This window comes from Alkalihalobacillus alcalophilus ATCC 27647 = CGMCC 1.3604 (genome assembly GCF_000292245.2).
GTDB classification, from domain to species: domain Bacteria; phylum Bacillota; class Bacilli; order Bacillales; family Bacillaceae_D; genus Alkalihalobacillus; species Alkalihalobacillus alcalophilus.
Genome location: NZ_ALPT02000031.1, coordinates 1 through 51,143 on the forward strand (window position 1 = coordinate 1; position 51,143 = coordinate 51,143).

A 51,143-nucleotide genomic window follows, 5' to 3' on the forward strand; every position below is an offset into this window, starting at 1 on the left:
AACCTGGGATAGGTAATGAAAATGAAGTTTTGCAGGGATTAGGGTTCGAAAAACCTGGGATAGGTAATGAAAATGAAGTTTTGCAGGGATTAGGGTTCGAAAAACCTGGGATAGGTAATGAAAATGAAGTTTTGCAGGGATTAGGGTTCGAAAAACCTGGGATAGGTAATGAAAATTAGATTTTGCAATGATTACAGTGCGAAAAACCTGGGATAGGTAATGAAAATTAGATTTAGCAATGATTACGGTGTGAATCACTCGGGATAGGTAATGAAAAATAAATTTAGCAATGATTACGGTGTGAATCACTCGGGATAGGTAATGAAAAATAAATTTAGCAATGATTACGGTGTGAATCACTCGGAATAAGTAATGAAAAACAAATTTAGCAATGATTACAGTGCGAATCACTCGGGATAGGTAATGAAAATTAAATTTTGCAATGATTACAGTGTGAATAACCGGTGATAAGTAATGAAACTTGCTTTTTGTCAGGATTACGGTCCGAAAAGCGGCTGTGTTAAGTAATGAAATATGCAGTTTACCAAGATTAGGATAGCCTCCATCAAGAGAGTGTACCGCTTTTGAAAGACGCACAAAAAAAGATGAGAGGTTCTAGCCCCTCATCTTCAACCGATTAAACTAAACGTTTTCTAATTTGTGAGCTGACGATGTCGATGATTGTAACAACAACGATAATCACAAGTAAAATTAATCCTACTTCGGACCAGTTTCGGTTTGTGGTCGCAATCGTAATTAATGTACCGATACCACCTGCACCGATAATACCTAGAATCGTAGAAGCACGAATATCTATTTCAAAACGGTATAGAGCATAAGATAAAAATTCTGGGATAATTTGTGGAATGATCCCGTAAAAGAGAACTTGAAGTTTGTTTGCTCCATTTGCCTCAAGGGCCTCAACGACGTTCATATCAATGGATTCAATTACTTCACAATATAATTTTCCGAGCATTCCAATCGACCCAATCGCAATCGCTAGCACACCAGCAAAAGGGCGTGGACCAACGGCAGCAACGAACATTAACGCTAAAATCAGTTCGGGGAAGGCACGAATTCCATTTAACACCCACTTGGATGCGGTATTTAAAAACTTATTTTTAACCATATTACTTGCAGCAAAGAAGCCGAATGGAACGGCAAGAATCGCTGCCATTAAAGTACCAGTATAGGCCATTTGAATCGTTTCCCACATTAATCCCATGACTTTTCCAAAGGCACTCCAATCAGGAGAGAAAAGCTGTGGAATGACTCTAAAAATATTATCAATCGTTCTTTGACTAAAGACACGTTCCCAACGAATATCGATACTAGTAAATGTCCATACATAAAGGAGGAGCAGTAAAAGTCCGATAAAATAAGGGCGAATCTTCTGCCAAAAAGTTTTAGTTGGTTTAGGAGGTAACGTAAATTCTGTCATATTAGTCTCTCCCTTATTTTATTACTAATGTAGTCTATCACGACAACGGCAGCAAAGATTATAATAATAATTGTCATAATACGTGGGTAATTAAAGAAGCCTACTTGCTGCTGTAATAATAACCCAATCCCACCAGCTCCGACAAAACCTAGAACAAGAGAGGCACGTACATTTACTTCAAATACATACAAACTAAATGAAACAAACTGTGGTAATACTTGTGGGATAACGGCATAGCTAATAACCTGAAGCGTATTACCGCCAGAAGCTCGAATCGCTTCGACTGGATTCATGTCAATCGATTCGATCGTTTCATACATAAGTTTAGCTAAAAGTCCCAACGAAAAAATGATTAAGGCCATAATACCTGGAAAAACACCTACACCAAAAATTCCAACGAAAATTACCGCTAAAAGGATATCAGGAATCGTTCGTAGTACATTCATGATAAAACGTACAGGTTGGTGTATAAAAGGGCTCTGAAACAAGTTAGCTGCAGAGAGAAGACTAATAGGGATACTAATTATTGCGGCTATTGTAGTTGCGATAATAGCCATATGTAAGGTTTCTACTAATTTTACCCATACGGTTGAAGCATAGCTCCAGTTCGGAGGAAATAAATCTCCTGCAATTCTTATAAATCCATTACGACCATCCCATAAATCTATTAAAGAAGATCTAGTTGACCAAGAGGTATATAAATAAATACCGACAACTAAGAGAAAAATAATCGTAATTTTCGTTTTTGTTTTATTTGATGTAATCCCTTTTACAACTTGTTTATCACTCATCTTCTGGACCTCCTACAAGGTCATCCTCCCGAATCTTTCTACCATAAATCTCTTCAAACGTTTGTTCAGACACCTCACTAGCAGGTCCGTCAAAGACAACTTCACCAGCTCTCATCCCGATAATACGATCAGCGTATTCCATTGCCATATCGATAAAATGAAGGTTGACGATGGTAGTAATTTTATCTTCTTTATTGACTTTTCTTAAATAAGTCATCACTTGATGTGAAGTTGGCGGATCAAGAGAAGCAACAGGTTCATCGGCCAAAATGATATTTGGTTGTTGGGTTAATACACGGGCAATCGCAACACGTTGCTGTTGACCGCCACTTAATTGATCGGCTCGTTGATAAACTTTTTCCGAAATATTAACTCGTTGTAAACTACGGTAGGCAAGAGCTAAGTCCTCTTTTGGATATAAGTTTAGTAAACTTCTTAAAGTACCGGTATGGCCTAGTCGACCTGAAATGACATTTTTCATTACGCTCGAACGTTTGACGAGATTATAATTTTGGAAAATCATACCGACTTTCGTTCTGAGCTGTCTCAATTGTCGGCTACGGTAATTTAAGATATTTTGATTCTCAATTAAGAGTTCTCCGGAAGTAGGTGTAACAAGTCGGTTCATACTACGAATTAACGTTGATTTACCAGCTCCAGATAACCCAACGATTACAACAAATTCACCTGGGTTAATCGTCAAATTTACATTTTTTAAACCTTGTGTTCCATTAGGATAGACAAGCGAAACGTCTTTAAATTCTATCATTTTGTTTATTCCCCTTTGTTCCTTTAATGAAAAGGCACCTTTCTAAAAGTAATGGTTAAATATAAATGTGGTCGAACATTTGTGAGTAGTAGAGTTGTCGATTTTAATGCCCCTCTTATAATGTTAAAGCAGTTAACATTATAAGAGGGGAGAGAAAAAGGTTCTCCCCCCAACTGATAATGTAGAAGATAAAATATTAAAGTTTATTGGAATGCTGGACTATCAGAGAATTTCTCATAGACAGAACGAATAACATCATATTCGTCATCAGTAGCTTTATCAATACCAGTCCAGTTATAAATTTCATCTAGAGCATGTAACATTTCTTCATCTTCGTTAAACGACATAAAGGCTTCATAGATTTGGTCAACTAGTTCTTGATTTAAGAGATTTGTATTTACACTGATCGTGTCATTTGGAATTTCATCTGTGAAATCTAACTGACGTAGTTCATCCATTGCATCTGGATAGTCACCAACAATATTTGTTCTTGCATCCTCAAAAGTAGTGGCAAAGTCTGCATCACCTTCTAAAACAGTGATGAGTGCATTGTCGTGGTTACCAGTAGGAACGACATCTCCAACAAAATCTTCAGCTTGTTCTACGCCAAACTCGTCCATAAATTGTGCGGCAGGGAATAAGTAACCACTCGTAGACGTGATATCAGCGAAGGCCCAAATTTTCCCTTCTAAATCTTCTAAAGTTTGGATGTCAGAATCAGCACGAACCGTGTACTGAGCACGATATGTACCGCTACCATGACGAATCGATTTTAAAATAACTTCAACATTGTCATAACGTTCTGTTGCAAGTACGTAACCGAATGCTGGGATGAAACCAATATGTACTTGGTCATTTCCCATTGCCTCAACAAGTGCAGAAAAGTTTGTCATTACTTGTCCAGACACTTGAACTCCTAAAATTTCTGAAAGTTTGTCAGAAATAGGCCCGATATTATCAGCAATCTTTTCTGCATCTGTTGATGGAACAAAGCCCATAATGATTTCGTCAGGAAGTTCAGCTGTGCCCTCATCTGTTGCTCCTTCGTCACCAGAACCACCTGTTCCAGTCGTGTCGTCATTAGAGTCATCGCCTGTTCCACATGCCACTAATGCAACCGCCATAAACAAGGAAAATAACATTAATAAAATTTTCTTTGACATTAAAGAATTACCCCCAATTTTTGTAATTAGTAAACTACTTTTCTATTATACTGTTCAGAAAAGTTAAAATCCACTAGATTGGGATAATTTTTGACAAAGTTTCACAATTTTAATACTAGCTTAATAATTGAGTCAGTTAAAGGTAATGAAAGAAAAAACGTGTAAATAAAGGGGATTTGGTATTATACTTGAAAAATATACAAGGAAGGAGTGTCGAAAAATGATGGCAATAAATTCAAATCTTGTTATTTTTGACTTGGATGGAACTTTATATGAGGGAACGGATCATTTTGATTATTATGCGAGGCATTTACAAGCAAAAGTTTCATTGGATAAGCAGGAGGCGTTTTATCGAGAGTACGAACAAATGAAAAAAGGAAAGCACCTGGTTTCAATCGGAAAAGTATATGACGTTCGCCGTGATTTAGTTTTAACGATTAATCCAATTGATTTATTCGTGACAGCGGCCTATCGTTGGGATGGAGAAAAAATCACGGATGAGCAGTTACAAACCTTTTACCCAGGGGCTCAACAATTTGATTTTGATCATTTAGTAGCAATTGGAGATGGTTGGTGGTTGCCGTTTGCCTGTGCAAAACATTACGGTGTGAGTGATTGCTATAGCAGTTATTTAGCGACGAAAGAATTTATGGTCTCTGATGACTTTAAGATTGAACAATTACCTGGATTAAGAGAGTTTTTATTAAAATTACGGAAAGATTCCAACATTGTTCTGATGACCAATAGTGATCGTGAAGATGTGGGACGGTTATTAAAGGAGCTTGATTTAGAAGGGGTATTTGAACATATTATTACTTCCGCTAAAAAACCTACATATACAAAAGGGTTAATCGAACATTTAATTGAGCAATACAAAGTAAAACCGGAAGAAGTTGTTTCTATAGGAGATAATTTTATTAATGAAATCGCTCCTGCACTCTCTCTTGGTCTAAAGGCGATTTATATTCAACCGAATGGTCATGATTCAGAGGTGGAAAATTTAACCGTTGTGCCATCGGTTACAGCTTGTTATTAAAGTTGAATTTTTTATAAAAAATATGATCGATTCATTAATATTTACTATTGCTTCCCGTTGATTTGTTTTATAGTATAAAAGTAATAGTTTATTTGGTTTATAAAATCCGTTTTGTTATAAATTTGAGCGGATTAATCCTCCTTTATATTATAGAAATTTCTAACTTAAGGTGTTGGACGATTTTTTGTTATAAATGAGGGGATGATGGGGAGGGTGGTTTCTTGATTAATGCAGAGTATCTAGATGTTTTTCTTGATGAGAGTCAGGAACATTTGCAATCATTAAATGATAACTTATTACTGTTAGAAAAGTCACCAAATGATTTAGCAATCGTAGGTGAAATTTTTAGATCGGCCCACACGTTAAAAGGAATGGCAGCGACCATGGGGTTTGAAGATCTAGCTCAATTAACACATAATATGGAAAATGTCTTGGATCTGATTCGAAATGAAAAGTTGACGGTCACGACCAATGTGCTTGACGTTGTTTTTGCGGCAATTGATGATTTGGAACATATGGTGACGAGCATCTCAGAAGGTGGAGATGGAAAACGAGATGTTCGGTTAATGAATCAAAGATTAGAGCAAGTTGTTAATGGGGAAGAAGCTGTTACAAATGAGATACATAATGAGGTTGCCGCAACGGCAGAGCTCATTGAGGGTTCGAGCGACTTGCAGGAAAGTTTTGATGAATTTGAAAGAACGGTTTTACTGCAATCAATTGAACAAAACTATGCTGTGTATGTGATGAAAGTGACTCTTGATGAGCAAACGATGTTAAAAGCAGCACGCGTATTTATGGTTTTTGAGGTCCTCGAGCAGTATGGTGAGGTGATTAAGGCGAACCCATCAACAGAACTTTTAGAAGAGGAAAAATTCGACCATTATTTTCAAGTTACTTTTATTGCTAAAGCGACAATCGAACAAGTGAAGGAACGAATTTTAAATATTTCTGAGATCAAAGACGTCGATTTCGTGACTTTAACAGAACAGCATTTAAAACAATATGATGAGAAGAAAACCTCTGAACCTTTGGTTGAAACAAAAGAAGAGGTACTTGCAGAAGAAGCAAATTCATCCTCACAAAAAGTTATTAAAAAAGCAGATTCAAATAAAACAATTCGTGTAAACATAGAGCGTTTAGACAAGCTTATGAATCTATTTGAAGAGTTAGTGATTGATAGAGGTCGGTTAGAGCAAATCTCTAACGAACTCAAAAATACTGAATTAAATGATACAGTGGAACGGATGTCAAGAATCTCAATTGATTTACAAGAAATCATTTTGACGATGCGAATGATGCCAGTTGAGCAAGTGTTTAATCGGTTTCCAAGAATGCTTCGTAATTTATCAAAAGAGCTAAATAAAGAAGTGAATTTAGAAATTATTGGGGCAGATACGGAGCTTGACCGAACGATTATTGATGAAGTCGGTGATCCGTTAGTTCATTTATTAAGAAACTCGATTGATCATGGAATTGAAACGCCTGAAGAAAGAAGGCGCTTAGGGAAACCAGAAGTTGGCACGATTACATTACGAGCTTTTCATAGTGGGAACCATGTCTTTATTGAAATTGAAGATGATGGTGCTGGAATTGATCGTGATAAAGTTATTCAAAAGGCATTAAAAAATGGGGTCATTAAAGAAGCTGATATCGAATCGATGAATGATCAACAAGTGTACACATTGTTATTTTCGTCTGGATTTAGTACAGCTGATAAAATTACCGATATTTCGGGAAGAGGCGTAGGCCTAGATGTTGTAAGGACGACTTTTGAATCACTTGGGGGGAGTGTAACCGTTAATTCGACGCTTGGACAAGGTTCAATCTTTTCCATACAATTGCCACTTACTTTATCAATTATTGACGTAATGTTAGTTGAACTTGGAAAAGAAAAATATGCCGTTCCATTAACATCAATTGTTGAAACAGCAATTGTTAATAAAACGGATATTTATACGGTCCATAATCAAAAGGTCATTGATTTTAGAGGGAAAGTGGTCCCACTTATTTTCTTAAGAGATGTCTTTCACGTGACCGAAGAAGCGATTGAAGAAGACTTTTACTCATTGATTATTGTACAAAAAGGAAGTAAGGTTGCGGGGTTAGTCGTGGATTCCTTAATTGGACAGCATGATGTAGTTCTAAAATCATTAGGAAAATATTTAACGAATATTTTTGCTATTTCAGGAGCGACCATTCTCGGTGATGGACAAGTCGCATTAATTGTCGATTCAAATGCTTTAATTAAGTAATAAATGGGAGGCGAAAAAAGATGACAAATGCATTAACGGCATCAGAGGAAATGAAAGTTATCGTCTTCCGAATTGAAAAGGAAGAATATGCTATTCCGGTTCAGTTTATTCAATCGATTGAGCGAATGTTGCCCATTACAAGAATTCCAAATGCGGATTCATTTGTCAAAGGGGTTATGAACTTACGTGGTGTTATTACCCCTGTTATTGATCTTAGATTGCGTTTTGGTCTTGATGAAAAAGAAGTAGATGATACGACGAGAATTTTGGTCATTTCCAAGGACCAATTAGATTTTGGGTTAATTGTGGATGAGGCAAAGGATGTTTTTGACTTTCCGAAGCATAAGATTGAACCGACCCCAGAAGTGATTGGTAGTGTAGAGGCTGAATATTTAAATGGAGTTATTAAACTAGGTGATAAACTGTTCACCTTATTAAAATTAGAAAAAATAATTGATAATGAATTGATTATATAGGGTGAAAGGTGGATAAACATAATGGCTTCTATTCTTATTGTTGATGATGCTGCTTTTATGAGAATGATGATAAAAGATATTTTGGTGAAAAATGGCTTTGAGATTGCAGGTGAGGCTGCAAATGGAGTTGAGGCAATTTCGAAGTATAATGAAGTTAAGCCTGACTTAGTAACGATGGATATTACGATGCCTGACATGGATGGAATTGAAGCTTTAAAGAAGATTAAAGAAGTTGATATAAATGCAAAAGTGATTATGTGTTCGGCAATGGGGCAACAATCAATGGTCATTGAAGCGATTCAAGGTGGAGCTAAAGATTTTATTGTTAAACCATTTCAAGCTGACCGTGTTATTGAAGCCATACAAAAAGTATTATCATAATTAACGATGAATTGTCACTCTAATGAATATAGGGTGACATTTTTCTGTTGAAGAAACAACAGTGAGTCTTGTTCCTCTTCTGTATTTGATTTAAAATGGAGACTCCACCTCAATCTCAATAAGCAAAAGGCATTTTTTATCATATTCGGACAGAGTGGAGATTTGATAGCATATCCGATTATATTTTACTCTACATCAGTTTGACCATTATTGTACGCATGTTTGGAGAAAAATGGTTTAAGATATTCATATGATTGGTTTCGTAAATGTACGTTTAAAATTTTATTTGAATGATTAAACCCTCGATATGAAAAATGGTATTCGCTAAAAAGCCCGTCATTAATAGGCTGACTTATTTTAATTTGTTTGAGCTGCATTACTTTTTTTATTTGACCAAGTTCTTTACTAATTTGATCGAGTATATGTGTTTGCCATTCCAAATAAAGTGGCTGGAATTTATATTTTGTCTGTTCGGTTTTATAATAGTCAAGTTCTAATGCCTTTCGAACAGTCGTAAGAACAATATAGCGTTGAGTGAGTTTTAACTCTTGCTCGGTTAACATAAATGATCCTCCAATCCAAAATACGAACGTTAGTTCTTATTATAGCCGAATTATTGTATTTGACAAGTTAGGTAATGGGGGTCCTCAGATCTAGAGAACAATCCAAAAGTAAAATTTGGTTATAAGAGTTATCGAAAGAGGTGAAGAAGATGAGTAAATATCATTCTCTTTTATATAAATGGATAGATGGAAATCATTTATTAAAAATAAAGACGCATCAAGATGTCCAAGGAAAGAAACAATTTATTGGACGATTGATAAAATATGATGTCTTAAAACAAACGATTATTTTTTATGAAGACGATCATAAGGAAGTATTTCATTTTAGTCTTTCAGAAATAGAGTTGATTGAACCTGTTAAAAACGAGCGTCCCTAAAAGTTATTCCGGGGGACTTTTTTTACATTTAAAACGAAATAGTCATGATCATGATTTTGTTGTACTTTTTATGTTTTGTAAATTATGTAGAAAAATGACTGATCGTTTTTCTGACTAATTAATTGAATATTTTGATATGAAATGATAAAATATAATTAAATGATAACGCTTTCAAAATAACTTGGTTTAAATTCTTATGAAAATGGGAATATTTTTGGAAAGAATTAATGGAGGGATGCGAGATGAATAATCAATTTGCGATGGATAAAAATGTTTTAAAACAGTTACATGTGATAAAAAATTTACAGAATCGTTCAGAAACTACTGTTCAATCGTTATATGCCCAAGCCATTTTAGAATATTCTCTATACCATTACCAAAAGGAAAGAATTGACGCTGCAATTGATAAATCGTTAGCGGAATATAATCGTGAAGAGTTTATAAAATCATCAAATGCTTATTTGCAATTAATGGAGAATCATAAAGATGGAAAAGTCATTTCTGAAAATGGATATGAATTGTTATTGACTTTTGAATAAGAGTTAGAGAAAAAATAGAAAAAATGAAGCTGCCTCAATAGGAAGAAACCGAATGAGGCAGCTTTTTTGTTGTTATGTTTCAATTTTTGAATTTGGTGGAAAGTAATTACAAGAGCTCATATTTCCAATTTGTATGAACCGGTTCAATTTAGTAAAAACTACTCGTAATGATAATCAATCTAGCTACGTCCGTTAAAAGCTCGAGAAAAATCGGGTCAGCTATAAATTCAAAAGGCGACTTTTTAGCTGACCCTGTATAATACTCGCTTCTGCCTAAACGGACTTTGCTTTATTTAATGGAGGTGAGGCGTTATGTGGACAATTTTAATCATTTTGTTCGTCTTATGGATTTTAGGGTTTAGTTTTAGAATTGCGGGAAACTTAGTTCATATATTACTCGTAATCGCATTGATTCTATTGATAATTCGTTTAGTTAAAAGAAAATAATGAAAAAGTATTACGAATGAGACGTTAAATATAAATAAGCATTTTTTAAAATCGGTTCCCGTTGCACATAATGTTCAAATACGTAGTATAATGCTGCTTCTTCATTCGTAATATGTTTCGTAATATCGTTAAAAACAGAAGAAAGAAAAGGATCATGTTTAAGAAGTTGACGCATTCTAATGGAATGATAATCCAAAGGGATAACCTCCTTAGGGAGCGATTTCATTTTTACTATATGTGTATTCCACTATTTTGTTCAAAAATAGGGCTTGATAAACTTAAGAAATGCGTAGCCATCGTTTTTAGAAAGGAAGTTTGTGATGTCGTTAATCAATTGCCATTCAGAATTTGCCGCTTTAAAGTCCGTTATTCTTTGTCAGCCAACTAATATGGCAATTAAAGATGCGATTAATGACATACAAGCTCATTATGAGCAGGAAAATATTGATAAGGAATTAGCGTTAGTGGAACATCGGCAATTAACGAAAGTTTTAGAAGACCATGAGATTACGGTCAAGTTTATACCTGCAGATAAAAAATGCCCTGAACAAGTATTTACACGAGATATCGGTTTTGTGATAGAAGAAACCTTGTATGTTGGGAACCTAAAAAGAGAAATTAGAAAAAGGGAAAGCGAATGTTTAATTAATTTTTTGCGAGAAGAAAAGCTACCTTATACTAAAGTGGAGATTGGAACGATCGAAGGTGGGGATGTGATCGTTCATAACAACCAAGTATTCATCGGCGATAGTAGCCGAACGGCCAAAGCTACAGTGGATGCATTAGCTAAAAGTCATCCTGAGCACACGTTTCACTTGATTAATTTTGATGATAGGTTTCTTCATTTAGACTGTGTCTTTAACCCGATATCGGAAAATGAAGCACTTATTTACCCAAAAGCAATATCAGCTGAATCGCTTGATGTGTTAAATAAACAATTTGATTTAATTGAAGTCACAACAAGGGAACAATTTACATTAGCTGTTAATGTCCTGTCCATTGGTCAAAAGAAGGTGATCGCTTTACCTAAAAATAGGGAGACTAATGATAAATTAAGACAAAGGGGCTATGACATTATTGAAGTTGATTTTTCAGAAATTATTAAATCTGGAGGCTCTTTTCGTTGTGTGACACTACCTATCAAAAGAATATAATGTTAGAAAAATAAAAAAGAAAAAGCGATTATTTCCTAGGAAATTGTCGTTTTTTCTTTTTATTAACTCAACTTTCGCATCGAGAAAATCCGTTCAACTAGTTGGCAGAGCGAATAGAAGCTCTTAAAAATGTCCTTGACACGTTTGAAAAGCGAGAACGCACTATCACACCAAACGGATAAACTGTGCATTAAGAAAAAATAGACAATGTACAATGTGCTTCGGCTGTCGCTCCCAAAACCATACTCCGCGTCCTGTGGGAACCTGGCGAGCCTCCTCGGCAAGCCTTGCGGGGTCTCGCTCCACGGTTTATTCCCGCGGGAGTCTCCGTATGATTTTGTCCGCTAAGTGTCGTGGAGATGCTTGATGATATCGCCATGCCCAAATCAGCTATTTCTAACGCATAAGGACCTTCTTCTTTACTTTGTTAGTTATGAAAAGACATGATTCCAATCGAAACAAGCTCGCTAGTCTAGCTAACGCACAGAGTATCAACACGGATTTGTTTACAACTGTAACGGACTGAGTCATTGAAGAAAAATCATTCTCAAGCTCTTGTACGTTGAAGTAATGACTATTTTTTATTCCATGAGGAGAACCGAACCTAGATTCGATTCTATTATCAAGCGGACAAACAGACACGGAGACTCCCGCAGGAATAAACCGTCCAATGAGACCCCGCAAGCGTGCTGAGGAGGCTCATGAGGTTCTCGGCAAGGACGCGGAGTGTCTGTTTGGGAGCGACCGCCGGAGGGCCTATTATTTATTTCTTGATGCACAGATAACGTGAGATTGGTTTGTTCGTTTATGAACATGACGTATTAAAGCAAAGGGTTGACTGTTTACATTTTTTTCAATAGGAAGGAAGAGTTAATCACATTGTTCGCGACAGCCGAAGTGCTTCATTTTAGTGAACAGATTCCTTCAACAGCCTACTAAGAGATGTGTTCAGACTGTTAACGATTGAACCGTTCCTGTAAAGTTAATTTGAGTATTATATCGCCCTAAAATCAATCTCTATCAACGGTTAAAGGTCCATTATACGCTGCGAAAGTTGAGTTATTAAATAAAGGCTTATTTTTTTAGAACAGAAACAATTTATTTAGAAAAGAGAAAAAGTATGATAAACTGTTAAGAGTGTTTTTAGGAGACGATTAAAAGACGTTTATTGAGAATAAATAGAGAGTGTGAATACATTTTGACATATATATTAAGTGAAATGACTTATTGGATTTTAGTTGCTTTAATCATTGTATTTTTTGTGTTTGTATTTAGTTTAGCTATAAATTATTTAATTAAGTTAAAGACATGGAAGGTTAGTAAACGGATAGAAATGCTTATTTCTGTCAGTTTGACGATAGTATTAGTGACGATCTATTTTGTTTTTGATGATAAGTTAACCTTGAATGTGTATGAAGGGGATCTAGTTGTTGCAGAAGAGGAAGTGCAAACAATTGATCAAACGAGTGCTAAAGTCATCTCGACTGAAAAGCCTATGATCATTTATCATTTATACACGCTCGGATTTTTTGATACACTTACAATCGCCAATGGTAGTGAGGATGAAGTTCAAGTCTCGGTTTTGACGACAGATTTTGAGAAGTTGTACCCGTATTATCAAAACGAGTCGTTTGAGTTAAATGATGGGTCTTTTCATTTTGCTCAATATTATGAAAAGATCATTATCCCAAAAGCAGAAGAAGTTTTCTTTGAATTAATAGAAATGGGATATGAAGGTGACGAGTTGCAGCAACGATTTAACGATCTAATGGGTTTGGATTTTCCACAGCATAATTTCGAATTAGCAAGGTAAATATTAGTTTGATCATAGTAGAAGACTGCTCAAAAGGCCGAATGCCTTTTTGAGCAGTCTTCTTTTACTGGAGTGAGCATGAATTACTGTTGTTGTGGGTTTGGTTCAAATGGTAATGAGAATGTCCAGACTGGTTCGATTAATTGATTGCGACTAATTAAGAGATCGAATGAAGCGGGGATATTTTGAAAAAACTCATATTTACCTGCCACAGCATGCCCACTTGTATCATATTCTGTTGTTGAAAAAGTAGGATATATTTTTTCATTATTTATGTTGATAGAAACATCTAAACCTTTAATAGGGTGAATATCTGTTGCGGTAAACTCTAGCACTTGTTTGTGTACATTTAATTCTGTTATAAGGAAGTCGTTCTCGGTTAGATTGTTTTCGTGATGGCTCATATTTGGAAACTGAATGTTATATGTATAGTAGTTTGGTTTAATGTGGACTTGAGATACGAGCGTTTGGTTGCGTAAATCGGCATCATAATCAATGGAATAAAAAGCAGTTAGAAAGGTCCGATTATTTTTAATTTCCTTTTCTTCATGAATTAGCTCAAAGTCAAGTGGTTCTACTCCTGTTGGTACGAGTGTTAAATCATAAAAAAAATCTTGTTCTAGGTCGAATTCATTTTCTAAGGTAGTCACTTCCATTATCGTTTTAATGACAGGTTCTTCTTCAAAAGTCGTTATGGAGTATTCGATTAATTCAACTTGTAAGTGACGGTTCTCTGCGATTATTGGGTGGCTTGAAGAAGTGTTAACTGGTTCTTGCTCACCACCACAACTAATTAAGAGGGTGATAAGTCCTAGTATGAATAAAAATCGCATTGAGTTTCACCTCGAAAAAGAATAAGAAGATACAATAATCTTAGCATAGTAGGCCAAAAAGACCAATGGATAATCTATAAAAATGAAAAAATAGGCCTTATTTAATAAATGACAATATCGAGAAAATAAGGAGAGGAGTAAAAAAGAAAAACGAAGGGTTTGTCAAAAAGGTTTATTTAAATACGAATTGTGCAAACGTTTGTAGAAATTTGTTGAAACCTAAAAAAATTTCTCAAATTTCAGTTGAAATAATTGTGCCCAAAATGTATACTATGAATAAATCAATCAATGAAATCGTTTTCTTTTATTTTTCTGATTGTGCAAACGATTTCTTTAAAATGCATAAAGAGAATAGTTAGATGAAAAGATATATGGAATGAATGAATTAGTCCCGAAAAAAGATGTTAGGTCTTTTGACAGTTACTTTAAGAAGGTTCTCATTTTTAGTTAAATAGGTTAAGGAGGTGAGGCCACACCGCTTAGTCGTAAGTGTTTGTGAGTCAAACTAATATGCTTAAAGAAATTAATTTAGGGGGAATGTAAGATGAAGAAGGTTTTAGGAATAGCTATTACTTTGTTTTTAGTATTACTTTTAGCAGCGTGTGGACCAGATAGAGATGAGACAGGTGGCACAGATAGTAATGGTTCAGGTGATGAGCCAGCTACTGAGGGTGAAAAGCCAGATGTATTAACAATGTGGGTTAATGAGGAAGATGATCAATTAGATGCTTATGAAGAAATTGTCGCTAAATTTGAAGAAGAGCATGGAATTGCGGTTGAAATTACACCGTTCTCAATGGTTGATCAACTTGCTGCTTTGACTCTAGATGCTCCAGCGGGGAATGGTCCTGACTTGTATTTCCAACCAAATGACATGGTTGGTCAAGCCTATTTAGAAGGACTTGCTGCTGAGTTAACTTTAACAGATGACCAATTAGCTGGTTATCCAGAGGGAGCCGTTCACGCTTTTTCTTATGAAGGTATACAATTAGGTATCCCAGCAGTTACCGAAACATATGCACTTTATTATAATACTGACTTAGTACCAGAAGCTCCACAAACTATTGAAGATATTGAGCAAATTGCTGCTGATTTAACAAATGCCGCAAATGATGAATATGGGTTCTTGATGGAGGCAACTAATTTCTATTTCTTATATCCGTTTTTAGCTGCGGATGGTGGTTATGTATTTAATGAAGACGCAGATGGTGCTTATGATGATTCTGATATTGGTTTAGCAAATGCTGGTGCTGTAACAGGAGCAGAACGAGTTCAAAATTGGTTTACGGAAGGATATATACCTACTGGAATCAATGGAGATATTATGAATGGATTATTTGAAGATGGAAAAGTTGGAGCAGTTATTTCAGGGCCTTGGAATATCAGTGCTTATTCACAAGCTTTAGGAGATAAATTAGCAGTTGCACCACTACCAACAATTAATGGAGAAAATTTACAGTCTTTCTCAGGTGTTAAAGGATGGATGGTCAATGAATATACTGAGAATTTAGATTGGGCAGTAGAATTAGCACTATTTATTACTAATGCAGAAAACTCTTTGACATACTTTGAGTATGCAGCTGAATTACCAGCTCGTACAGATGTAGAAATTGATGATGAAATTTTAGCTGCTTTTGCAGACCAAGCAGTGCATGCAGTTCCAATGCCTAACATTCCAGCAATGTCTCAAGTTTGGGAGCCTATGGCAGAAGCTTTTGAATTCATCTCACAAGGTGAAAATGTTCAAGAAGTATTGGAAGAAGCAGTTGAACAAATCCATGAAGATATTAATTTACAAAAAGGAAATTAATTGAAGTTTGAATCTAAACTATTTAGGTGGCTTTCGCTCTATGGGGTGAAAGTCACCTACTTAAAGAAAATAATCGATTTCGAATTAATTAGAAGATCATTTCCTCGAGAACATATTTTCGAAGTCAAGTATTAGGGGAGGAAGGAAAATGAGCGAGCAGACGAAAAAGCACTCAAATAACCATCATGTAGGCTTAGCAACGGTTTTATCGTTCATCCCTGGTCTCGGTCAGCTTTATAACCGTCGATTTATAAAGGGAAGTGCCTTTTTTATTCTTTTTGCAGCTTTTTTTAGCGTTTTTTATAACTTTTTAAACATCGGGTTTTGGGGGCTATTCACATTAGGAACCATTCCTCGAACAGATGATTCAAGGGTACTCTTAGCTCAAGGGATGATATCGCTTATCATTATGGCGATTGCATTACTATTTTATTATTTGAATATTATGGATGCACGAAAGGATGCAAAGAGAATCAAACAAGGTTTTAAAGCCTTAAGTGTTCGTGAGGGGTTTAAACACGCTTATGATAAAAGTTTTCCATATTTATTAACGGCTCCAGGTTTATTTCTTTTATTGTTTGCGGTAGTATTTCCATTAATGTATATGGTTGGACTTGCCTTTACGAATTATAATCTGTACAATGCTCCACCAAGAAATTTATTGGATTGGGTAGGTCTTCAAAATTTTATCAATCTAGTGACTGTCGATATTTGGCGAACGACCTTTTTTAATGTTTTATCATGGACATTGATTTGGACATTTGTGGCAACGACACTTCAGATAGCTTTAGCACTATTTTTGGCGGTTCTTATTAATGATAAACGAATTCGCTTTAAGAAATTTTTTAGAACGATGCTTATTTTACCGTGGGCGGTTCCAGGTTTTGTGACGATTCTTATTTTTGCAGCAATGTTTAATGATAATTTTGGAGCAATTAACCGTGATATCATCATCCCATTGTTTGGGTCCGGTATCCCTTGGTTAACCGATCCGTTTTGGACGAAGGTTGCTCTTATCAGTATTCAAGTTTGGCTTGGCTTCCCATTTGTATTTGCATTATTTTCTGGGGTATTGACGAGTATTTCAAGTGACTGGTACGAAGCTGCAGATATTGATGGAGCATCAAAAACGCAGAAGTTTCGTTGGATTACCTTACCACATGTTTTATTTGCGACAGCACCATTATTAATTATGCAATATGCTGGTAATTTTAATAATTTTAATATTATTTACTTATTTAACCAAGGTGGACCACCTGTTCGAGGGCAAAATGCAGGAGGGACGGATATTTTGATTTCTTGGGTTTATGGGCTAACGTTTGATAGCAATCAATATAGTATGGCAGCAGCTATCTCGATAGTTATTGGATTGTTAGTTGCAGGTTTTGCCTTCTTCCAATTCCGTCGCAGTCGTTCGTTTAAAGAGGAGGGGAATATCTAATGAGTTCTAAAATGAAATCAAAATTGGAAGTGTTTGCGATATATGGTTTCTTGCTATTTATGCTTACCATCATCGCTTATCCGCTCTTATGGACAATTGGCTTATCATTAAAGCCCGGTACAAGTCTATATAGTACAGGTGTTTTTACGGATGGGTGGTCATTCACTCATTATAAATGGTTGTTTACTGACCCAAGAAGTAATTATGTAACTTGGTACAAGAATACACTGTTTGTTGCGATTATTACTTCTGTATCAGCAACAATACTGATCTCATTAGTCGCATATGCTTTTTCACGTTATCGGTTTAAGGGAAGAAAGTACGGACTTTATGCTTTTTTACTCTTACAGATGTTTCCTTCGCTAATGGCAATGGTTGCACTGTACATTTTACTAAATTCAATTAATTTATTAGATTCTTTGTGGGGATTGATTTTAATTTATGTCGGTGGCTCAATTCCAATGAATGCGTTTTTAGTAAAAGGTTATTTTGATACGATTCCAAGGGAGCTAGATGAATCGGCCAAATTAGATGGTGCAGGACATTTTCGGATATTTTTTACGATTATGCTACCTTTAGCTAAACCAATTTTAGCAGTTGTTGCTTTATTTAACTTTATGGGACCATTTATGGACTTTATCCTACCGCGAATTCTTTTGAGAAGTCCTGAAAACTTTACATTAGCGCTTGGATTATTTAACTTTGTTAATGACCAATTTGCTAATAACTTCACTCGATTTGCGGCAGGGGCGATACTGATTGCGGTACCGATTGCGGCCGTCTTCTTAATACTACAACGTTATTTATTAACTGGTTTAACATCTGGAGCTACAAAAGGATAAACTAGGAGGGTAGGCGATGGATACGTTTCTATCGCCTTATTCTTGCTTAACATAAATTTAATGTTGTTCAATGTTGGAAAGCGAATTACAATAAGATAGATAAATGTTCCCAGTTGAAAGTGCATAGGAAAAGGAGGGTACCGGATGTCAATTACGATAAAAGATGTGGCCAAACGAGCAAACGTTGCCCCGTCTACGGTATCACGTGTTATTGCGGATAGTCCTCGGATTAGCCAGCAAACAAAGGAGAAAGTAAGGGAAGCAATGGCGGAACTTGGCTATCATCCTAACTATAATGCAAGGAGTTTGGTCAATCAATCAACGAAAACTCTCGGTGTCATTATTCCGAGTTCGGCCAAAATTGCCTTTCAAAATCCCTTTTTCCCAGAAGTGTTAAGAGGGATTACGGCAAAAGCTTATTTAGAGAAGTATGGCCTTTATTTATCAACAGGTCAGACTGATCAGGAGATTTTAGAAGAAGTGAAACAAATGGTTTATAGTCGGAGAGTTGATGGAATCATTTTATTATATTCTAAAGTAAACGATCTCGTCCTCCCATTTCTGACTGAACAAAACTTCCCATTTGTTTTAATTGGGAGACCTCATGGTATTGAGGATGAGGCTATTTATTATGTGAATAACGACAATGTTAGAGCGGCAAAAACGGTAACCGAGTATTTGTTGCTTTTAGGACATGAACGAATTGGATTCATTGGTGGTAATTTAGATCAGGTGGTCACACTTGATCATAAATTAGGTTATCAGAAGGCTTTAGAAAATGCGAACATTCCATTAAGAGATGAATACATCGTTTATTATGATGAAGTGTTGGAAGGTGGACAAGAAGCGGTCATTGAGTTTATGTCTTTGGAGGAACGTCCAACCGCACTTGTTGTGGCAGATGATTTAATGGCACTCGGTGTATTAAGAATGCTTGATGAGATGGAAGTTTCAGTGCCAGACGAAATGTCTCTTGTCAGTTTTAATAACGTTATGTTATCAGAATTATCATCTCCGCCACTAACAACGGTAGATATTAATATTTATGAGCTTGGTTTTCAAGGAACTGACAAACTTGTTCATCTTATTAATGATGCCAATTATGAAGAGAAAAAGACGATTATTCCTTATCGTTTTATTAAAAGGCAAACCTGTATTAAACGAACGAAGTAATAGCTCATCCTGTGATGGGCTATTTTTTTATTTAAACTTTTAAAGAATGATAATGGTTAGTTAGAGAAGAGTGAGGAACCGGGGAATTGGAATTGGAATTGGTAATGAAACAGGTAGAATCCCAAAATTACGGTGCGAATAAAGTTGAATTGGTAATGAAACAGAAGGAATCTCAAAATTACAGTGCGAATAACGGTGAATTGGTAATGAGACAGGAGGAGTCCCAAAATTACGGTGCGAATAAAGTTGAATTGGTAATGAAACAGGAGGAATCCCGAAATTACAGTGCGAATAACGGAGAATTGGTAATGAAACAGGAGGAGTTCCCAAATTACGGTTCGAATAACAAAGGATTGGTAATGAAACTCGCAGAAATGTAAAATTACGGTGTGCATAAAAAAGAAGAAAGCTTGATATGACAATCATGAATTACTGTTTAAAATAGGAAAAAGAATTAAACGGTGATATAATTTAATTACTATAAAAAAGGGAAGGACTTAGACAAATATGCCAGATAGTAAATATTTTCGTTTTGGGATTTGGTTGGCACTTGTTTTTCTCATTATTTATTTAGCTTCATTAGTGGATTGGGTTTTCCAACCAATTATTATTCTTGTACAAACCTTATTTGCTCCGATATTGCTTGGGGGGGTTTTGTATTATTTGTTAAGGCCGTTTGTCAATTTTTTATCAAGATGGATTCCAAGAACGATCTCGATTCTGATTATGTTCTTAACGGCTATTGCTTTATTTGTGCTTGTGATTTTATTAGTAGGTCCAGAAATCCAACGTCAATTTAATCAACTAGTTGAAAATTGGCCAATGATTGTTAATGGAATTAGGGAATGGGTTGTTTCCATTCAAGAAAGTGATTGGTTTGCTCGTTTCCAGGAAGGAGATATTGTCTCTTTTGAGGATATTGTCTCGACTTTAGAAACTTATATGATTGATATTATGAGTTCTGTCGGCTCGAATATTACAAACGTGATCGGTATTATTGCGAACGTTCTAATTGTCCTTGCGATTATTCCTTTTGTTCTGTTCTTTATGTTAAAAGACGGTGAAAAGGCTCCACAAAATGCTTTGAAGCTTTTACCAAAAAAGCAACAAAGTGAAGGCCGCAAAATTTTATCAGATATGGATGAGGCCTTAAGTTCCTATATTCAAGGGCAAATTATTGTGAGTTTCTGTGTCGGTGTTATGATGTATATTGGCTATCTTATCGTTGGTTTAGAATATTCGTTAGTCCTTGCGTTAATTGCGATGTTTACGAATGTTATTCCATTTGTAGGGCCATGGATAGGAGCGTTTCCTGGTATTATTGTTGCGTTGTTTGTGTCATTTCCAACCGCACTAGTTGTTGCAGGTATTATCGTGGTAGTTCAACAAATTGAAAGTAACTTAATTTCTCCACTTGTAATGGGTAAGAAACTTGCTATTCACCCTTTAACAATTATATTATTGTTGTTAGTAGCAAGCCGTTTTGCTGGTTTATTAGGGTTATTGCTAGCTGTTCCGACTTATGCGGTCGGTAAGGTAATTGTCTATCATATGTACCGTCTATGGCGTTTAAAAAAGCCTAAGCCTGTCTAAAAAGAAAAGAATCAATGAGGTGACTAAGATGAGTGTTGAACAAGATGGTGTGAAACAAATTAAAGAAGATGAGTTAAAGGAACTCTTAGGTGAAAGCAATAAAGAACGAGTTTTTATCGATGTTCGTGAAGTGGAGGAATATGATGAATTCCATATTCCTGGTGTTCCGTTAATTCCAATGAATACGATTCCTAATCATGTGCAAGATTTAGATAAGGATAAAGAATATGTTTTGATTTGCCGTAGTGGTGGTCGAAGTCAAAATGTTGCTTTATATTTAAAGGAGCAAGGGTTTGAAAAAGTGGCTAACTTTAATGGTGGTATGCTCTCTTGGACAGGCGAGACAAAAGAGGGACAAGAATGGATTGTTGAAAAGACTGAGGAACTATATAAATAAAATAGAGAAAAAGCAGTTGAGACCTCCTCAGCTGCTTTTTCATTAACCAAAATGGAGCCAGCGAAGTATAGCTAACTAATGTAACCATCTTTTAACGAGCAGAACGTTTTCAGTGCCTCGCGCCGTGTTGTGAGGAGGCTTCTGTCACTTTTTAAAGGTGGTCTGTTTTTTTAGAGTAATCATGCTTACCGTGTTGAGCGTTGATTTTCTCTTCTTGATTTTTCACTTTGTTTTTGGCATTGTTATCTTTCGCCTTTTTGTTTGGATCTCCTGTATGAGACATAGAAATCACTCCTTTCCTCATTTCAAAATACTCGATTCACTTTAGTATGACTCAAGTTTAGCTATTTATGAATTCTATGTTTAAGGGTGTCTTACGTAGGGGAACAGTATAGTAAGTAGACGAAAGGTGGTTTATTGTATGGGATACAAAAAAGCAATTTACGCAACATTAGTCGCTGGAGCTAGTGCGGTCACAACGTTTTATTTAACCAATAAAGAACGTCGAACAGAACTGAAAAATAAAACGAAAGAAATGTATCAAAAAGTATGTTCTGTAACTAACAAAGAAAAACCAACACCTAAACAATTAAGAATAGGTCACCCAGATCCGTATGATATCGAAGACCAAAAAATGGTAGATGAAGGTGCGTTATATAGTGTACAACGTTATAATCGCCAACAATAATGGAAGGTTATCCAATCAAGATGTCAAAAACTTGATTGGATCATTTTTTTGTTTAGCTGTCTTTTTTAGGGGGGTTTGAAAGGAAAATAAAGAAGTTCTGAAAGATGAAGTGAAAGATGGGGAATGCTATAATAAGGAAAATAAATAGGATGGAGGGAAGGAATATGATTATTGTAGAAAAAGAAACTATTGTCACTATTCCAACGTTACATGTTGTAAAGGCAGCTTTAAAGGATCAAAGCAGTATACCAACTGTCTTCTTTTTACATGGCTTCACAAGTGCAAAGGAGCATAATCTACATGTCGCCTATTTAATGGCAGAACAAGGTTTTCGGGTCATTTTACCTGATGCGATTCATCATGGTGAACGAGAGGATGATTTATCAAAAGATGAACGTAAGCTGGCCATGTCTTTTTGGGAAATTGTTTTAACTTCTATAAAAGAATTAGACCTTATCAAAAAAACATTAACGGAAAAAGGATTAGTAGATGAAGAGCGAATCGGTGTAATCGGAACATCGATGGGGGCAATTACCACTTACGGTGCTTTAACACAATTTTCATGGATTCAATCGGCTGTCTCATTAATGGGAGTCGCACATTTCCAAAGTTTTGCCGAAGCTCAAATTAAAATGATGGAGCAAAAAGGGGTAACAATTGATGAGGCGATGAAGGAGATGGTTTTAGCTAAATTAAAACCATTTGACTTATCAAAGCAACTAGATAAAATTGATAACCGTCCTTTATTAATTTGGCACGGTAAACAAGACCAAGTTGTTCCTTACTTATTTTCAGAACAAATTCATCAATCGTTATTAGGTTATTATGACGAACAACCTGAAAATCTCCGTTTTATTTCAGAGGAGCAAGCGAGTCATAAAGTGTCGCGGCAAGCTATTTTAAAATCAGTGGATTGGTTTACGCATCACTTACTAAAGAAAACATTTAAAGTATCGTAAATATGAAAATGTCTATTGTAAGAGAAGCTCAAAAGGTTATTGTTGTCATTTTAGGAGCTTTATTCATCGCGATTTCGCTTAATTTCTTTTTAATTCCGGCTAATGTTTTTGCGAGCGGATTTACAGGGGTTTCCCAATTAATTGCAACGGTCATTCCATTATCGACAGGGATCATTCTCTTTCTTTTAAATATACCTGTTGCCATTATTGGTTGGCTGAAAGTAGGGAAAAGCTTTACCATTTATAGCTTCTTAAATGTCGTTTGTACAACATTGTTTTTAGAGATTATTCCGATCGTTCAATTTTCACCAGATATTATTTTAAATGCGGTATTCGGTGGAGTTATTACGGCTGTTGGAGCTGGTATAACGTTAAAAGTAGGCGCTTCCTCAGGTGGTTTAGACATTATTGCTTTATTATTATCAAGGCATAGTGATAGACCGATTGGCATTTACTTTTTTCTATTGAATGGGATCATTGTTGTCATGTCTGGTTTATTATTTGACCCGGAAAAAGCTCTTTATACACTTGTGACCTTGTATGTTACTTCAAGGGTAATTGATGCGATTCATACTCGCCATGTAAAATTAACAGCTTTTATTGTTACTAAAAATCCAGACCTTGTTCGAAGTGAGATTCATAATCATTTTACACGTGGGATTACAAGAGTACCTGCAAAAGGTGGTTTTACATCTGAAGATAGGGAAGTGTTAATGATTGTGCTCACAAGGTATGAATTATATGACTTAAAAGAAGTGCTTAGACAGGCCGATCCAGATGCCTTTACGAATATCATCGAGACAGCAGAAGTATTTGGTTTGTTTCGAAAAGATTAAAGGAGAGAGCGATGAAAAAATTAGCGTCGGTATTTATTCTGACAGTCTGTTTTTTAGCGGCTTGTGGTTTAGGAGATACTCAAACAGGTAGCAGTCCGGAAGAAGATGAAATAAATGAAGAAGTAAATAATGAGGAAGAAAATAATGAAGAAGTAAATGGGGAGGGTGTTTTTGACGAATTGGAATATAAAGTAGAGACAAACCAAACTGATTCAGAGTTAACTGTTGAAATGACCTTAACGAATACTAGTACTGAGAGTGCTATGTTAAGTTTTTCATCTGGTCAAAAATATGAGATTACTTTAACTAATGCGGCTGGAGAAGAAGTTTATCGTTATTCCGCAGATAAAATGTTTACGATGGCTATTATTCAAGAAGTCATTCCTGGAGGGGAAGAATTAATATTATCGGAGACAGTTCAACTGGATGAATTTGAGCCAGGTGAATATGAATTAACGGCAACGATTATCGTTTATACGATTAACGACACAGAAATTACGCAAAGTCCATTTGAAGAAACGGTCACGATTCAAATTGGTTCATAAAAAAACAAGCTGTCTTAAAAGCTAATCAATAGCTTGAGGCAGCTTGTTTTTGGTTTGGGAAATGTTGATGAAGTCAAAAGCATATGAATAAGAGCTGGGAAGGGAATCGAAGGGGGCAATGAAGTCAAAAGCGAGCGAATAAGAGCCGGGAAGGGAATCAAAGAGCCCGAATGAAGTCAAAAGTGAGTGAAAAAGAGCGGGTAAGGGAATCAAAGAGCGTCAATGAAGTCAAAAGCATATGAATAAAAGCTGCAAAGGGAATCAAAGGGCCCGAATGATTCCTAAAGCACATGAATAAAAGCCAGAAAGGGAATCAGAGAGCCAATGATTCCCAAAGCATATGAATAAAAGTCGCAAAGGGAATCAAAGGGAGCCAATGATTCCTAAAGCATATGAATAAAAGCCGCAAAGGGAATCAAAGGGAGCCAATGATTCCTAAAGCATATGAATAAAAGCCGCAAAGGGAATCAAAGGGCCCGAATGATTCCTAAAGCACATGAATAAAAGCCAGAAAGGGAATCAGAGAGCCCCAATGATTCCAAAGCGAGCGAATAAAAGCCGCAAAGGGAATCAAAGAGAGCCAATGATTCCCGAAGCATATGAATAAAAGCCGCAAAGGGAATCAAAGAGCGTCAATGAAGTCAAAAGCATATGAATAAAAGCCGCAAAGGGAATCAAAGGGAGCCAATGATTCCTAAAGCATATGAATAAAAGCCGCAAAGGGAATCAAAGGGAGCCAATGATTCCCAAAGCACATGAATAAAAGCCGCAAAAGGAATCAAAGAGAGCCAATGATTCCCAAAGCACATGAATAAAAGCCGCAAAAGGAATCAAAGAGCCCCAGAGATGCTGTCATAACGTCTTAATCATTAAAAAGCACGACCAATCATAATAACTCATAATCGATCGTGCTTTTAGGAACAAAGATATTGAGGCATTCATTTGGCAACCTCTCTTCAATCACTCAGTTAGACTCCATTTTTCTTTTGCTTTTTGTTTAATTACTTTTTGTAATTCAAGCCAAGCTTCGGATTGATTAGTTTCTTTTTCTTTTGCTGATGTGGCTGGATCTGGTCGTTTATAATCGGTTTTCCAGTAGGTAGAAAAAGTGTCATTTAAATTTGTGTTCAATGGCTCTTCCTCCTTTTAATTGGTTGTTAATTGAATCAACTCGGTGATTTCATCATTTGTTAATTCAGTAACACGCTGCTCTGAAACGGAAAGAATCTGTTCAGCTAAGCCTTGTTTTTGCATAATTAATTTATCGATTCGTTCCTCAAGAGTACCTTTTGTAATAAATTTATGCACAGTTACATCAGATGTTTGCCCGATTCGAAAGGCCCGATCGGTTGCTTGATTTTCAACTGCTGGATTCCACCAACGATCATAATGAATGACATGTGTTGCAGCCGTTAAGTTTAAGCCAACTCCTCCTGCTTTTAAGGAGAGAATAAAAGCGGGAACCTCCTCATTTTCTTGGAAGTACTTAATGGCATCCTGTCTTTTAGCACGCGATAAACTTCCATGTAAAAAAGGAATTTCTTGATTAAAAAGCTCATTAAGAGCATCTGACATAATCATACCCATTTCTTTATATTGAGTGAAAATTAAAACCTTTTCCTTTTTATTTGCGATTTCTTTAACTAATGATATAAAGTGATTCCATTTCTCTGAATCATGTTCCTGATAATTTCGATCCTTTAAAAAGTGGGCAGGGTGATTACAAATTTGTTTGAGCTTTGTTAAGCTTTTTAAAATTAGAGCTCTTCTTTCAAAGGAATTGATTTCATCTAATTTTCCGATTAACTGATCCACAATCATTTGATATAAAATCGCTTGTTCGACAGAAAGAGGGACTTGATGAACTTTTTCTGATTTTTCCGGTAGTCCTAACTGCAAATGCTCATCGGATTTTTTCCGCCTTAAAATAAACGGAAAAATTAAATGCTGAAGCTGCTTTAATTTTTTTTCATCCCTGTTTTTTTCGATCGGTTGAATATAATTTCGCTGAAAACGTTGGTGGTTTCCTAAATAGCCTGGGATGAGGACATCCATTAACGACCAGAGTTCGCGTAATTTATTTTCAATAGGTGTTCCAGTTAAAGCAATACGGTGTTTTGCTTGAATCGATTTCATCGTTCGACGCTGTTTCGTTTCGATGTTCTTAATATGTTGGGCTTCATCAAGGATAAGACTGTTCCATTCATATTGAGAAAGCAAAACTTGATCACGTACGGCCATTTGATAAGAAGTAATGATTAAATCATATTGCTCCCAGTTCGAGGAATCATCTTCTAGTCGTGCTGAACCGTGATGAGTAAAGATTTTTAAACTAGGGGCAAATGTTTCACATTCCTTGATCCAATTGTAAATTAACGATGTCGGACAAATGAGTAAGAACGGCCGCTTTTTTTGTTTGTCTTTCTCATTTTGTTCAAGAACATAAAGAAGATAGACAATCGTTTGAATCGACTTACCTAATCCCATATCATCGGCTAAACAACCACCGAAACCAGCTCTTCGTAATTGGAAGAGCCATGATGCTCCTTCAAGTTGATAAGAGCGAAGTGAGCCGTGAAAGGTAGAAGGAAGTTCAATGTTCTTTGGTTTTTGTTGATAAAGTTGTATCAACGTTTCGGTCATTCTTTTGTCCCAATTGACTTCAAAATCTATATCACTTAAATCATCCGGTAAACGTTCCTTTTGCTCGCTTAATAACCAGGCATCTAAGTAAGAAGAGTTTTTGGATACTTGGTCTAAGTAAGTTCGTAGTTTTTTAGCTAAGGAACGGTCCCAAGCAATCCACTGTCCGTTTGTATAAATAAACGGGTCTTCATTATGAACATATTGTTTGAATTCTTGCTCGGTTAACGTGACGTCTCCAATGGCCACTTCAAACGAAAATTGAGCAAGGCTTTGCCAATCGACAAACGGATCACTATTTGATTTTTGCCCGATTTGAGAATCAAATTGTAGCTCTACTTTTAGTGATTTCTTTTGTTGAAGTGAACTTGGAACGATTAATTGAAAGCCAATATCTTCTACATCTTGGTCGTATTCGGTGTAAAGTGCATAGGCTTGTTCTGCTTCAATTGGAATACTCGGTGAGGCTAAGCTAAGCTCGGTTAATAAAGGTATTTTCTTTTTTAATTCTTGTAAGTCTTGTTTTAATAAAGGAATCGGATTACTAATCCAAGGGTGTTCACCCAATGATAGAGCTTCCATTTCGACAATGAGATTAGGTTGTTTCCGGTCGACTACACACAAGTGAACTTGCCATGCTGAATGGATATCAGTTGGTTCTTTTAGAATGATACCGGACTTAAATGGCGGTCGTTCAATTGTGCCCATTTGCTCTTGTAAGCTTTTGGTTGAGATAGTGGGTTCTAACTGTTTATTTTCTATTAATGTATCAACGAGTTGCCCCCATTTAGGTGAGAGTGCCTCTTTCCAGGACTGGTAATAAGAGCTTACTTGGTCTTCCTTCATTAAAAATCGAATGGCTGTATCGGCAAGGTTATCGACGGCCAATTGAATTTGCTTCCGAATCGTTAACTCTTCTTGCTCACGTTTCACAAAACTTGACGATGTTCGTAATTGAACACTAGAGGGAGGAACCACTTCGACCCAGCTCTCAAATGGAAATGGTCGAAGCTGCCATTTCGCAAAAGAGGTAGGGGCAAAATGTCCAAGGTAAATTTGTTCTCTTACTTCTTTAAATAAGTCTAACCAAAAAAGAAGGTCAGGAGCGATCAAAAGATCATTCTCTTTTTTCCACTGTTCAAATACTAGCCAATAATCAACGACTTCCTCAGTAGAAAAGCGAATACCTTGGATCGGAAATGAATAGTTTTTCATTTGCTCTTGTGCTTGATAAATCGTTGCTTCACCTGCTAAAGATTGAAACGTTCGATTTACCAACGGAACGTCAATGACTGCTTTTTCAATTTCAATAAAAGTCCCATAAAAAGAAAGCTTGTCATGACGAAATAAGGCAAGCTTTAACTCGAATGGGTCATATAAAAATGGATACTGAAAATTGACGATTTGGTCATAGCGTGATTTAGGCTTTTGTTCACCCCAAATAAAAAAGTAATCACCAAACCATCCACCATGTACGATAATCGGTTCATTCAATCGTTTTCAACTCCTCAACAAAAGCACGGTACGTACGATACTTCTTTTTTAGCATTTGAATATACTCGCCAAAACGGTCTAGATCATTTGTTTTTTGATATAGTTTCTTTAACTGCTTAATATATAAAACGGCCTGTTCATAATGAGCTCGTGTCTTTTTCTCGACAAGCCTTACGGAAAATTGATGATAAATTGCTTTGGCTAAATCGGGTTTTTTCTCCGATAAAATATCGAGTAATTCGAGTTTTTCTTGCTTAAGGCGAAATGGATCTTTTTCAAAGGTTAGGAAAAAGCGAGCGGCTTCTTCATATTTCTGAAAGTCTATTAACAAACGTGCATACGTAATAACTGTTTCAGGTTGATGAAGTCTTTCTCTTAGTTTTGGTAATAAATATTCAGCCACCTTTTGTTTCTTTTCTGGTTCTGTATAGGCGGTTAATGATTCAAACCGGCGATAATGTGGGGCAAGTAACCATCTTTCCCATATTTCTTCTTGCTTTTTTGGATCATCATCCAGTTTCATTAGCATTTCATCATATAAAGTTTGTAAAGAACCAAAGTACATTCTTTCGTTTATATTCATTAACGTTTGAAACCAATGGCTAAGTGCCTTCCACTCTTCGCGAGCCTTTAATAGTTGAAAATGGGCCGTTATTTCAATTTCTTGAAGATCATCGATTAATTCCAACAAATAAAGAGCTTGCTCATTTTCCTTTTGATCTAAATAAATATAACTTAAAATCGCTTTTGATTTGCGATCGAGTTGATGAAGGGCCAATTTTCTGATTGGAAGAGCATAAAAGATATATAAACGTTGTTCGGCTGAAGCTGCTTGATAAATATCCATTAAAAGTAATGACCATGGTTTTGATTGCTGGCGGTCTTTCGTTTGAAAATATTCAAGTGTGAGCTCAATTAATGACTGTTGTTCTTCACTTGTTGTTTTATGAAAATGAGTGAGTAGAGAGTCGATACAAGCCCGATAAAAATGCAAAAATCGACGCTCATGCTCGGTATAAGTGTCTTGAGAGGTTGCGAGAAAAGCAACTTCATCTAAATAAATAAATGTCGCCGTAACGAGGTCGTTTTGAAATCGTTCCTGCAGCATTTTTAAAACGTCAGCTGTAATCCATTCAAGCTGTCCTTTTGTAAAATAGCGTGAGGCGATCAACTTTCGATACGTGGCTGTGATTTCGTTTTCAAGGATCGAATAAATGAAATCCCTTTCCGCTTTGTATGAATACATCGAATCCCCTCCATAATTATAAAGCGAAGCCTGTTTGGTCAGAAGCGAGAAAAAATACAGGATGGCTGTTGAAGACGCTTTTTGTCTTCATAAAGACAGCCGATTTTTCTCGAGCTTCTAACAGGCGTAGCTAGATTGAATAAAAAGCGAAGCCTGTTCGGTCAGATGCGAGAAAAAATTAGGGCGGCTTATGAAGACGCTTTTTGTCTTCAAAAGACGAACCGATTTTTCTCGAGCCTCTAACAAACGAAGTCCGTTTGGTCAGAAAATAAAATAATCCATTCCTTTATTGTACCTTTTCTAAAGGGAGAAAGAAAGGGGAGGGGGTTAAACGTTTGGGCTTGAGGTAGTAGGACAGGACGTGAAAAGAGCCCCAATGATTGCAAAAGCACATGAATAAGAGCGGCAAAGGGAATCAAAGAGCATCAATGAAGTCAAAAGCGAATGTAATCTTATTATCTTAAGTACATCTTACTAATTGTCGTTTAAAAACAATATGTCATTAGAAATCTGACGGTTAAAAAAGCGATAATAATAATAAAGTTCCGATGCTAGCTAATACGACGAGTAAAAGAGAAGCTCCAAACCAAGCGACTATGACAGCAACAATTCCTCCGCTAATCGCAAACCATAGATTGTCATGGGCGAGTAAAATGCCTGGAAAAATCAGTGCACCTAATGCTGCGTAAGGAACATTACGCAAGATCGCTTGTAACCATTCAGGTAGCTTTTTCGCATCAATAAAAACAAGTGGAAGCATTCTTGGTATATATGTAACAATCGCCATACCGAGAATAATTAAAAATAAGCTCATGAGCGAACCTCCTCCCTTCTAAAAAGTAATTCAATTCCGACAGAAGCTAGAAGTGTTGCACAGACGATTGCCCAGCCATCGGCCATTATTTGGCTGAACAAACCATTTAATAAAGCTGCTGTTAAAGCAAGGGTGATAATTTTTATGTTTTTTTTCATGGCTGGAATGAGCAAGGCAATAAATAGGGCATATAAAGCAATTCCCATACTCTCTTGTAAAATCGTTGGTAGGGCTGCCCCGATCACATATCCAACAACGGACATACTGACCCAACTCGTATAACCGCTTAGCCCAACGCCTAAAATAAACTTTGATGTTGGAGTGCCCTCTTTGGTCGCAATGACTGCAAAGGCTTCATCTGTAATAAAAAAGGCATATAAAGCTTTTATAAAAGGTCGATCTTCTTCCGCTTTTTCACTTAAAGAAGCAGTTAATAATAAGTGCCTAATATTGACAATGAAGGTTGTGAAAATGATTTCAAAGGCACCTGTTCCCAGAGCGATTAAGTTTAAGGACATGTATTGAGCCGCTCCTGCAAATACGAACATACTCATCAAGAGAGTCTCTAAAAGTGAAAGTCCTGTTCCTTTTGCTAATAATCCAAACGCAAGAGCGGCAGGTATATAACCGAGGGCGATTGTCATTCCGTATGTAATACCTTTTGAAAATTGAGAATTTTTAAGCGGTTCACTAATCGTTATCATGTTTACACTCCTTATTTAAAAAGCGGAGCCTGTTCGCTCAGAAGCGAGAAAAAATACAGGGCGGCTGTTGAAGACGCTTTTTGTCTTCATAAAGACGACCGAATTTTTCTCGAGCTTCTAACAGGCGTAGCTGGATTGAAAAAAGCGGAGCCTGTTAGGGCGGCTGTTGAAGACGCTTTTTGTCTTCATAAAGACGACCGAATTTTTCTCGAGCTTCTAACAGGCGTAGCTGGATTGAAAAAAGCGAAGCCTGTTCGCTCAGAAGCGAGAAAAATACAGGGCGGCTGTTGAAGACGCTTTTTGTCTTCATAAAGACGACCGAATTTTTCTCGAGCTTCTAACAGGCGTAGCTGGATTGAAAAAAGCGAAGTCCGTTTGGTCAGAAGCGAGCATTTTAAGGAACAACGCTAAATTCGCGACGTCAATTACCACGCCTTGTACCCACGTCCTGTGGGCAAGAAAAGTACAAGTTTTTGTATACTATATGATATTATTGTATAATATATTATAATTATTAAATTGGCAAGGAGATTTATATGGAAAATGGACAAATGTCTCAAATGATTGGAAGTCGCTTAAGGAAAATTAGGCATCTAAAGGAGTTGTCATTGGAGGAGCTCGCCGATTTAACTGGAGTAAGCAAACCAATGCTCGGAAAGATTGAGCGGGGAGAGTCGAACCCAACAGTAACGACATTGTGGAAGATAGCAAAAGGTATTAACATTCCTTTCAGCTTTTTTATCGAAGAAGAACAGGCAGATGTGACCATCGTCCGACGAGAATCAGTCAAATCATTATCGGATCAACGTGGCGGTTATGATGTTTACCCACTTTTTCCTAAACAATCTTTTAAACCATTTGAAATCTATTCTGTACTAATTAAAAGTGGCTGTGTTCACGTGGCAGAGGGACATACTAAAGGAGTCGAGGAATATATTGTCGTGGAAAAAGGAGAAATAAAGGTTACCGTTTTAAAAAATGAATATGTTTTAAAAGCTGGAGATGCCCTACATTTTAAAGCAGAAACGGAGCATGTTTATGAAAACATTAGTGGTGTGGAAGATTGTCAGATGACGATGGTTATTTATTATCCTGTTGTTTAATTATTAGGTTCTAGAGGGGGGTAAGGAAAAGGAGAGAGGGTCAAATTTAAAGTGTTAAATGTTCCCGAAAAAATGCAAGCACGATTGGTCGGTGCTTGCTTTTTTCGCTTTAATAGCGAAGGATTTATTGGTGAAGTGTTTATTTTGCCAATAAATGTTGTACTTGTTCTCTACGTGAAAGTAATTTTTTTAATTTTTTCTTATGATTATTAATAGAAAGTTGATCGGAATCTAATATAGCTTCATGTAATTCCATTAAAACATAATCAATCTCTAAATTCATCATGTTATATAAGGTTTGTGGTTCAAGCGACTTTCCATCATCACGATATTGGATCATTGACCCATTTCGATTCATCATTACTTTTTCACTCCCATCGATTTCAATCATTGATTCAATGTCACCGGCCCGATACGAAGTAATATAGTGGGGTCCTTCCGTCACCCGTTTCACAATGCCATTTCCTTTTTCTGCTTGAAGTAACTTCTCAATCGCTTCTGCAAGGGTTTCATCATAAATATGAAGACTTGTGACTGATAAGGTAAGAAATTCAGGATTTCGAACGAAAGGTAATTCATGGACAGACTCTTCTAATTCAATCATTAAATAAATCGTTTTCGCATCATAACGCCAATAAAGAGAATAGTGTTTGCTCATCATTCTTTTGATGAATTGATGGAGTGCTGTCTTGGTTAATTCTATATAGAGTTCTGAGAATTCAACTTCTATATATGCATCATTCATTTTTAAGCACACCCCTTTATTCGTTTGCCTCACCTATAATAAGAGAATCTCAACCTAAAACGTTCCCGCGGAAATATCGTGAAGTTTAATGAGTTTGCTACATCATATGTTGAAAATTCAGAAAAAAGAAGCAAAAAGCCCAGAACACTAAAGAAATGGGCGAGAAATTTTAACTGCATAAAGGAGTGGTATTGAACTACGGCTGAGAGGTGACCTTAAGGAGGGCCATTGTGTCTTTACCAAAAAAAATACCTTAAAGGCCAGATGCTCCTTCAAGGTAACTGTCTATAAAATATTTATTTAGATAAGGCAAATGTTAAAAACGAAAACCGTAGCGCTTTGAAACAATATCGTGAAAGCCTAGGGAGTTATAGAGAGCTTTTGTGGCTTCATTATTTATCCCCGTTTCTAATTCAATTCCTTTAATTTTTTTCTGTTCTGCCCAATAAATAACTTTTAAAAGAATTTTTTTCGCTATTCCTTGATTCCGGTGCTCTTTATGAACAAACAAATCATTTAACCAAATATAATGTCCGCCTTTATCAATACTGATTGCTACGTTTAAAAAAGCTGCCCCTACAAAAGTTTCATCCTTTTCCGCTACAAAAATAAATGCGTGAGAATTATCCTCTTGAGTCAACTTAATTGTGTTAAGTATTTGAGAGTGCATATCGGTTGCATATGGTTCACTACTGGCTAATGGACCCTGTTGTTCCAATAGCAAATCAGCAAGTCTAATCAGCGTTTGTTCATCGGCATCCTTTCTAATTTGATACACATTTACCATCCTCTAAATCCCCCTAAACTACGATTCTAATCAATTAATGATAGCTTAACATAAAAGAGAAAAAGAGAGTAGTCTAGGAATGATTGGATTAAGAAGGAATAAGTAATGGAAAAACTGAAAAGTCGAAATTAAGGTATGAATAAGGCGGAATTAGTAATGAAAAAAGCGAAGAAGACAAAGTACGGTGTGAATAAAGTAGAATAGGCAATAAAAAAAGCGAGTTGTAACAATTACGGTACAAAAAATAGCTGCCCTAATTGTTACTCATAACAAAGAGAAGCTTAGTAGCCTCTCTTTGTTATGATGAGCACAGCTTTGTCGCTCAATTTTCCATTATTGTGCTTATGTGGTTTTCCATGAGGGTGAGCTGTTTTTGTTCTTGCTCGGTTGCGTCTAACGCTGCTTTTTGCAAAGCTGATTTTGCTTTCTCTAAATGATTGTTTGCTGCTTCTCTTTGAATATCTGTTTCAGCAGCAATTGTTAATAATTCAGCTCGAGCGACAGCCTCTCTTGCTTGTTGATAGGAATTAACCATGGTCTGGTCGCTCCGATCCTGAATGTCTTTTCTCTCTTTTTTCAGCTGTATAAAGAGTTTCTTCCTTTAAACCCTCTGTTTCATTTGCTGGTTGAACGGCATCCTTGCCTTCTTGGATGGCACGTTTGGAACGAGATTTTTTACTCAATATGTTCACCTTCTTTTCCTTTATATTGGCTATTATTAGGGGGATCAACACTATGTGAATTTCATAAAAAAATGCAGCTACGCCCATTAGCATAACCGCATTCTTTCTATTCATACATGAGGAAATTTTTTCATTGCTCCTCTAATTTATTTGAGGTTTAATGCTTCTTCCAAATAAACGGCAATTCCGTCTTCTTCATTTGTAAGAGTAATTTCGTTAGCAAGTGATTTGAGCTCTGGAATCGCATTTTTCATGGCGACACCTTGTCCAGCATACTCAATCATTTCAAAGTCATTATCTTCATCACCGAATGCAATGATACGTTCTTTTGGAATTTGATAAAAATCAGCGACTTTTTTTAGTCCAACCGCTTTGTTAATCCCTGTTTTCACTAGCTCTAGTACATTCCAAGGAGCCCCCCATGAACGCTGATCAATTACTTCGGCATGTGCATCTTTTAGCAGTCCTTTTAACTCAGTTATATGGTGTTCATGAGGATGAATTAGAATGCAAGTTGGATCATCATTTAAGATTTTTAGAAGATCACCATATTCGACCGGACTTTCTCCAGCTACAAAGGTGTCGACTAATAATTGATCAAAATGCCGTAAGTAAAAATCATCAATTACTTCAACCATAATATTGCTGACTTTAAAGGCTTCGCATGTTTCGATCACCGTTTGAGCTGTTTTTAAATCAAGGGGTGAATGAGAAGTTTGAAAGCTTCTATCAAAAGGGTGATGAACGAAGGCGCCATTAAAATTGACGATTGCTGTATTAAGTTTCATTTGTTGATAATACTGAAGACTAGCACGGTATGGTCTTCCCGTTGAAATAACGACTTTATGACCAGCTGCTTTCGCTTTTTCGATTATTGTTAATGTTTTTTCAGAAATCGTTTTATCGTCCTTAAGTAAAGTTCCATCAAGATCAAGCGCAATTAAATGTTGGTTTGACATATTCAATTCCTTTCAAGTTTCATAATTAGGTAACAAATTCTCCTTTTTTGGCTTTAAAAATTTGTGATTGATTATGTTATAGTTATGAGTGGAGAAATTGCTTTCGATGAATTTATTCTCCCATTTTAGGAGGTTCAAAAGATGCAGTCATTATTTTCTACCTTTACATGGCGAGCCCTCTGGACACCAGAGCTTATTATCGGGTTAGTGCTCTTAGGTCTTCTCTATTGGATGTTTATCACAAAATGGAGCAAACGTTTCAGTCATTCAGAGCCCGTACCTTTAAGGAAAAAAGTTTATTTTGTTTTATTTTTGGTCGCCCTTTATTTAGGATGGGGGAGCCCATTATATATTGCTGGACATTTGATGCTCTCTTTACATATGACACAAATGGTACTAGCTTATATTGTTGCTGTCCCACTACTAATTTTATCGATTCCAACATGGGTTTATGAAGCGATTATTCATAAAATCACAAAATACCGTATTTCTAAACCGTTATTGTTTGTTTGGAATCCGATTATGGCTTTATTTTTATTTAATGGATTGTTTTCATTTTATCATGTCCCGTTTATGTTTGATACTCTTATGCAAAATCCGGTTTTGCATAGTTTTTATCAGTACGGCTTATTTTTTGCAGCATTTTTAATGTGGTGGTTTATGATTCAACCTGTTCCAAGTCATGCTTACTTGTCTGATTTGAAACGAATTTTGTATATCTTTTTGAATGGTCTATTAATTACACCAGCATGTGCTTTAATTATATTTGCACCAGAAGCGATGTATGAAGTGTATACAAACCCAGCGATATGGGCCAATGCGATGGCTTATTGTTTACCAGCAGGTGCAACGATCCCATATGATATATTTGCTGGTCCACAGTCGTTTGCCCTTTTGGAAACGAGAATGGATCAACAGCTAGCTGGTGTGCAAATGAAAATTATGCAAGAGATTATTTATGGCATCACGATTGCTTATGTATTTAAGCAATGGTTAAAGAAAGAAAAGCAACAAGATGGTGAGCTATCCATTAGTGATATTCCATCACAAATAAGAACGGAATAAAGGGGAATTTAAGATGATGAAACAGGTAATTACTGGTTTTGTCCTTCTGTTTGTGCTTTCGGGATGTGGTTGGTTGTATGAATTAGGCGGCTCGAATATGGACGAGCAATATGATTATGTTCGATATGATGCTCATGTACCTGACTTTTCATTTGTAAATCAAAATGGGGAATCCTTTGGCACAAATGAATTAGAAGGTCATTATTATTTAGCAAATATGATTTTTACTTACTGTACGACGGTTTGTCCAACGATGACGCCGAATATGCAAAATTTGCAAGCGGAGCTAGAAGGTGATGGAATTGATATTCAATTTGTCACTTTTACGGTTGATCCAGAACGAGATACTCCAGAGCACTTAAAAGGGTATGGCACAAATGTTGGGGCTAATTTAGAGACGTGGCATTTCCTTTCGGGTTATGAACAAGATGAGATTGCTGATTTTTCTAGAGAAGCGTTTAAAGCAAGTGTTCAGCCGATGGAGGATGATATTGCCCATAGTACTGCTTTTTATCTAGTGAATAAGGAAGGCCAAGTAATCCGTAGCTATAATGGAATGCAGCCACAACAGGAGCCAATTATAGAAGATATTAAAGCGGCAATTGAACAAGAAATGTAAGTGTGTAAGTAAATAAGTAGAGACTCAAAGGCTAGTTTTCGAAGCTTTTGGGTCTTTTTTGTTTAAAAGTAAAATGTGACTGATTATAAAATAGGGTGCTTCGGCTGTTGCTCCCGGTTCACCCGCGGAACGCACAGGGCGTGCAGATTGCGGAGTAGGTTAACTAAGGTAACGAGTGATAGTTTTTCAGTAGCCTCAGTTTTGTATAGAGCTGTTTTTGTACATAAGTTTTATCATTTCCCGACAGAAGACTCCCTCTTCAATCGTGTGAAGGGAGAAACCCAACGATAAGGGGGAGATGAATGGCGGTTGGCGGTAGCCAAAGAGATTCTTGTTAGGGTATAATAAGAACGTACATTCCTGTTTGGGGTGAAAACAATGCTCATCAACAAAGCGTACAAATTTCGTCTCTACCCAACCAAAGAACAAGAAACCCTGATTGCCAAAACCATCGGCTGTTCTCGTTTCGTATTCAATCGCTTTTTAGGGCAATGGAACGATACATACAAAGAAACAGGTAAAGGATTAACGTATTCTTCTTGTTCGGCCCAATTAACCCAACTAAAAAAGGAATTCGTATGGCTAAAAGAAGTGGATAGCATTGCCCTTCAATCCTCCCTGAAAAACCTTGCTGATTCCTTTACTCGATTCTTCAAGAAACAAAATAAAGCACCTCGCTTCAAGTCTAAAAAGAATCAGGTACAATCCTACACCACGAAAGAAACAAACCATAACATTGCCATAGTAGACAACAAAATTAAATTGCCGAAACTAGGGTATGTTCGCTTGGCCAAAAGTCGTGAGGTTGAAGGACGTATTCTGAGCGCTACAGTCAGACGAAATCCAAGCGGAAAGTTCTTTGTATCCATTATAGTCGAAACAGACGTACAGCCCTTGAAGAAAACGGAATCATCTATCGGTATAGATTTAGGCATCAAGGACTTTGCGGTTTTTTCGGATGGTCACAAGATGGACAACCATACGTTCACAGCCAAAATGGAAAAGAAATTAAGACGTGAACAGCGAAAACTTCCAAGACGTGACTTACATGCTAAAAATAAGGGTATTCATCTATTTGATGCCCAAAACTATCAGAAGCAAAAACGTAAAGTCGCTAGATTGCACGAAAGAGTCAGAAACCAACGTGACGATTTCCTTCACAAGTTAAGTACAGACATCATCAAAAACCACGATCTGATCTGTATAGAGGACTTGAACACCAAAGGAGTGTTGCGTAATCATAAATTAGCCAAATCGATCTCGGATGTATCCTGGTCTGCCTTTGTATCAAAATTAGAATACAAAGCGAAATGGTACGGGAAAACCATTGTGAAAATAAGCAGGTGGTTTCCGTCTAGTCAAATCTGTTCCGAATGTGGACATCAAGATGGAAAGAAATCTCTTGAAATAAGGGATTGGACGTGTCCTATTTGCCATAAACATCACGATCGAGATATCAATGCCAGCCAAAATATTCTAGCCGAAGGGGTAAGAACCTTCCATTTGGCTTAAACAACATACAGAACCGTAGGAATCGACGGGGATAGCTTGGTCCATAAGAGAAACCTCTGTTGGCAAAGAAATGCGCTGGCAAGTACGCTCTGTTTCCAAGAATCTCCCACTTCAAGCGTTAGCTAAGTGGCGAGTAGTTCAACTTCCTCATTTATACAATCCTTGTCACATGATGAATTTAATAAAAAAACGCGTTAAAGTACTTTAGAATCAACGAAAGAGCTTCCCTAATCTTTTTATAAAAAAAGTATTTTCGAATTTATTTGAAATAAAATAAAAATACAGTTGAATTTATTTTTATTCATATTTATAATGTTACCAAGATCAAAAAAAGCTAAGGTATGAATGGGAGAGAGATTTAGATGAAGATAGGAATTGTTGGAGCAACAGGATACGGTGGAGCAGATTTGCTTAGGTTGCTTCATCAGCATCCAAAGGTGAATGAAATCATCCTTTATTCATCATCACAAGAAGGCGTGCATATTCATGAATCGTATCCACATCTATCCACTATTTATGAACAGTCGTTAAATGAGATCAACGTTGAAAAAATAGCCAAACAAGTCGATATTGTCTTTCTGGCGACACCACCGGGAGTTTCAGCAGAATTGTCGGAGCCACTCGTCAATCTTGGGGTACAGGTGATTGATTTATCAGGCGATTTAAGAATTAAAGACACAGAAATCTATCAATCTTGGTATAAAAGAGAGTCTGCGAGTCAATCCATTATCGATCAAGCCGTTTATGGGTTGCCAGAGTGGAATAAAGAAGCGATAGAAAAAGCGAAAGTTGTCGCTAATCCTGGTTGCTATCCAACCGCGACATTGCTTGGATTAGCACCATTAATTAAAGCGAATTTAATTGAATTGGATTCGATTATTGTGGATGCAAAGTCAGGAACTTCAGGAGCGGGGAGAAGTCCAAGTGCGATCACTCATTTTAGTGAAATGAACGAGAATTTTAAAGCTTATCAAATTAATAAGCATAAACATACACCAGAAATTGAGCAAATTTTACAACAGTGGGATGAGGGCGTAGAAGTAATTACATTTCAACCGCATTTAGTTCCAATGGTTCGAGGGATTATGGCAACGATTTATGCAAAAGCGAAAGCCCCAATAACTGAATCAGATTTAAGGAAACTTTATGAGGAAAACTATCAACAAGCCCCATTTGTTCGAGTTCGACCAGAGGGAGCTTTCCCTGCTACAAAAGAAGTGTACGGAAGTAATTTTTGTGATATCGGGGTTACTTATGATAAAAGAACAGGTCGGATAACCGTTGTATCGGTTATCGATAATGTTGTTAAAGGGGCCTCAGGTCAAGCAATCCAAAATTTAAATATTATGAATGGCTGGGAAGAGCAAACAGGGCTTGCTTTTGTACCGGTTTACCCATAGGAGAGTGTCGAGTGGTGAGAACACTAAATAAAGAAAAGCAAATAATTGAAAAAATAGAGGGAAGTATTTTAACACCTGAAGGGTTTAAAGCTTCTGGCGTATATTCTGGAGTGAAACGGAAGCGCCTAGATTTAGGAGCGATCGTTTGTGAGGTTCCAGCGAACACGGCAGCCGTTTATACATTAAATAAAATTCAAGCTGCTCCATTAAAAGTAACTAAAGAGAGCATTGCTAAAGAGGGAAAAATTAAAGCATTAGTCGTTAATAGTGGCAATGCTAATGCATGTACGGGGGAACAAGGTTTAAAAGATGCTTATGAAATGAGAGCATTAAGTGCAACAAAGTTCAATTGTGAGGAACATTTAGTTGCTGTTACATCTACTGGTGTCATCGGTGAATATTTACAAATGGATAAAATTCGTAATGGGATTGAACTTTTCGAACTAGATTCCTCGTTTGAAGCAGCAGAGAATTTTAATCAAGCGATATTAACAACAGATACCATTAATAAGCGAGCTTGTTATCAAACAACTGTAGATGGCGTGACGGTGTCAATTGGTGGGGTTGCAAAAGGGTCGGGAATGATTCACCCGAATATGGCGACGATGCTTTCCTTTGTAACAACTGATGCCAATATTGAATCAGATGTGCTGCAACTAGCACTATCATCGATTACGAATCAAACATTTAATCGGATTACAGTTGATGGAGATACATCTACAAACGATATGGTTGTTGTGATGGCATCAGGGTTAGCCACCCATGATTCTTTAACTCCAGCTCATCCAGATTGGGAGAATTTCTATCAAGCTTTAAAGCTAACTTGTGAATCTTTATCGAAACAAATAGCAAGAGATGGTGAAGGGGCAACGAAGTTAATTGAAGTTCAAGTAAGTGGAGCTTTAAATGACCACGAGGCGGGAATGATTGCTAAACAAATCGTCGGTTCTGATTTAGTGAAAACAGCTATTTATGGAACAGATGCTAACTGGGGTCGAATCATTTGTGCGATTGGCTATAGTGGATGTGAAGTTAATCCAGAAGAGATTGATATTCGTTTAGGTTCGATTGATACATTAAAAAACAGTCAGCCTGTCCACTTTTCAGAAGAAGAAGCAACCAATTACTTAAAAAATGAAGTCGTTCAAATTTTTGTTGATTTGCATATAGGAGAAGGTTTTGGAAAAGCGTGGGGCTGTGATTTAACATATGATTACGTCAGAATTAATGCCGGTTATCGGACTTAATAAAAGGAGGAAGACTTCATGAATAATATTGTGGTCGTGAAATGTGGAGGAAGTACGATTACAGAACTAACGGAATCGTTTTTTGAAAGTATCGTTCAACTAAAAAATGCAGGAAAACACCCAATCATTGTTCATGGTGGTGGGCCTGCCATTAATAAAATGCTTACTCAATTACAAATTCCATCAACCTTTATCGATGGATTAAGAAAAACAACGGAAGAAGTTCTTGAAACAGCTGAGATGGTCTTATGCGGAAAAATGAATAAACAGTTAACGCGTAAGTTGCAATCAGTAGGAGCCAAGGCGATTGGTTTATCTGGTACAGATGGGAAATTAATCGTAGCTGAAGCGATTGACAAGGAAAAGTTAGGGTTTGTTGGAGAACCGGTTCAAATAAATAAGAAATTGCTCTTAAGTTTATTAGATAGTGATTTTATCCCAGTTATTGCTCCAATAGGTGTCGATCAAAGTGGCCAACATTATAACATTAATGCCGATAGTGCCGCGGCAATTATTGCAGCTGAATTAAAGGCGGAAGAACTTGTTTTTGTCACAGATGTTGATGGGATATTAAAAGATAAACATCTACTGCCAACGATAACAGCAGAGGAGATTGCTTTATATATAAATGATGGAACGATTTATGGTGGGATGATTCCAAAGGTAAAGGCTGCACTGAAGAGCTTGACTGGTTCATTACAGTCTGTTTGGATTATGAACGGAAAAGGAACGTCCTTGTTTGCAAATGGAACCATTTATGGAACAAAAATTACCAAAAAACAAGTCGCAACAACCGCGACATAAGAAGGAAGGAATTGAAATGAGTTCATTATTTCCAACCTATGCAAAGTGGGAAGTGGAAGCAGAAAAAGGGCAAGGAACTTATTTATTTGATCAAAATGGAAAACAATATATCGACTTTGTCCAAGGAATTGCTGTAAGTAATCTTGGTCATTGCCATCCAAAAGTGACAGAGGTTGTGAAAAGTCAATTAGATACATTATGGCATAGCTCCAATCTATTTCAAATTGAGAAGCAGGAAGAAGTAGCTAAGGTTTTAGTTGAGAACAGTGTCGCTGATTGTGCGTTCTTTTGTAACAGTGGAGCTGAAGCCAACGAAGCAGCGATAAAGTTAGCTCGTAAAGCAACGGGAAAACATAAAATCATTACGTTACAAAACTCATTTCATGGACGGACGTTCGCAACAATGTCAGCAACTGGCCAAGAAAAAATTCATACCGGTTTTGGGCCACTCGTTTCAAGTTTTGTCTATGCTCCTTTAAATGATATCGAGGCCTTAAAGGAATTAATAGATGATGATGTTGCGGCAATTATGGTTGAGGTTGTCCAAGGTGAAGGTGGCGTACGAGTTATGGAACAGTCATATGCAAATGAACTTACACAGCTCACGCAGCAGCACCAAATCTTGCTTATCATTGATGAAGTACAAACGGGTATTGGACGGACAGCATTGGCTTTTGCTTATCAGCATTTCGGTTTATCACCAGATATTATTACCTTAGCAAAAGGACTTGGAAATGGTTTTCCGGTTGGGGCGATGCTCGGGAAAGCTCATTTAAAACCTTATTTTCAAGCCGGTTCACATGGTTCAACATTTGGTGGCAATCCACTAGCGATGACAGCAGCAAAAGCCGTTTTAGAAGAAATCTTTGACGAAGATTTTTATAATGAGATAAAAGAAAAGGCAAACGATTTAAAAGCTTCACTGCAAAAGGAATTAGCGAATTTCTCCATCATTAAAGAAGTAAGAGGTTTAGGGTTTCTAATCGGTGTGGAGTGTACGAAGCCGATCGATAAGATTTTAAGAAAAACTCGTGAAAAGGGGTTGCTCGTGTTACCAGCAGGTCCGAATGTCATTCGTTTATTACCGCCATTAAACGTAACTTATGAACAAATGAATGAGGCGGTTCACATTTTAGCTGACTCGATAAAAGAAGTGTATGAGACGTCTTCGGTAAGTTTATAGTTAGTAAACACGGCTTTTAAATAAAGAGGCCTATTATTTTGAGGATGAATGAATAAACATACTTGTAAAAGAATAAAGATTCGTTTGGATGGAGGAGTTAGAATGAACGGATATATTGTACTGGAAACAGGAGAGATTTTTAAAGGTGATATTCAAGGGAAGTTAGATAAAGACATTCATGCCGAAATCGTGTTCTTTACAGGGATGACAGGATATCAAGAGGTGTTAAGTGATCCTTCCTTTAAGGGACAAATGGTTGTCTTTACGTATCCACTTATCGGAAATTACGGTTTGAACGAGGGGGATTACGAAAGTATTAAACCACAAGCATCAGCTTTAATTGTCAGTGAATTATCAAAAGGTGCTTATCATTATGAAGCAAATCATTCGTTAGAAAACGGCTGTGGAAACTCCAACATTCCTTTAATAACTAATGTGGATACACGTGCGATTGTGAAAAGAATTCGTGAACATGGTGATATGCGTGCGGTTATGACAACAAATCCCGAAAATGTAGATTTCTCTAAAAGTACTCCTTTGGACCAATTGGATGTTGTTTCAGATGTTGTCACAAATGAGATTCTTTCCTTTGGTAATGGTAAAGAGCATGTCGTCTTAGTTGATTTTGGTTATAAAAAATCGATGGTTGATGTACTTGTAAAGCTTGGCTGTCAAGTAACCGTCGTTCCTTTTACAAAAATGAAGGAGCAGATTGAGCAATTGAAACCAGATGGCATTCTGTTATCAAATGGACCGGGAAATCCAAAACAATTAGCTCCTTATTTAACAACGATTAAAGAAATCGCCGAAAAGTATCCAACCCTTGGCATTTGTTTAGGCCATCAGCTGCTCGCCTTAGCCTTTGGGGCAGATACAGAAAAGTTACGTTTTGGCCACCGTGGAGCGAACCAACCTGTTTTAGATAAAGTAACGAATAAAGTGTATATGACTTCACAAAATCATAGTTATGTTGTTAAGGAAGGAAGTTTAAACAAAACGGGCTTGGAACCGAGATTTTATAATATTAATGATGGTTCGATTGAAGGGTTACAACATCAAAACTTCCCGATATTATCAATTCAATTTCATCCAGAAGCACACCCTGGACCGAGTGATAGTGAAAAAATGTTTGAGATGTTTGTTAGTATGGTGAAGTCAAAAGGGAGAGAGAAAGTATATGCCTAAACAAATAGAGATAAAAACAGTCTTAGTCATCGGCTCTGGTCCGATCGTCATCGGTCAGGCGGCAGAGTTTGACTATGCGGGTACACAAGCATGTTTAGCTTTAAGAGAAGAGGGAGTAAAGGTTATTTTAATTAACAATAATCCTGCGACCGTCATGACGGATGAATCATGTGCAGATGTCGTTTATTTCGAACCTTTAACCGTTGAAAATATCGAAAAAATATTGATAAAAGAAAAACCAGATGGCATTTTAGCGACATTAGGTGGTCAAACGGGTTTGAACTTAGCGTTAGCGCTACATGATCAAGGTGTACTAGAAAAACATCAAATTCAATTACTTGGAACACCAATTGATTCGATTAAAAAAGGAGAAGACCGGGAATTATTTCGTGAATTAATGAGTCAATTAGGAGAACCGGTACCCGATAGTGAAATTGTCACGACGGTTGAAGACGCGATTTCTTTTGCCCGTTCAGTCGGATATCCAATCATCGTTCGCCCTGCTTATACACTTGGGGGAGCTGGTGGAGGTATTGCTGAAGATGAACAAACCTTAATTCAAACAATCAAAGGCGGCCTCGATTTAAGTCCGATTCATCAGTGTCTAATTGAAAAAAGCATTGCGGGATTTAAAGAAATTGAATATGAAGTGATGCGTGATAGTAACGATACATGTATCACGGTTTGTAATATGGAAAACATTGATCCAGTCGGTGTTCATACTGGTGATTCAATCGTCGTGGCCCCTTCACAAACATTAACAGATGTTGAATATCAAATGCTTCGTTCAGTTTCTTTGAAAATCATTCGTGCATTAGGGATTGTTGGCGGTTGTAATATTCAATTTGCTCTTGATCCAAATAGTAAACAATATTATTTAATTGAAGTTAATCCACGTGTCAGTCGTTCATCAGCTTTAGCATCAAAAGCGACTGGTTATCCAATTGCTCGAATGGCGGCAAAATTAAGCCTTGGTTATCATTTACATGAATTATTAAATCCTGTTACTGGTCATACGTACGCCAGTTTTGAACCAGCTTTAGATTATATTGTCGTCAAATTTCCGAGATGGCCCTTTGATAAATTCGTTCATGCCGATCGGACACTAGGAACGCAAATGAAGGCAACAGGAGAAGTGATGGCGATTGAGCGGAACCTTGAAGCGGGCTTGCAAAAAGCAGTTCGTTCCCTGGGAATTAAAACAAATGGACTTTCATTGACGATTTTAAATGACTGGACGACTGAAAAGTTATGGACTGTTGTCAAACAAGCGGATGATCGTCGTTTTTTTGCAATGCTTGAACTCATTAGAAGAGGCGTTTCGGTTGAAGAGCTTCATGAGAAAACGGCGATTAATCATTTTTATTTAGCGGCTTATAAACGGCTAATAGAGATGGAAGCTAAAATTCGTATGACCTCTTTGGCTGAGGTTGATTTCGAGACATTGTCTAGCTTGAAAAATATGGTTTTGCTGATCAGTGGTTAGCTGAAGTGTGGCAAGTGGAAGAAGCGGATGTTCGTCAAAAAAGAAAAGAATTTAGCATTTATCCATCTTATAAAATGGTCGATACTTGTGCAGGAGAATTTACCGCCTCAACGGCTTATTTTTATTCAAGCTGGTCAGGGGAAAATGATGTGATTCCAAGTGGAAATAAAAAAATCTTAATCATTGGGTCTGGTCCGATTCGAATTGGGCAAGGAATTGAATTTGATTATAGTTCGGTCCATGGAGCGATTAGTTTACGGGAACTCGGGTATGAAGCGATTATTATGAACAATAACCCCGAAACGGTCAGTACCGACTATGCGACGGCCGATCGCCTCTACTTTGAGCCGTTAACAGTAGAAGATGTTTTATCTGTTGTAGAGCTGGAACAAGTAGAAGGTGTTATCGTGCAACTAGGTGGACAAACCGCTATTTCCTTAGTAGAAGGACTTGAAAAAGCAGGTGTTCAATTATTCGGAACGAACCAAAAGACAATTGATCAGCTTGAGGATCGTGGTTTATTTTATGACTTTATGAAAGAAGTAGAGGTTCCACATATTCCAGGTGTAACCGCTAATGACCAAAGAGAGGCCATTAATAAAGCTAGAGAGATCGGTTATCCTGTGCTCATACGTCCTTCCTATGTGATTGGTGGGCAAGGAATGATGATTTTTACCGAAGAACAAGAGCTACTCGCTTATTTTGAAGATCAAAATCATGAACTCACTTTTCCGCTGTTAATTGATGCTTATTATCCAGGAGTTGAATTTGAAATCGATGCCTTATCAGATGGAGCTGACATTTATATTGCGGGTTTGTTTGAGCATATTGAAAAAGCAGGTGTTCATTCAGGTGACAGTATCGCTGTAACTCCATCGTTCTCTTTAAGTGATGAGGTTAAAGAAACGGTCATTGATTATACGGAAAAAATAGCTAAAGGAATTGATTTTAAAGGGATTTTTAACATTCAATTTGTTTTATATAACGAGCAAGTGTATGTGATTGAAATTAACCCACGGGCATCAAGAACGGTGCCGATTTTAAGCAAAGTTTATGGCAAACCATTGATCAATTATACGGTTCAACTATTATTAGGGAGTTCATTAGTCCAAATAGGGCTGAAAGAGAAAATGGTTCCCCCTACATCCTTTTATACAGTCAAGGCACCGATTTTTTCCTATCAAAAGTTGGCAGGTCTTGATCCGATTTTAGAGGCGGAAATGAAATCGACGGGTGAACTAATTAGCCTGAGTTATGACTTGAAAGAAGCTTTCCATAAAGCATTTGCTTGGACACAAGATCAAATCCCAGCTTTGTATCGTCAAAAAGGGACGATTTATATTGAAGCCGATCCTTTATATAAAGAAGAGGTTTTATTTTATACAGAAAAACTACAAACACTTGGCTTTGTGATAACAACAAATGATTTTGATACATGGATTCAACAGGACGATGCGACCGCCTTTATTTCTTTGCCAAAACCAGGGTATAAAAATGGAGCCAAAAAGCGTAAAGAAGCATTAAAACAAAGAGTGACAGTGATTACGGAATTATCAACTCTTGAAGTGATGTTAAAAGGAGTTGGAATGGAAAATTATTCTTGTGTTTCTTTACAAGAATGGCTCGCTGCAGAAGAAGAAAATTTAGCTTTATTAAATCAGCAATAAGTAAGTTGGAAAAGGGGAGAATAAAATGGAACATACAACGGTTGAGAAAATAAATTTAAAAGGTCGTGATTTCTTAACGTTATTGGATTATCAACCAGAGGAGATAAAGCAATTATTGGATTTGGCCGCGGAGTTGAAGAGTAAACAGAAGAGTGGTATCACAACCAACCTGCTTGCTGGTAAGTCTTTAGGAATGATTTTTGAAAATGCTTCGACAAGAACACGGGTTTCCTTTGAGGTTGGAATGACCCAATTAGGTGGGCATGCTCTATTTTTAAGTCCAAGGGATTTACAAATTGGTCGTGGCGAACCAATTATGGATACAGCGAATGTCTTATCACGTTATGTCGATGCTATTATGATTCGAACTAATTCCCATCAAAACGTTGAGGAATTTGCTAAGCATTCAGAGGTCCCAGTCATTAATGCTTTAACCGATTATTATCATCCTTGTCAAGCGATGGCTGATTTACTAACGATTTATGAGCATAAACAAACATTTGCAGGTTTAAAGCTTGTCTATGTCGGAGACGGCAATAATGTCGCCCATTCATTATTAGCGGCTGGAGCAAAAGTAGGAATGGATGTCGTAGTGGCTACTCCTGAAAAATATGAAGTCGATCCCGTTATTTTTGAAAAAATTAAAGAAGCGGCTAAAGAAACAGGAGCAAAGGTGTCGCTTACTTATGATCCAGTAGAAGCCGTGCAAGATGCCGATGTCATCTATACAGATGTATGGGCAAGTATGGGCTTTGAACAAGAGCAATCAGAACGTGAAAAAGCATTTGCCCCTTTTCAAGTGAGTGAACAATTAGTAAGTGGGGCAAAAGAGGATTATCTCTTTTTACATTGTTTACCAGCCCACCGTGGTGAGGAAGTTTCAGCAGGTGTTATCGATGGTGAGCATTCTGCCATTTATGATCAAGCGGAAAATCGATTACACGCTCAAAAAGCGATTTTAGCTTCATTAATTAAATAACTCAACTTTCGCAGCGTATAATTGACCCTAAACCGTTAATAGAGATTAACTTTAGGGCGATATAATACTCAAATTGACTTTACATGAACGGTTCAATCGTTGACAGTCTAAACACATCTCTTTCTTGGTAGGCAGTTGAAGGAAACGGTTCACTAATAATGAAGAGCTGCGGCTGTCGCTACCAAAACCATACTCCGCGTCCTGCGGGAACCTTGCGAGCCTCCTCGGCAAGCCTTGCGGGGTCTCGCTCCACGGTTTATTCCCCGCGGGAGTCTCCGTATGGTTTTGTCCGCTAAGTGTCGTGGAGAGGCTTGATGATATGGCCATTCTCAATCAGCTATTTCTAACGCAGAAGAACCTTCTTCTTCACTTTGTTGGTTATGGAACTAAATAGGTCGTTGCCACCTATTTTTTCCTAAGTCTGCCGTCATGAAAAGAGATGATTCCAATCGAAACAAGCTCGATCATCTAGCTAACGTACAGAGCATCAACACTGATTGGTTTATAACTGTAACGGATTTAGTCATGAAGGAGAAAAATCATTCTCAAGCTAATGTACGTTGAAGTCATGATTGTTTTTTTATTCCATGAGAAAACCGAACCTAGATTCGATTCCAGTATCTAGCGGACAAACAGACACGGAGACTCCCGCAGGAATAAACCGTACAATGAGACCCCGCAAGCGTGAAACGCTGAGGAGGCTCATGAGGTTCCTGCAGGACGCGGAGTGTCTGTTTGGGAGCGACAGCCGAAGAAGAGCATTGTCTATTTTTTCTTAATGCACAGATTATCCGTTTTGTGTGATAGTGCGTTCTCGCTTTTCAAACGTGTCAAGGGCATTTGTTTAAGAGCTTCCCTTTCGCTCTGCCAACTAGTTGAACGGATTTTCTCGATACGAAAGTTGAGTAAATAATATGAGTGTTTGTGACCAGAGAATTTTTGGAATTTAGAGAGAGTCGGGAAATTGGATTCATGATTTTTTCCCTTTAGGAAATGATATCGGTAAAGGAGGGAGAGATTATGGGTCAAAACCGACAGTTTGTGCCTGGTCAAAAGGCTCCCAATAATGGGATTTATGTTGAAATAGGTGAAACAGGAGATCCGGTCACAAAACCAAAGTCAGTTAAACTGCACGCAGGTGATGAATTTCCAGAAACAACAAATGATAATCGTAAATGGACACCAAAAAGAAAACCATAATGAACTTTAAAGAAACCTTGCCCCTACGTCTGTAAAATCATAGACAAAGGGCGAGGTTTTTTTGTTTAAAAAAGTTTGAAGCTTAAACTCGTGATTTAACTAGTTAAAATCTCATGAACCTCTTTACATTTTTCACGACCTTCCCTCATATACATAAAGCATGTCTAGAAAAATTTTCAATTATGTCATCTTGTCTATTTTGTACGTTGCTGTCTCCTATTCCCTCTTTTATGCATACGGTAATATAAGGATGAAACATAACTGGAGTAGAAAATGATAAAGAGGCGAGGACATGACTATCTATACGCACTATTTTTATATAGAAGAACAAGCGAATGTTGTTTATATGCCTTATCGTCCTAATGGCTTCGCAGTCATCCTGTTATCGGATAATGAGCGTACGGTTGGAGAGGATACAAGTATATGGCAACAACATCCGGAAAGATATTCGTTTCTAAAAGCTTTAGTTGAAGAAGGGTATACAGTTATTACTTCTCAATTGTTTGGAAAGCATTGGGGGAGTGATAAGGCTTGTCAATATATTGAGCAATTACATCACTTTTTAATAAAAAAGCAAATTCTAAATAAAAAATTCCATCTGTTTGCAGAAGGAATTGGGGCGTTAGTTGCTTTGCGATTAATAGAAAAAAGAAAAGATTTAATCCGCTCTGTCTTTCTTTTAAATCCATGTATTTATGTGGAGACGGTTTACAACGAAGAGAAAAAAAATAAATTGTTTTTTAAACGCTTTTTGCAAGAGTTTTCACTGGCCCACCAAATACCAGAGGAACAAGTAACAGAGAGCTTTTGTAGTCAGTTAATTAATTTGGAAAAATGGCAAGAAAGTTTGCCTATTCATATATATCATTTAATGGCTGATAAAAAATATCCGGTTGCCCAGCATAGTAGAAGATTTGAACAATTTTGTGTCGCAAATGAGCTTCCAATATCATTAAGTATATATGGTTTAGGGAAAAGTTTTTCATCCTTTTTACAGCCCGTTCGTTCGTTTTACAAAAAACATGAAAAAAAGTTATAAAACCCTCTCTGTAAGTGACGGCGGAGAGGGTTTCGATTTCTTACCCACAGGATTTAGATACAAGGTGTGGGAATTGACGTCGCAAACTTATCGTTTTTTTTATTATTACTTCTGAGCGAACAGGCTTCGCTTTTTAATCAATCTAGCTACGTCCGTTAGAAGCTCGAGAAAAATCGCCCATCTGAGTGAAGACAAAGAGCGTCTTCATCAGCTGTTCTTATTTTTTCTCGCTTCTGAGCAAACGGACTTCGCTTTTA

General features: G+C 36.9%; 51 protein-coding genes and 1 pseudogene. 34 read left to right on the plus strand and 18 right to left on the minus strand.

Annotation, left to right across the window (positions count from 1 at the left end):
- Positions 1 to 637 precede the first annotated feature (637 nt).
- The 4 genes from phnE (BALCAV_RS09865) to BALCAV_RS09880 all read right to left on the minus strand — a co-directional run bounded on the left by phnE (BALCAV_RS09865) (position 638) and on the right by BALCAV_RS09880 (position 4,164).
- On the minus strand, positions 638 to 1,441 hold the full coding sequence (phnE, locus tag BALCAV_RS09865) for a phosphonate ABC transporter, permease protein PhnE (RefSeq protein ID WP_003322739.1): 804 nt from the start codon (positions 1,439 to 1,441) through the stop codon (positions 638 to 640).
- On the minus strand, positions 1,438 to 2,232 hold the full coding sequence (gene phnE / locus BALCAV_RS09870; RefSeq protein ID WP_003322738.1) for a phosphonate ABC transporter, permease protein PhnE: 795 nt from the start codon (positions 2,230 to 2,232) through the stop codon (positions 1,438 to 1,440). Before phnE (BALCAV_RS09870) ends, phnE (BALCAV_RS09865) begins: the two co-directional genes overlap by 4 nt.
- Entirely contained in the window at positions 2,225 to 3,001 is a 777-nt protein-coding gene (phnC, locus tag BALCAV_RS09875) for a phosphonate ABC transporter ATP-binding protein (RefSeq protein ID WP_003322737.1), read from the minus strand. The genes phnE (BALCAV_RS09870) and phnC overlap by 8 nt, the downstream gene beginning before the upstream one ends.
- A 203-nt stretch (positions 3,002 to 3,204) precedes the next feature.
- The gene (locus BALCAV_RS09880) at positions 3,205 to 4,164 is read right to left on the minus strand and encodes a phosphate/phosphite/phosphonate ABC transporter substrate-binding protein (protein ID WP_003322735.1); all 960 of its coding nucleotides are present in this window, start codon (positions 4,162 to 4,164) and stop codon (positions 3,205 to 3,207) included.
- A 220-nt stretch (positions 4,165 to 4,384) separates the two neighbouring features.
- On the opposite strand from BALCAV_RS09880, the gene BALCAV_RS09885 reads away from it, so the two are divergent.
- The 4 genes from BALCAV_RS09885 to BALCAV_RS09900 all read left to right on the plus strand — a co-directional run bounded on the left by BALCAV_RS09885 (position 4,385) and on the right by BALCAV_RS09900 (position 8,312).
- Positions 4,385 to 5,200: an HAD family hydrolase gene (locus tag BALCAV_RS09885; RefSeq protein ID WP_003322734.1), complete on the plus strand. Its 816-nt coding sequence runs from the start codon at positions 4,385 to 4,387 to the stop codon at positions 5,198 to 5,200.
- Between the two features lie 221 nt (positions 5,201 to 5,421).
- The gene (locus BALCAV_RS09890; protein ID WP_003322733.1) at positions 5,422 to 7,455 is read left to right on the plus strand and encodes a chemotaxis protein CheA; all 2,034 of its coding nucleotides are present in this window, start codon (positions 5,422 to 5,424) and stop codon (positions 7,453 to 7,455) included.
- Between the two features lie 20 nt (positions 7,456 to 7,475).
- Positions 7,476 to 7,931, plus strand: a complete 456-nt coding sequence (locus tag BALCAV_RS09895; RefSeq protein WP_003322732.1) for a chemotaxis protein CheW — start codon at positions 7,476 to 7,478, stop codon at positions 7,929 to 7,931.
- A gap of 21 nt (positions 7,932 to 7,952) precedes the next feature.
- Positions 7,953 to 8,312: a response regulator gene (locus BALCAV_RS09900; RefSeq protein WP_003322731.1), complete on the plus strand. Its 360-nt coding sequence runs from the start codon at positions 7,953 to 7,955 to the stop codon at positions 8,310 to 8,312.
- Between the two features lie 185 nt (positions 8,313 to 8,497).
- Here BALCAV_RS09900 and BALCAV_RS09905 read toward each other — a convergent pair whose 3' ends face one another.
- A complete protein-coding gene (locus BALCAV_RS09905) occupies positions 8,498 to 8,875 on the minus strand; it encodes a hypothetical protein (protein WP_003322730.1) in 378 nt (125 codons plus the stop codon).
- A gap of 149 nt (positions 8,876 to 9,024) precedes the next feature.
- Here BALCAV_RS09905 and BALCAV_RS09910 point away from each other — a divergent pair, with 149 nt between their 5' ends.
- The 3 genes from BALCAV_RS09910 to BALCAV_RS22050 all read left to right on the plus strand — a co-directional run bounded on the left by BALCAV_RS09910 (position 9,025) and on the right by BALCAV_RS22050 (position 10,238).
- A complete protein-coding gene (locus BALCAV_RS09910) occupies positions 9,025 to 9,252 on the plus strand; it encodes an LSm family protein (RefSeq protein WP_003322729.1) in 228 nt (75 codons plus the stop codon).
- A 242-nt stretch (positions 9,253 to 9,494) separates the two neighbouring features.
- On the plus strand, positions 9,495 to 9,791 hold the full coding sequence (locus BALCAV_RS09915) for an IDEAL domain-containing protein (protein ID WP_003322728.1): 297 nt from the start codon (positions 9,495 to 9,497) through the stop codon (positions 9,789 to 9,791).
- Between the two features lie 312 nt (positions 9,792 to 10,103).
- Complete coding sequence (locus BALCAV_RS22050; RefSeq protein ID WP_003321403.1) at positions 10,104 to 10,238, plus strand: lmo0937 family membrane protein; 135 nt, start codon at positions 10,104 to 10,106, stop codon at positions 10,236 to 10,238.
- A gap of 10 nt (positions 10,239 to 10,248) precedes the next feature.
- Here BALCAV_RS22050 and BALCAV_RS09920 read toward each other — a convergent pair whose 3' ends face one another.
- Positions 10,249 to 10,434 carry a hypothetical protein gene (locus tag BALCAV_RS09920; protein WP_003321404.1) on the minus strand — a complete coding sequence of 62 codons (186 nt, stop codon included), beginning with the start codon at positions 10,432 to 10,434 and terminating at the stop codon, positions 10,249 to 10,251.
- Between the two features lie 124 nt (positions 10,435 to 10,558).
- Here BALCAV_RS09920 and BALCAV_RS09925 point away from each other — a divergent pair, with 124 nt between their 5' ends.
- Positions 10,559 to 11,392 carry a dimethylarginine dimethylaminohydrolase family protein gene (locus BALCAV_RS09925; protein ID WP_003321405.1) on the plus strand — a complete coding sequence of 278 codons (834 nt, stop codon included), beginning with the start codon at positions 10,559 to 10,561 and terminating at the stop codon, positions 11,390 to 11,392.
- Between the two features lie 1,198 nt (positions 11,393 to 12,590).
- The gene (locus tag BALCAV_RS09930; RefSeq protein ID WP_003322175.1) at positions 12,591 to 13,205 is read left to right on the plus strand and encodes a hypothetical protein; all 615 of its coding nucleotides are present in this window, start codon (positions 12,591 to 12,593) and stop codon (positions 13,203 to 13,205) included.
- Between the two features lie 83 nt (positions 13,206 to 13,288).
- On the opposite strand, the gene BALCAV_RS09935 is transcribed toward BALCAV_RS09930, so the two are convergent.
- Positions 13,289 to 14,038, minus strand: a complete 750-nt coding sequence (locus BALCAV_RS09935; protein WP_003322174.1) for a hypothetical protein — start codon at positions 14,036 to 14,038, stop codon at positions 13,289 to 13,291.
- A 544-nt stretch (positions 14,039 to 14,582) separates the two neighbouring features.
- Between BALCAV_RS09935 and BALCAV_RS09940 the strand changes: the two genes are divergently transcribed.
- From BALCAV_RS09940 to BALCAV_RS09970, 7 genes are all read left to right on the plus strand, one after another.
- On the plus strand, positions 14,583 to 15,848 hold the full coding sequence (locus BALCAV_RS09940; protein WP_003322172.1) for an extracellular solute-binding protein: 1,266 nt from the start codon (positions 14,583 to 14,585) through the stop codon (positions 15,846 to 15,848).
- 148 nt (positions 15,849 to 15,996) lie between these two features.
- Positions 15,997 to 17,289 (plus strand): carbohydrate ABC transporter permease, encoded by a 1,293-nt coding sequence (locus tag BALCAV_RS09945; protein WP_003322170.1) that lies wholly within the window; start codon positions 15,997 to 15,999, stop codon positions 17,287 to 17,289.
- Positions 17,289 to 18,131, plus strand: coding sequence for a sugar ABC transporter permease (locus BALCAV_RS09950; protein ID WP_003322169.1), 843 nt, complete (start codon positions 17,289 to 17,291; stop codon positions 18,129 to 18,131). Before BALCAV_RS09945 ends, BALCAV_RS09950 begins: the two co-directional genes overlap by 1 nt.
- A gap of 144 nt (positions 18,132 to 18,275) precedes the next feature.
- Positions 18,276 to 19,304 carry a LacI family DNA-binding transcriptional regulator gene (locus tag BALCAV_RS09955; protein ID WP_003322168.1) on the plus strand — a complete coding sequence of 343 codons (1,029 nt, stop codon included), beginning with the start codon at positions 18,276 to 18,278 and terminating at the stop codon, positions 19,302 to 19,304.
- Positions 19,305 to 19,396: 92 nt separating this feature from the next.
- A complete protein-coding gene (locus BALCAV_RS09960; protein WP_040323850.1) occupies positions 19,397 to 19,684 on the plus strand; it encodes a hypothetical protein in 288 nt (95 codons plus the stop codon).
- A gap of 127 nt (positions 19,685 to 19,811) precedes the next feature.
- Entirely contained in the window at positions 19,812 to 20,897 is a 1,086-nt protein-coding gene (locus BALCAV_RS09965; RefSeq protein WP_003322166.1) for an AI-2E family transporter, read from the plus strand.
- A gap of 28 nt (positions 20,898 to 20,925) precedes the next feature.
- Positions 20,926 to 21,294: a rhodanese-like domain-containing protein gene (locus tag BALCAV_RS09970; RefSeq protein ID WP_003322165.1), complete on the plus strand. Its 369-nt coding sequence runs from the start codon at positions 20,926 to 20,928 to the stop codon at positions 21,292 to 21,294.
- Between the two features lie 151 nt (positions 21,295 to 21,445).
- Here the strand turns inward: BALCAV_RS09970 and BALCAV_RS21620 are convergent, their stop codons facing one another.
- Complete coding sequence (locus tag BALCAV_RS21620; protein ID WP_003322164.1) at positions 21,446 to 21,577, minus strand: DUF3941 domain-containing protein; 132 nt, start codon at positions 21,575 to 21,577, stop codon at positions 21,446 to 21,448.
- A gap of 138 nt (positions 21,578 to 21,715) precedes the next feature.
- Here BALCAV_RS21620 and BALCAV_RS09975 point away from each other — a divergent pair, with 138 nt between their 5' ends.
- The 4 genes from BALCAV_RS09975 (at position 21,716) to BALCAV_RS21160 (ending at position 24,322) form a co-directional block, all read left to right on the plus strand.
- Entirely contained in the window at positions 21,716 to 21,982 is a 267-nt protein-coding gene (locus BALCAV_RS09975; protein ID WP_003322163.1) for a hypothetical protein, read from the plus strand.
- A 164-nt stretch (positions 21,983 to 22,146) separates the two neighbouring features.
- Complete coding sequence (gene yjfP, locus BALCAV_RS09980; RefSeq protein ID WP_003322162.1) at positions 22,147 to 22,941, plus strand: esterase; 795 nt, start codon at positions 22,147 to 22,149, stop codon at positions 22,939 to 22,941.
- A gap of 8 nt (positions 22,942 to 22,949) precedes the next feature.
- A complete protein-coding gene (locus BALCAV_RS09985) occupies positions 22,950 to 23,777 on the plus strand; it encodes a YitT family protein (protein ID WP_040323853.1) in 828 nt (275 codons plus the stop codon).
- An 11-nt stretch (positions 23,778 to 23,788) separates the two neighbouring features.
- A complete protein-coding gene (locus tag BALCAV_RS21160; RefSeq protein ID WP_003322159.1) occupies positions 23,789 to 24,322 on the plus strand; it encodes a BsuPI-related putative proteinase inhibitor in 534 nt (177 codons plus the stop codon).
- A gap of 960 nt (positions 24,323 to 25,282) precedes the next feature.
- Here BALCAV_RS21160 and BALCAV_RS22280 read toward each other — a convergent pair.
- The 5 genes from BALCAV_RS22280 to BALCAV_RS10010 all read right to left on the minus strand — a co-directional run bounded on the left by BALCAV_RS22280 (position 25,283) and on the right by BALCAV_RS10010 (position 31,223).
- Entirely contained in the window at positions 25,283 to 25,453 is a 171-nt protein-coding gene (locus BALCAV_RS22280) for a hypothetical protein (RefSeq protein ID WP_160173401.1), read from the minus strand.
- 15 nt (positions 25,454 to 25,468) lie between these two features.
- Complete coding sequence (locus BALCAV_RS09995; RefSeq protein WP_003323117.1) at positions 25,469 to 28,459, minus strand: DEAD/DEAH box helicase; 2,991 nt, start codon at positions 28,457 to 28,459, stop codon at positions 25,469 to 25,471.
- On the minus strand, positions 28,452 to 29,705 hold the full coding sequence (locus BALCAV_RS10000; RefSeq protein ID WP_003323118.1) for a hypothetical protein: 1,254 nt from the start codon (positions 29,703 to 29,705) through the stop codon (positions 28,452 to 28,454). The genes BALCAV_RS09995 and BALCAV_RS10000 overlap by 8 nt, the downstream gene beginning before the upstream one ends.
- Before the next feature lie 517 nt (positions 29,706 to 30,222).
- Positions 30,223 to 30,519: an AzlD domain-containing protein gene (locus BALCAV_RS10005; protein ID WP_003324803.1), complete on the minus strand. Its 297-nt coding sequence runs from the start codon at positions 30,517 to 30,519 to the stop codon at positions 30,223 to 30,225.
- On the minus strand, positions 30,516 to 31,223 hold the full coding sequence (locus BALCAV_RS10010; RefSeq protein WP_003324805.1) for an AzlC family ABC transporter permease: 708 nt from the start codon (positions 31,221 to 31,223) through the stop codon (positions 30,516 to 30,518). The genes BALCAV_RS10005 and BALCAV_RS10010 overlap by 4 nt, the downstream gene beginning before the upstream one ends.
- A 135-nt stretch (positions 31,224 to 31,358) precedes the next feature.
- Here BALCAV_RS10010 and BALCAV_RS22285 point away from each other — a divergent pair, with 135 nt between their 5' ends.
- A complete protein-coding gene (locus BALCAV_RS22285; RefSeq protein WP_160173402.1) occupies positions 31,359 to 31,514 on the plus strand; it encodes a hypothetical protein in 156 nt (51 codons plus the stop codon).
- 245 nt (positions 31,515 to 31,759) lie between these two features.
- Positions 31,760 to 32,326, plus strand: a complete 567-nt coding sequence (locus BALCAV_RS10020) for a helix-turn-helix domain-containing protein (protein WP_003323665.1) — start codon at positions 31,760 to 31,762, stop codon at positions 32,324 to 32,326.
- A 139-nt stretch (positions 32,327 to 32,465) separates the two neighbouring features.
- On the opposite strand, the gene BALCAV_RS10025 is transcribed toward BALCAV_RS10020, so the two are convergent.
- The 5 genes from BALCAV_RS10025 to BALCAV_RS10045 form a co-directional block, all read right to left on the minus strand.
- A complete protein-coding gene (locus tag BALCAV_RS10025) occupies positions 32,466 to 33,071 on the minus strand; it encodes a hypothetical protein (RefSeq protein ID WP_003323666.1) in 606 nt (201 codons plus the stop codon).
- A 316-nt stretch (positions 33,072 to 33,387) separates the two neighbouring features.
- Complete coding sequence (locus BALCAV_RS10030) at positions 33,388 to 33,858, minus strand: GNAT family N-acetyltransferase (RefSeq protein WP_003323668.1); 471 nt, start codon at positions 33,856 to 33,858, stop codon at positions 33,388 to 33,390.
- A gap of 322 nt (positions 33,859 to 34,180) precedes the next feature.
- Positions 34,181 to 34,393, minus strand: coding sequence for a DUF3813 family protein (locus BALCAV_RS10035; RefSeq protein ID WP_003323669.1), 213 nt, complete (start codon positions 34,391 to 34,393; stop codon positions 34,181 to 34,183).
- Positions 34,386 to 34,541 (minus strand): hypothetical protein, encoded by a 156-nt coding sequence (locus BALCAV_RS22290; protein ID WP_160173403.1) that lies wholly within the window; start codon positions 34,539 to 34,541, stop codon positions 34,386 to 34,388. Before BALCAV_RS22290 ends, BALCAV_RS10035 begins: the two co-directional genes overlap by 8 nt.
- A gap of 146 nt (positions 34,542 to 34,687) precedes the next feature.
- On the minus strand, positions 34,688 to 35,500 hold the full coding sequence (locus BALCAV_RS10045) for a Cof-type HAD-IIB family hydrolase (RefSeq protein ID WP_003323671.1): 813 nt from the start codon (positions 35,498 to 35,500) through the stop codon (positions 34,688 to 34,690).
- Between the two features lie 141 nt (positions 35,501 to 35,641).
- Here BALCAV_RS10045 and ctaG point away from each other — a divergent pair, with 141 nt between their 5' ends.
- The 12 genes and pseudogenes from ctaG (at position 35,642) to BALCAV_RS10105 (ending at position 50,886) form a co-directional block, all read left to right on the plus strand.
- Positions 35,642 to 36,565 (plus strand): cytochrome c oxidase assembly factor CtaG, encoded by a 924-nt coding sequence (ctaG, locus tag BALCAV_RS10050; protein ID WP_003323672.1) that lies wholly within the window; start codon positions 35,642 to 35,644, stop codon positions 36,563 to 36,565.
- Positions 36,566 to 36,578: 13 nt separating this feature from the next.
- Positions 36,579 to 37,184: an SCO family protein gene (locus BALCAV_RS10055; RefSeq protein ID WP_003323673.1), complete on the plus strand. Its 606-nt coding sequence runs from the start codon at positions 36,579 to 36,581 to the stop codon at positions 37,182 to 37,184.
- A 378-nt stretch (positions 37,185 to 37,562) separates the two neighbouring features.
- Positions 37,563 to 38,696 (plus strand): IS200/IS605 family element RNA-guided endonuclease TnpB, encoded by a 1,134-nt coding sequence (gene tnpB, locus BALCAV_RS10060; RefSeq protein ID WP_040323852.1) that lies wholly within the window; start codon positions 37,563 to 37,565, stop codon positions 38,694 to 38,696.
- Positions 38,697 to 39,058: 362 nt separating this feature from the next.
- Entirely contained in the window at positions 39,059 to 40,096 is a 1,038-nt protein-coding gene (argC, locus tag BALCAV_RS10065) for an N-acetyl-gamma-glutamyl-phosphate reductase (RefSeq protein WP_004428294.1), read from the plus strand.
- A 14-nt stretch (positions 40,097 to 40,110) separates the two neighbouring features.
- Positions 40,111 to 41,343 (plus strand): bifunctional ornithine acetyltransferase/N-acetylglutamate synthase, encoded by a 1,233-nt coding sequence (gene argJ / locus BALCAV_RS10070; protein WP_052044364.1) that lies wholly within the window; start codon positions 40,111 to 40,113, stop codon positions 41,341 to 41,343.
- Positions 41,344 to 41,361: 18 nt separating this feature from the next.
- Positions 41,362 to 42,147, plus strand: coding sequence for an acetylglutamate kinase (argB, locus tag BALCAV_RS10075; RefSeq protein WP_004428290.1), 786 nt, complete (start codon positions 41,362 to 41,364; stop codon positions 42,145 to 42,147).
- A gap of 16 nt (positions 42,148 to 42,163) precedes the next feature.
- A complete protein-coding gene (locus BALCAV_RS10080) occupies positions 42,164 to 43,330 on the plus strand; it encodes an acetylornithine transaminase (RefSeq protein WP_004428288.1) in 1,167 nt (388 codons plus the stop codon).
- Positions 43,331 to 43,432: 102 nt separating this feature from the next.
- Positions 43,433 to 44,515, plus strand: a complete 1,083-nt coding sequence (locus BALCAV_RS10085; RefSeq protein WP_003323827.1) for a carbamoyl phosphate synthase small subunit — start codon at positions 43,433 to 43,435, stop codon at positions 44,513 to 44,515.
- Positions 44,508 to 47,668, plus strand: a pseudogene (locus BALCAV_RS10090) (carbamoyl phosphate synthase large subunit). The gene BALCAV_RS10085 and the pseudogene BALCAV_RS10090 overlap by 8 nt, the downstream one beginning before the upstream one ends.
- A gap of 25 nt (positions 47,669 to 47,693) precedes the next feature.
- Positions 47,694 to 48,647: an ornithine carbamoyltransferase gene (gene argF / locus BALCAV_RS10095; protein WP_003323824.1), complete on the plus strand. Its 954-nt coding sequence runs from the start codon at positions 47,694 to 47,696 to the stop codon at positions 48,645 to 48,647.
- A gap of 1,020 nt (positions 48,648 to 49,667) precedes the next feature.
- Positions 49,668 to 49,847 carry a YjzC family protein gene (locus tag BALCAV_RS10100; protein ID WP_003324862.1) on the plus strand — a complete coding sequence of 60 codons (180 nt, stop codon included), beginning with the start codon at positions 49,668 to 49,670 and terminating at the stop codon, positions 49,845 to 49,847.
- Between the two features lie 292 nt (positions 49,848 to 50,139).
- Positions 50,140 to 50,886 carry an alpha/beta hydrolase gene (locus BALCAV_RS10105; protein WP_003324861.1) on the plus strand — a complete coding sequence of 249 codons (747 nt, stop codon included), beginning with the start codon at positions 50,140 to 50,142 and terminating at the stop codon, positions 50,884 to 50,886.
- The last annotated feature ends 257 nt before the right edge of the window (positions 50,887 to 51,143 follow it).

Excerpts from the sequence above, each read along its gene's own strand:
- phnC (WP_003322737.1), bottom strand. The coding sequence starts at position 3,001 with ATGATAGAATTTAAAGACGTTTCGCTTGTCTATCCTAATGGAACACAA.
- tnpB (WP_040323852.1), top strand. The coding sequence starts at position 37,563 with ATGCTCATCAACAAAGCGTACAAATTTCGTCTCTACCCAACCAAAGAA.
- BALCAV_RS09915 (WP_003322728.1), top strand. The coding sequence starts at position 9,495 with ATGAATAATCAATTTGCGATGGATAAAAATGTTTTAAAACAGTTACAT.
- BALCAV_RS09975 (WP_003322163.1), top strand. The coding sequence starts at position 21,716 with ATGGGATACAAAAAAGCAATTTACGCAACATTAGTCGCTGGAGCTAGT.
- BALCAV_RS09895 (WP_003322732.1), top strand. The coding sequence starts at position 7,476 with ATGACAAATGCATTAACGGCATCAGAGGAAATGAAAGTTATCGTCTTC.
- yjfP (WP_003322162.1), top strand. The coding sequence starts at position 22,147 with ATGATTATTGTAGAAAAAGAAACTATTGTCACTATTCCAACGTTACAT.
- BALCAV_RS10055 (WP_003323673.1), top strand. The coding sequence starts at position 36,579 with ATGATGAAACAGGTAATTACTGGTTTTGTCCTTCTGTTTGTGCTTTCG.
- BALCAV_RS09885 (WP_003322734.1), top strand. The coding sequence starts at position 4,385 with ATGATGGCAATAAATTCAAATCTTGTTATTTTTGACTTGGATGGAACT.
- BALCAV_RS09880 (WP_003322735.1), bottom strand. The coding sequence starts at position 4,164 with ATGTCAAAGAAAATTTTATTAATGTTATTTTCCTTGTTTATGGCGGTT.
- BALCAV_RS10105 (WP_003324861.1), top strand. The coding sequence starts at position 50,140 with ATGACTATCTATACGCACTATTTTTATATAGAAGAACAAGCGAATGTT.
- BALCAV_RS10010 (WP_003324805.1), bottom strand. The coding sequence starts at position 31,223 with ATGATAACGATTAGTGAACCGCTTAAAAATTCTCAATTTTCAAAAGGT.
- BALCAV_RS09910 (WP_003322729.1), top strand. The coding sequence starts at position 9,025 with ATGAGTAAATATCATTCTCTTTTATATAAATGGATAGATGGAAATCAT.
- BALCAV_RS10020 (WP_003323665.1), top strand. The coding sequence starts at position 31,760 with ATGGAAAATGGACAAATGTCTCAAATGATTGGAAGTCGCTTAAGGAAA.
- BALCAV_RS09985 (WP_040323853.1), top strand. The coding sequence starts at position 22,950 with ATGTCTATTGTAAGAGAAGCTCAAAAGGTTATTGTTGTCATTTTAGGA.
- BALCAV_RS09900 (WP_003322731.1), top strand. The coding sequence starts at position 7,953 with ATGGCTTCTATTCTTATTGTTGATGATGCTGCTTTTATGAGAATGATG.
- argF (WP_003323824.1), top strand. The coding sequence starts at position 47,694 with ATGGAACATACAACGGTTGAGAAAATAAATTTAAAAGGTCGTGATTTC.
- BALCAV_RS09945 (WP_003322170.1), top strand. The coding sequence starts at position 15,997 with ATGAGCGAGCAGACGAAAAAGCACTCAAATAACCATCATGTAGGCTTA.
- BALCAV_RS10005 (WP_003324803.1), bottom strand. The coding sequence starts at position 30,519 with ATGAGCTTATTTTTAATTATTCTCGGTATGGCGATTGTTACATATATA.
- BALCAV_RS22050 (WP_003321403.1), top strand. The coding sequence starts at position 10,104 with ATGTGGACAATTTTAATCATTTTGTTCGTCTTATGGATTTTAGGGTTT.
- BALCAV_RS10045 (WP_003323671.1), bottom strand. The coding sequence starts at position 35,500 with ATGTCAAACCAACATTTAATTGCGCTTGATCTTGATGGAACTTTACTT.
- phnE (WP_003322739.1), bottom strand. The coding sequence starts at position 1,441 with ATGACAGAATTTACGTTACCTCCTAAACCAACTAAAACTTTTTGGCAG.
- argB (WP_004428290.1), top strand. The coding sequence starts at position 41,362 with ATGAATAATATTGTGGTCGTGAAATGTGGAGGAAGTACGATTACAGAA.
- BALCAV_RS09905 (WP_003322730.1), bottom strand. The coding sequence starts at position 8,875 with ATGTTAACCGAGCAAGAGTTAAAACTCACTCAACGCTATATTGTTCTT.
- argC (WP_004428294.1), top strand. The coding sequence starts at position 39,059 with ATGAAGATAGGAATTGTTGGAGCAACAGGATACGGTGGAGCAGATTTG.
- BALCAV_RS09925 (WP_003321405.1), top strand. The coding sequence starts at position 10,559 with ATGTCGTTAATCAATTGCCATTCAGAATTTGCCGCTTTAAAGTCCGTT.
- BALCAV_RS09940 (WP_003322172.1), top strand. The coding sequence starts at position 14,583 with ATGAAGAAGGTTTTAGGAATAGCTATTACTTTGTTTTTAGTATTACTT.
- BALCAV_RS10025 (WP_003323666.1), bottom strand. The coding sequence starts at position 33,071 with ATGAATGATGCATATATAGAAGTTGAATTCTCAGAACTCTATATAGAA.
- BALCAV_RS09950 (WP_003322169.1), top strand. The coding sequence starts at position 17,289 with ATGAGTTCTAAAATGAAATCAAAATTGGAAGTGTTTGCGATATATGGT.
- ctaG (WP_003323672.1), top strand. The coding sequence starts at position 35,642 with ATGCAGTCATTATTTTCTACCTTTACATGGCGAGCCCTCTGGACACCA.
- BALCAV_RS10100 (WP_003324862.1), top strand. The coding sequence starts at position 49,668 with ATGGGTCAAAACCGACAGTTTGTGCCTGGTCAAAAGGCTCCCAATAAT.
- BALCAV_RS21620 (WP_003322164.1), bottom strand. The coding sequence starts at position 21,577 with ATGTCTCATACAGGAGATCCAAACAAAAAGGCGAAAGATAACAATGCC.
- BALCAV_RS10000 (WP_003323118.1), bottom strand. The coding sequence starts at position 29,705 with ATGTATTCATACAAAGCGGAAAGGGATTTCATTTATTCGATCCTTGAA.
- BALCAV_RS09970 (WP_003322165.1), top strand. The coding sequence starts at position 20,926 with ATGAGTGTTGAACAAGATGGTGTGAAACAAATTAAAGAAGATGAGTTA.
- BALCAV_RS09935 (WP_003322174.1), bottom strand. The coding sequence starts at position 14,038 with ATGCGATTTTTATTCATACTAGGACTTATCACCCTCTTAATTAGTTGT.
- BALCAV_RS10030 (WP_003323668.1), bottom strand. The coding sequence starts at position 33,858 with ATGGTAAATGTGTATCAAATTAGAAAGGATGCCGATGAACAAACGCTG.
- BALCAV_RS09965 (WP_003322166.1), top strand. The coding sequence starts at position 19,812 with ATGCCAGATAGTAAATATTTTCGTTTTGGGATTTGGTTGGCACTTGTT.
- BALCAV_RS09955 (WP_003322168.1), top strand. The coding sequence starts at position 18,276 with ATGTCAATTACGATAAAAGATGTGGCCAAACGAGCAAACGTTGCCCCG.
- BALCAV_RS10035 (WP_003323669.1), bottom strand. The coding sequence starts at position 34,393 with ATGGTTAATTCCTATCAACAAGCAAGAGAGGCTGTCGCTCGAGCTGAA.
- BALCAV_RS21160 (WP_003322159.1), top strand. The coding sequence starts at position 23,789 with ATGAAAAAATTAGCGTCGGTATTTATTCTGACAGTCTGTTTTTTAGCG.
- BALCAV_RS10085 (WP_003323827.1), top strand. The coding sequence starts at position 43,433 with ATGAACGGATATATTGTACTGGAAACAGGAGAGATTTTTAAAGGTGAT.
- phnE (WP_003322738.1), bottom strand. The coding sequence starts at position 2,232 with ATGAGTGATAAACAAGTTGTAAAAGGGATTACATCAAATAAAACAAAA.
- BALCAV_RS10080 (WP_004428288.1), top strand. The coding sequence starts at position 42,164 with ATGAGTTCATTATTTCCAACCTATGCAAAGTGGGAAGTGGAAGCAGAA.